At 70.2% G+C, this 57,671-nt stretch carries 29 protein-coding genes (2 of these 29 only partly in view); 15 read left to right on the top strand and 14 right to left on the bottom strand.

What is annotated here, in order from left to right; all coding sequences use genetic code 11:
- Window positions 1-1,090, top strand: the 3' portion of a protein-coding gene (locus WME79_RS16615) for a hypothetical protein (RefSeq protein WP_437536507.1). 1,355 nt of this gene lie to the left of the window's left edge; the window shows 1,090 of its 2,445 coding nt (coding positions 1,356-2,445); its start codon lies off the left edge, out of view; it ends in the stop codon at window positions 1,088-1,090.
- An 899-nt stretch (window positions 1,091-1,989) separates the two neighbouring features.
- Here WME79_RS16615 and WME79_RS16610 read toward each other — a convergent pair.
- The 3 genes from WME79_RS16610 to WME79_RS16600 all read right to left on the bottom strand — a co-directional run bounded on the left by WME79_RS16610 (window position 1,990) and on the right by WME79_RS16600 (window position 6,255).
- A complete protein-coding gene (locus WME79_RS16610; RefSeq protein ID WP_437536504.1) occupies window positions 1,990-3,612 on the bottom strand; it encodes a tetratricopeptide repeat protein in 1,623 nt (540 codons plus the stop codon).
- Between the two features lie 199 nt (window positions 3,613-3,811).
- Complete coding sequence (locus tag WME79_RS16605; RefSeq protein ID WP_437536501.1) at window positions 3,812-4,720, bottom strand: hypothetical protein; 909 nt, start codon at window positions 4,718-4,720, stop codon at window positions 3,812-3,814.
- Entirely contained in the window at window positions 4,717-6,255 is a 1,539-nt protein-coding gene (locus WME79_RS16600; RefSeq protein WP_437536498.1) for a hypothetical protein, read from the bottom strand. The genes WME79_RS16605 and WME79_RS16600 overlap by 4 nt, the downstream gene beginning before the upstream one ends.
- 332 nt (window positions 6,256-6,587) lie before the next feature.
- Here WME79_RS16600 and WME79_RS16595 point away from each other — a divergent pair, with 332 nt between their 5' ends.
- Window positions 6,588-10,478, top strand: coding sequence for a serine/threonine-protein kinase (locus WME79_RS16595; RefSeq protein ID WP_437536495.1), 3,891 nt, complete (start codon window positions 6,588-6,590; stop codon window positions 10,476-10,478).
- Between the two features lie 103 nt (window positions 10,479-10,581).
- Here WME79_RS16595 and WME79_RS16590 read toward each other — a convergent pair whose 3' ends face one another.
- The 8 genes from WME79_RS16590 to WME79_RS16555 form a co-directional block, all read right to left on the bottom strand.
- Window positions 10,582-12,219, bottom strand: coding sequence for a protein kinase domain-containing protein (locus WME79_RS16590; RefSeq protein WP_437539860.1), 1,638 nt, complete (start codon window positions 12,217-12,219; stop codon window positions 10,582-10,584).
- A gap of 190 nt (window positions 12,220-12,409) precedes the next feature.
- Window positions 12,410-23,926, bottom strand: a complete 11,517-nt coding sequence (locus WME79_RS16585) for a tetratricopeptide repeat protein (RefSeq protein ID WP_437536492.1) — start codon at window positions 23,924-23,926, stop codon at window positions 12,410-12,412.
- A 76-nt stretch (window positions 23,927-24,002) separates the two neighbouring features.
- Window positions 24,003-24,911, bottom strand: coding sequence for a tetratricopeptide repeat protein (locus tag WME79_RS16580; protein ID WP_437536489.1), 909 nt, complete (start codon window positions 24,909-24,911; stop codon window positions 24,003-24,005).
- Window positions 24,912-25,398: 487 nt separating this feature from the next.
- Entirely contained in the window at window positions 25,399-27,444 is a 2,046-nt protein-coding gene (locus tag WME79_RS16575; RefSeq protein ID WP_437536486.1) for an AgmX/PglI C-terminal domain-containing protein, read from the bottom strand.
- Window positions 27,445-27,534: 90 nt separating this feature from the next.
- The gene (locus WME79_RS16570; protein ID WP_437536483.1) at window positions 27,535-27,774 is read right to left on the bottom strand and encodes a hypothetical protein; all 240 of its coding nucleotides are present in this window, start codon (window positions 27,772-27,774) and stop codon (window positions 27,535-27,537) included.
- 527 nt (window positions 27,775-28,301) lie between these two features.
- Complete coding sequence (locus tag WME79_RS16565; RefSeq protein WP_437536481.1) at window positions 28,302-29,798, bottom strand: tetratricopeptide repeat protein; 1,497 nt, start codon at window positions 29,796-29,798, stop codon at window positions 28,302-28,304.
- 11 nt (window positions 29,799-29,809) lie between these two features.
- Window positions 29,810-33,691, bottom strand: coding sequence for a tetratricopeptide repeat protein (locus WME79_RS16560; RefSeq protein WP_437536478.1), 3,882 nt, complete (start codon window positions 33,689-33,691; stop codon window positions 29,810-29,812).
- 91 nt (window positions 33,692-33,782) lie between these two features.
- Complete coding sequence (locus tag WME79_RS16555; protein WP_437536476.1) at window positions 33,783-35,444, bottom strand: tetratricopeptide repeat protein; 1,662 nt, start codon at window positions 35,442-35,444, stop codon at window positions 33,783-33,785.
- 655 nt (window positions 35,445-36,099) lie between these two features.
- Between WME79_RS16555 and WME79_RS16550 the strand changes: the two genes are divergently transcribed.
- Together WME79_RS16550 and WME79_RS16545 are read left to right on the top strand one after the other, a co-directional pair.
- Window positions 36,100-36,951 (top strand): hypothetical protein, encoded by an 852-nt coding sequence (locus WME79_RS16550; RefSeq protein WP_437536473.1) that lies wholly within the window; start codon window positions 36,100-36,102, stop codon window positions 36,949-36,951.
- Window positions 36,952-37,192: 241 nt separating this feature from the next.
- The gene (locus tag WME79_RS16545) at window positions 37,193-37,516 is read left to right on the top strand and encodes a YraN family protein (protein WP_437536471.1); all 324 of its coding nucleotides are present in this window, start codon (window positions 37,193-37,195) and stop codon (window positions 37,514-37,516) included.
- Between the two features lie 85 nt (window positions 37,517-37,601).
- Here WME79_RS16545 and WME79_RS16540 read toward each other — a convergent pair whose 3' ends face one another.
- Both WME79_RS16540 and WME79_RS16535 read right to left on the bottom strand, forming a co-directional pair.
- Entirely contained in the window at window positions 37,602-38,471 is an 870-nt protein-coding gene (locus tag WME79_RS16540) for a HAMP domain-containing protein (protein ID WP_437536468.1), read from the bottom strand.
- Between the two features lie 76 nt (window positions 38,472-38,547).
- The gene (locus WME79_RS16535; RefSeq protein ID WP_437536465.1) at window positions 38,548-39,339 is read right to left on the bottom strand and encodes a HEAT repeat domain-containing protein; all 792 of its coding nucleotides are present in this window, start codon (window positions 39,337-39,339) and stop codon (window positions 38,548-38,550) included.
- A gap of 480 nt (window positions 39,340-39,819) precedes the next feature.
- Between WME79_RS16535 and WME79_RS16530 the strand changes: the two genes are divergently transcribed.
- The 9 genes from WME79_RS16530 to WME79_RS16490 all read left to right on the top strand — a co-directional run bounded on the left by WME79_RS16530 (window position 39,820) and on the right by WME79_RS16490 (window position 51,396).
- Window positions 39,820-41,598: a carboxypeptidase regulatory-like domain-containing protein gene (locus WME79_RS16530; protein ID WP_437536462.1), complete on the top strand. Its 1,779-nt coding sequence runs from the start codon at window positions 39,820-39,822 to the stop codon at window positions 41,596-41,598.
- Window positions 41,599-41,744: 146 nt separating this feature from the next.
- On the top strand, window positions 41,745-43,109 hold the full coding sequence (gene ftsY, locus WME79_RS16525) for a signal recognition particle-docking protein FtsY (RefSeq protein ID WP_437536459.1): 1,365 nt from the start codon (window positions 41,745-41,747) through the stop codon (window positions 43,107-43,109).
- Between the two features lie 440 nt (window positions 43,110-43,549).
- Entirely contained in the window at window positions 43,550-44,458 is a 909-nt protein-coding gene (locus WME79_RS16520; protein WP_437536456.1) for an outer membrane beta-barrel domain-containing protein, read from the top strand.
- 139 nt (window positions 44,459-44,597) lie between these two features.
- Window positions 44,598-45,410, top strand: a complete 813-nt coding sequence (locus WME79_RS16515; protein ID WP_437536454.1) for a hypothetical protein — start codon at window positions 44,598-44,600, stop codon at window positions 45,408-45,410.
- Between the two features lie 289 nt (window positions 45,411-45,699).
- Window positions 45,700-46,461 carry a HEAT repeat domain-containing protein gene (locus WME79_RS16510; protein ID WP_437536451.1) on the top strand — a complete coding sequence of 254 codons (762 nt, stop codon included), beginning with the start codon at window positions 45,700-45,702 and terminating at the stop codon, window positions 46,459-46,461.
- Window positions 46,462-46,703: 242 nt separating this feature from the next.
- Window positions 46,704-48,365, top strand: a complete 1,662-nt coding sequence (locus WME79_RS16505) for a hypothetical protein (RefSeq protein WP_437536448.1) — start codon at window positions 46,704-46,706, stop codon at window positions 48,363-48,365.
- An 11-nt stretch (window positions 48,366-48,376) separates the two neighbouring features.
- Window positions 48,377-49,825 (top strand): cytochrome c3 family protein, encoded by a 1,449-nt coding sequence (locus tag WME79_RS16500; protein WP_437536445.1) that lies wholly within the window; start codon window positions 48,377-48,379, stop codon window positions 49,823-49,825.
- A gap of 108 nt (window positions 49,826-49,933) precedes the next feature.
- On the top strand, window positions 49,934-50,188 hold the full coding sequence (locus WME79_RS16495; RefSeq protein ID WP_437281815.1) for a hypothetical protein: 255 nt from the start codon (window positions 49,934-49,936) through the stop codon (window positions 50,186-50,188).
- Between the two features lie 59 nt (window positions 50,189-50,247).
- Entirely contained in the window at window positions 50,248-51,396 is a 1,149-nt protein-coding gene (locus tag WME79_RS16490; RefSeq protein ID WP_437536442.1) for a hypothetical protein, read from the top strand.
- A 16-nt stretch (window positions 51,397-51,412) separates the two neighbouring features.
- On the opposite strand, the gene WME79_RS16485 is transcribed toward WME79_RS16490, so the two are convergent.
- The gene (locus WME79_RS16485) at window positions 51,413-52,309 is read right to left on the bottom strand and encodes a diguanylate cyclase (protein WP_437536439.1); all 897 of its coding nucleotides are present in this window, start codon (window positions 52,307-52,309) and stop codon (window positions 51,413-51,415) included.
- A gap of 77 nt (window positions 52,310-52,386) precedes the next feature.
- On the opposite strand from WME79_RS16485, the gene WME79_RS16480 reads away from it, so the two are divergent.
- Entirely contained in the window at window positions 52,387-53,154 is a 768-nt protein-coding gene (locus WME79_RS16480; protein WP_437536436.1) for a DUF3105 domain-containing protein, read from the top strand.
- A 41-nt stretch (window positions 53,155-53,195) separates the two neighbouring features.
- Window positions 53,196-57,671, top strand: the 5' portion of a protein-coding gene (locus WME79_RS16475) for a sigma 54-interacting transcriptional regulator (protein WP_437536434.1). Its footprint extends 12 nt past the window's final position; the window shows 4,476 of its 4,488 coding nt (coding positions 1-4,476); the start codon lies at window positions 53,196-53,198; the stop codon falls past the right edge of the window.

The raw sequence follows: 57,671 nt of genomic DNA, 5'->3' as shown, positions 1-57,671 counted from the left end.
CATCCCGCGGGCCCGGCGCGCGTCGCCGATGACGCTGGAAGAGGTGAGCGGCCTGCGCGCGGTCGCCGACCGGCTCGGGGCGGTGATCGCGGTGTCGGCGATGCTGTCAGGGTCGCGCGGCCGCGAGGTCGCCGCCCGCCGCGAGGCCGAGGAGCGCGCGCGCGAGGTGAGCCGGCTCGAGCGCGCCGTGGCGCAGGGCGCGGGGCGGTTCCGCGCGATCGCGGCGCTGCTCGCGCGGCCGGCGCGGGCCGCCGCCTACAGCCCCGCCGCCCGCGCGGCGCTCGAGCAGCTGGAGCGGCTCGGCGTGGCCGGCGGCCCGGTCACGCTGCTGACGGCGCCCGGGATCGACGCGGTGGCGTGGGGCGCGGTCGTCCACCTGACCTCACCGCGCGCGGGCGGCCCGCTGGCGATCGTCGACGGCGCGGCGCCCGTCCCCGAGGGGTTCGCGCAGGCGTTCGCGCAGGCGCGGGGCGCTGCGCCAGCGCGCGACGAGGCGGCTGCGATCGATGGCTCCGCGGGGCCGCCGAGCGCGCTTGCGCTGTGGCGTGATCCGGACAGCTCGCCCATCGAGGCGGCGCGGGGGGGCACGCTGCTCGTGCTCGACGCCCAGGCCTTGCCGTCGGAGGTGCAGAGCTACCTCGGCGCGGCGCTGCCGGACGACGTGGGGCTCGTCGTGGCGGTGCCTCAGACCGTGGACGCGCTCGCGGCGACCGGTCAGCTGAGCGAGCGGCTCGCGGACCGGCTCGGCGACCGGGCTGTCGCGCTGCCCTCGCTGTCGTCGCGCGCCGAGGATCTCCGTGCGCTCGCGCTGGATCACCTCGCGCGCATCGGCGTCCGCCTGCGGGGCCGGCCGTTCGGCCTCGATCTGCGCGCGCTGCAGGCCGTGCTCGACCACCCGTGGCCTGGCAACGACGCCGAGATGGGCGCGGTCCTGCTCCGCGCGGCGCTCGTGGCCAAGGGCGACGTCATCGGCGAGAAGGATCTCGCGGCGATCGGCTTCGCCCCGTCACCCGAGCCCGCCAGCGGGGCGGACAGCGCCCGCGGCGAGGCGCGCCGCCCCCGGCGACGGCGCGCGGACCCGAGGGGGTAGGCTACGCGTCAGGCGGGGCCCGCCGCGCTGCCTTGGGTGGCACGCCGGCGTCGAGCTCGCCGGCGTGCACCGCCGCGTGGGGGGCACGGGCGCTCCGGTGATTCCATGCCGAGCGCTTCAGAGGTGAAAGCGCACGCGCGTCACGCGAACCCCAACAAGCACGACCGCGCCGGCCATGCGATGACAAGAAGGTGAATGCGGGAGCCAAGACCGTCCCTCGCTGGATGCCTTCAGTCGGAAGATCTCGGAGCGTGTATTACAACAATCCGAGCAATCGATTGACCCAGCCACAACGGCCGGGTGGCATCCACGATGTTGGTATGTGGAAGGTCACGGGGAACCAGTTTCAGCGCGTCGGGAGACGATGAGCGGCAACTGGGAGTTTTCCGATGCCCTGCCTCAGCTCGGTACAGCCGCGGTCATCAGCCGACCGCTCGACCGACGCGCGCTGGCGAAGCTGGCGCCTCTTGGTTGTACGCCGCGATGGGTCGATGCGGAGGATCTGCTCTTGCAGCTCATGAGTCGTCGAGGCCTGCCTGTTCTCGGCGACTATGATTTCGACGCCGTTGCTGACTTCGACTGTTCTCCTCGAGAGCCGCGGTCGGCCAACGGGCAGCCTATCAAGATCGAGCAGGACAACCTCTCGTTCCCGACGGATGAAGAGAAGGCGCTCTGCGCGCGCTCGGGCGAACTGCTTCTCCGAGCAGGAGTCATCGGGCCCCTCCCTGAGCGCGGTACGCGCGATTTGGGAGGGGCGGGCCGCGCGCAGGCGCGGAGCGCCGAGCACGGACCGGGGGTGGGCATCCGCTGCCACCCCCTCTCGCCGGGCTCCCCGCACCGAAGCTCCCGGGCCCCTCACCCGTCGGCCGGCGAGAGAACGCGATGGGCCGCGAGGCCGCTCAGTAGAAGCGGTAACCGAGGCTCGCCGGCGCCGCGAACACCCAGCCGTCGAGGCCCTTCATGACCGTCGGCGAGACGCTCAGCAGGAGCGCGCCCGACGTCCAGCCCGCGCTCGGCAGGTCCGCGAGCACCAGCGACACATCGACGCTCCCGCCGAACGCGAGCGTCTCGACGAGCGCGCTCTCGGGGAGGCTGCCCTCGCGCGCGTTCACGGCGACCTCGCTCCGGCCGTAGTTGAGGTGGACCACCTCGGAGGGGATCTCCCCCTTGATCCCGGTGACCTTCGCCTCCTGCCCCACCGGGCCCACGAGCCCTGAAAGGCCGAGCCAAAGACGCCCGAAGCGCATCGATGCGGAGGGGCCGCCAACAGCGAGATAGCCGCCGCCGAACCGGTAGCCGCCCAGCACACGCGCGCCAAGGTGCAGCTCCTCGGAGAGCGCGAACCCGATGAACGCCTCCCCGCCAACAAACGGCCCGATCGCCGGATCGAAGCTGGCATGGCAGACCTCATCGTCGCAAGGCGCGATGAGCTCACCCTCCGGGATGTTGTAGCTGTACGAGTACGCGCTCAGATCGCCGAAGCTGCCGGCGTCCATCAGGCCGATCAACGCGCCGCCGGCCACACCGGCCTCGATCACGAAGCTCCCGGTGTGCCTCGGCGAAGATCCAGAGCTCGGCTCCGGCTCCTCGGCTGCAGGAGGTGCCGCAGGCGGTGCATCGGTCTCCGGCCCCGCGGCAGCCTTCCCCGGCCCCGCAGCACCCTTCCCAGCCTCCGCCGCAGCCGCGCCCTTCTCCGGCCCCGCAGCGCCCTTCCCGGACCCCGCAGCGCCCTTCCCAGGCCCCGCGGCGCCCTTCCCAGGCCCCGCGGCGCCCTTTCCGGACCCCGCGGCGCCGTCCCCGGACCCCGCGCTCCCCTTCTCCGACGCCGCTGCCACCGGCGCCGCCGGCGCTTCCGCCGCGGGCGTAGGCTGCGCAGCGGCCGAGGCGTCCTTGGCGAGCGCGGGCACCGCCACGCTCTTCCGCTCGCCCCGCTTGATCGAGACCGAGTGCTCCCACGGCTTTCTGCCAGGGGCGCTCGCGCTCACCTTGTGCTGGCCAGGATCGATCGGCCTCGCCTGACCCCAGAGCGCGCCGTCGACCGGCGCCCCATCCAGCGTCACCTCGAGCCCCTCGACCGCGGCCGCCCGCGGCACGCTCAGCGTCAGCCGCGGGAGCAGCAGCTCGAGCTTCGCTCCCCTCGCCTTCGCGTCGGCCTCCAGGCGCTTGTTGCCCTCCTTGCGGGCCGCTGCGCCGAGATCGATGTACTCGGCCCACGCCGTCGCCACCTTGCCCTGCTTCTCGTGGCACATCGCCAGCGCGAGGAGCGTCGCCGACCTCGGGCTCAGCCTGTAGCTCTCCTCGAGCTTCGGGCAGGCCTCCGCGACCTTGCCCTTCTTCATCAGGCTCTTGCCCTCGTCGAACAGCGCCTCCGCCTGCGCGAACGCGACGCCCGGGCTCACCGCGAGCGCGAGCGCGAGCGCGGCGCCAACGAGGCACGCGCAGGAGCGCCCGGAGCGCCGGACGCGCCCGAGCACCTCGCGGCAGGAGCCGCGGCGCCGCGCGCGCCAGGGGGAAGCAAGCAACTTGTCGGAAGTCTCAGCGTCTTGCCGGTTCAAACGGTTCGTCGCTCCCAGGGCGATGCCCGTGAGGTGATGTCGAAGGCGCGGGCGCGAGAACGGCGCGCCTCTCCAAGGAGGACGGAGCGTACCACGCACCGTTTGAACCGAGCAAAGCCGCGCGCGGTGCGTGGAGATGACAGGACGGGCGCGTGGCAGGCGCGGGTCAGCCGGCCGCAGAGCGCTCGTCGAGCAGCTTGATGCCGGCGGCGACCTCGCTGGCGAACGACTCGGCGAGCGCCCGGGCCTGGCCGAACCGCGGCGGGATCTCCCGGGCGGCGCGGGCGAGCGCCGCGACGGCGAGGTCGTGCGGCTGGCGCACGAGGACGCGGTACGCGAGGCTCCGGCCAGGAGGGGTGGCGACGACCGCGAGCGTCGAGGCCGACCACGCGAACGGCGGGTCCTTCCGCGCGGCGGTCGCGAGATCCGTGAGCGGCGTGCGCGTCATCCAGAGCGAGAGCGCCTCGGCGAAGTCCGGCGGGGCGAGCCCCGGGACGCCGTGGCCCATGTCGGCGAGGCCGACGCGCTGGGTCTCGACCGCGACGTTGCGCAGCTGCCGCCACCGGAGCAGCCGCGCGGGCGGGCGCTGGCCGCGAAAGCTCGCGCGGCCCGTCCACCAGGCGACGAGCGCGTCCGTGCGAAAGCAGTCGAGCACCCGCGCGAACGTCGCGTGCCGCGAGAGCGCGGACCCGACGTCCGCCGGCGCGGGCACGAGCTCACAGAGGTCGCGCACGCTCGCGAGCAGGCGGGGATAGCGGCTGCGCGTGAGCACGCCGGCGAGCTCGTGGTTCGTGAGCTGGAGCAGGTCGTTCAGCGCGGCCAGGAGCGCCCACTCGGCAGCGGCGAGCTCCGGGAGCACGTCGATCGGGGCGATGAGGCGGGCGACACGGACGCGGACCAGATCGATGCGCGAGCCGAGGTCGCGATCGAGCGCCGGCGCGCCGTCGCCGAGGAGGAGCGCGAGCCGGACGCCGAAGGGGCGCACCGGGCGCAGAGGACCGCCGAGGACGAGCGGGGCGAGCACGTTCGCCTGGAGCTCGGAGAGCCGCTCGGCGATCGCTTCAGGCTGGGTCATTGGGGCGTCCGGCCAGGGCCCGGCGGCAGCGCCCTCGGCTCGGCCAGCGCCTCGGACGGGGCGAGGTCGCGCAGCGGCCGGATGCCGACGCCGCCGAGCACGACCTCGGGCAGCTCGGTGGCCAGCGCCGCCGTGAGGCCCGCGGACGACACGGCCACCGCCGACCATTGCTGGGCCTCGAGCAGCGCCGTCTCGAGAGAGACGAACGCCTCCTCCGGCACGCCGATCGCCCCCCCGTCGCGCCCGATGAACAGCGCCTGCCCGGCGGGGGCGCCCAGCGCGCGGAACAGCACGCCGGGCGTGACCGCGGGGACCGCGTCGTAGCCGGCAGGGATGTAGAGGCCCGGATGGACCTCCCGGAAGAACTCGCCGACCGGGATCCCCTCGATGCCGGTGGGGTGCCGGAGGAACGCTCCCGCGACGGTGAAGGCGATGCGGGCGCGGCGCAGGGTCTCGGGGCCGAGCGCGTAGGCGACGTGCCGCAGGAGCCGCATCTCCTCCGGCCGGATCCACGAGGCCGTGACCGAGCGCCACGGCTCGGAGCTCGGGACGAGGCGGAGCGACAGCACGACCGACGCGGGGCGCTGCGCGTCGCCCTCCGCCGCCACCTTCGCCGCGACGGGCTCGCGGCCGAGCTCCACCCGGGCGAACGCCGCGACGTCGCCCATCGCCGGCAGCTTCGCGATCTCCAGCGCCTCGCGGCCACCACCGCGGAAGAGCACGAGGCCCGCCTCGCCGAACACCGGGCAGGCGCGGAGGTTGACCGGGTGCCGGAACCCCACCTCCACCGCGGCGCCCGGCGCAACCGGGACGAAGTACCCGAGCCCCGGCGTGCTCGTGAGCAGCGGGACCATCCGGGCAGGGATGGCCGGCGCGCGGAAGAGGTACCGGAGCACCGGGGCGTCATCGAAGCTCGACTCCGGCGGCCACTCGCACAGGCCGACCTCGGCCTCGACGCTGCTCCGGGAGAAGTAGCGGATCAGCGCCGGGCCGAGCCCCGACTCCGCGAGCAGCCAGCGCGGGCCAGGGTCCCGCCCGGCGGCCGGATCGAGGTGCGGCTCGAGCCGGAGCAGGAGCGTGCGCACGTCGACGCGCCGCTCGACCTCGTACGTCTGCGAGAAGGCGTTGTGATACAGCGAGAGCGCCGCGTCGCTGGGCAGGATCTGCGGGACGTCGTACCCGAACGGCGCGGCCGCGTCGCGGTACTGGACGAAGTGCCGGCTCGTGCCGGTGAAGCTGTAGCCGCCCGCGAGCCGCGCGATCTCGGCGACACGGTCGAGCCGATCGCTGCTCTCGGCCGCGAACAGGAGGGTGACCTCCCGCGCCCCCAGCTTCGATCGCACGATCTCGACGACGAGCGAGCGGAGGATGTCCGCGAGCGAGCCCTGCCGCGTGTAGAGCGCCAGGAAGGCGACGAGCCGATCGATCGACGGCAGGAGGACGAGCCCCTTGGCGCCGAGCGCGACCCCCTTGGCGTCGAGCCCGAGGCCGGGCGTGCGCAGCCGGGTCTGGTGAACGGCGACGCGATCGAGCATCGAAATGGCTCCCGTCGCTCGATCGTAACGTGACGTTGAACGTAACGTTGAAGGAGCAGCGGAGCCGAAGACCGTAGGAGGAGCCGCCGGATCCGTCAAGAGAGGCCCGGCGCGCGCGATCTGCGATCCACCCTGCCGGATCGCCGCGCCCGCGACGCTGCCCGGTTCCCGTGACCGCGACACTGGAACTGCCATGAGCGACGGCGTAGTCTCTTTCGCCAATGCGCCCTGTCGGAACACCGCAGGCCCACGCGGCCCGGCGCCATGAGATCGCCTCTCCGCTGCGCCGGAGCCCCCTCGGCGCCCGTCCCACGGACCCCGTCGGCTAGCGCATGAGCTCCGCGCGCATCGAGTCCGCAAGGCCGCTCGTCGCAGGCCGGTTCCACATCGAGCACGAGGTCGGCCGCGGCGGGATCGGCACCGTGCACCGCGCCTTCGACGTGCAGACAGAGCGGTACGTCGCGCTGAAGATCATCACGGCGGTCGGCGTCGACGCCGAGGGCCAGGCCCGGCTCTCCCGCGAGGGGCAAGTCCTCTCGGAGCTCGATCACCCGGGGATCGTGAGGGTCGTTGCGTTCGGGACGCTCGAGGCGAGCGCGGTCGATGCGGAGGGGCGGCGGATCGACGAGGGGGCGACCTTCATCGCGATGGAGTGGCTCGACGGCGAGGACCTGGCGGCGCGCCAGAAGCGCTCCCCGCTCTCGCTGCGCGAGGGGATCGAGGTCGGGCGGCAGGTGGCGAGCGCGCTCGCGGCCGCGCACGCGGCGGGCGTCGTCCACCGCGACATCAAGCCTTCCAACATCCTCCTCCTGCGCGGCTCGCCGGACGCCCCGCTCCGCACCAAGCTCGTGGACTTCGGCGTGGCGGCGTCGAAGGAGGTCGTGCTCACGACGGACGCGGGCGGCCTGGTCGGCACGCCGGCGTACATCTCGCCAGAGCAGGCCCGCGGCGACGCGACGGTGGACGCGCGCAGCGACCTCTACTCGCTCGGCGCGACGCTGTTCGAGCTGGTCGCCGGCCGGCCCCCGCACATGGGGCCGTCCTCGATCGCGACCCTCGTCCGCCTGGCGACGACGCCCGCGCCGCGCCTCTCGGAGTTCCTGCTCGACGTGGTCCCGGCGCTCGACGAGCTGATCCACGCGCTCCTGCTCGCCGACCGGGAGCTCCGGCCGAGCTCGGCGCGCGAGGTGGCGGACAGGCTCGCGGCGCTCGCCGACGAGCCGTACCTGCCCACCCCGTCGCCGCTGCGCGTGAGCGACAACCCGCCGGGCGTGATGGGGACGCGGCTCGTGACCACGATCGTGGCGCTGCACGTGGCCACCGGGGAGGAGCGCCAGCGGGAGCTCGAAGCGCTGCGCCGCCGCGGGGCCGACGCGCTGCCGCTCGGCACGGACTCGATCGCCGCCCACCTCGGCGTGCGGCAGGCCCACGGCGACGAGGCGTCCCGCGCCCTCGAGCTCGGGCTCGCGCTCGGCGGCCGCGGCGGCCGCGTCGGCGTCGCCTCCGGCCGCATGCGCGTCGACAGGACGCGCGCGGCCGGCGAGGTCGTCGACCGCGCCGTCGCGCTGGCGCGCGAGGCGGGCCTCGGCAGGGTCCTCGCGGACGCCACCACGGTGGAGCTGTCCCGCGGGCGCTTCGTGGGCGAGCCCCTGGAGAGCGGCGCCGTGCGGGTGCTCGCGCGCGCGCCGAAGCGGCCCGACGCGCAGACGCCGTTCGTGGGGCGGGACGCCGAGCTCATCACGACCGTCGCGGCGTTCGAGCGCTGCGTGGAGGACGGGACGCCGGTCGTGATGAGCATCTCGGGGCCGCCGGGGATCGGCAAGAGCCGGCTCGCGCGCGAGTTCGTCGCCCGCATCGTGGATCGACCGGATCCGCCGCGGCTCGTCCAGCTGCGCTGCGAGTCGTTCGGCCGCGCGCAGGCGCTCGGCGTCGCCACGGACGCGCTGCGGGTCCTCATGGGCCTGCCGAAGGGCGCGTCGCTGGAGCAGGCCGAGGACGCGGTGCGCGCGCGGCGGCCGCTCCACGGCGACGGCGGGCTCCTCGCGCGCCTGCTCGCGAACCAACCGTTCCCCGACGGCGTCGACCTGCGCGGCGCGCGCGACGCGCTCTACCTCTCGATGACCGACATCGCCGTCGACGCGGCGTCGAGCGAGCCGTGCGCGCTGCTCGTCGAGGACGCGCAGTGGGCCGACCCGGAGAGCGTCGCGTGGCTCGATCACCTCCTCGGGCGGGCGACCGGGAGGGCGCTGTTCATCCTGCTCATGGTGCGCCCCGCGTTCTGGCGCGACCAGGGCCAGCGCTTCGCCGGCCGCGACCACGTGCGCGTGGAGCTGCGCCCCATCGCGCGCCGGGCCACGCGCGAGATCGCGCGGGCGGTCTTCAGCGCGGCCGCGGCCGCGCGGCCGTTCGAGGAGGCGACGCTCGACCGCGTCGCGCAGCAGGCGGCCGGCTCGCCGCTCTTCGCCGAGGAGCTCGCGCGGGTCATCGCCTCGGGCAAGGACGCCGCCACGGCGCCCACCATCGAGGCGGCCATCCAGGTGAGCCTCGACGCGCTCGACGAGCCCACCCGGGAGGCGGTGGTGCGCATGAGCGTCTTCGGCCTGTCGGTGTGGGACGTGGGCCTCGCCGAGGTCGGGGTGGCAGAGCCCGCGACGGCGCTGAAGAAGCTCATCGCCGCCGAGCTCCTCGTCGCGCAGCCTGCGTCGCGCTTCCCGGCCGCGCGCGAGTTCCTGTTCAAGCACGCGCTCGTCCGCGACGTCGCGTACGCCTCCGTCGGCGACGAGCTCCGCCAGCGCCTGCACGCCGCGGCGGCGCGCTGGCTCGATCGGCTCGGCGAGGACAGCGCGACGGTGGCGCAGCACTTCGACCTCGGCGGCGAGCACGAGGAGGCCGCGATCCGGTGGGAGGCCGCCGCGCGGCGCGCCCTGGCGACGAACTCGCTCCGCGACGCGGTCACCATGGCCGATCGCGCGCTCGTCTTCTCCCCCGACAAGCCGACGGCGTTCGCGCGCGCGGTCCTCCTCGAGGAGGCGTACTCGCGGCTCGACGCGCGCTCGCCCGAGCGCGACTCGGCGATCCGGGCGATGTGGGAGAACGTCTTCGACGAGGCGAGCGAGCTGCGCACGCTGACCGCCCGCGCGCGCTACGACCACGCGTGCGGCTCGGGGATCGACCTGGAGGAGCGGCTGACGGCGCTGCGCGACCGCGCCCGGTCGATCGATCTCGTCGAGGAGGAGGCGCAGTGCTCGGCGACGCTGGCGCAGGTCCATGCGTTCGCCGGGCAGCTGGCGATGGCCGAGCAGGAGGCCGCGCACCTGCTCGACCTCGCGGGGCGGCGGAACCTGGTCTGGGCGGCGGTCGACGCCTGGCAGACGCGCGCGGTCGCCCACCAGACCCGCGGCGAGCCGGCGGCTGCGCTGGGGGCGCGCCGGAACGCGGCGCGGGCCGCGCGCCGCGCCGGGCTGCAGGAGCGCGAGGCGATGCTGACGATGAACGTCGGCTTCGCGCTGACGACCATCGGCGCCCGGGAAGAGGCGCTCCAGGAGATCGAGGGGGGAATCGCCAGGGCGCAGGCGATCGGCAGCTCCGGGGCGGCGCGGCACGGGCAGATGATCTTGCTCTGCTGGGCGGCCACGTTCGGCCCCGAGCCTCGGCTCGACGCCGTGCTCGCGGAGCCGCGCGCGAGCGCGGACGAGGCCGCGGGGAGCATGTGGGTCGTGCGCGACCGGGTGACGCTCGGCATCCTGTTCTACCGGGGCTGCGAGCTCTTGCGCCTCGAGTCGTCGGGCCTGGCGCGGGCGCGCTCGCTCCTGAAGAAGGCGACCGACGCGTACCGCGTCACGGACAACCGCGACGTCCTGCCCGTGGCGCTCGGGTTCTGCGCCGAGGCGGAGCGCCGCTTCGGCGACGCCGAGCAGGCCCGCGAGATCGCGCGGGAGGCGGCGGCCCTCGTCGAGGCGGGCGCGCCGAGCCTGCTCAACGAGGCGCCGATCTACCTCGCGCTCCACGACGCCTGCGTGGACATGGGCGATCTGGAGGGCGCGCGGGCCGCGATGGAGCGCGCGATGCCCCCGCTCCTGCGCCGGCTGAAGGGCCTCGAGGGGACGCCCTACGCCAGCTCGTTCCTGCTCAACCTGCCGCAGAACTCGGCGCTGCTCGCGGCCGCCGAGGCCTATGGCTGCGTGCCGCCGGAGCTCGAGGCGATGCTGAGCGGCCGGCCGTAGGGCGGCGCGGGCGGCGTGTCGACGCGCGCCGACGACCCGCTGAGGGCCGCACGCCGCCTCCGGCCGTTAGGGCGAGCCTAGGGCGAGCCTGCGGCCCTGCCCTTCACTTCCGAGGCGCGGTGCCGCCGCCCGCCTTGGGGGACGTCGACGGCACCTGGCGGAGGTTGATGGTCAGCACCTCGTCGCGCGTGAACACCACGAAGCGCGCCTCCGGGGTGTACCCGTCGGCCGTGACCCGGATGCGGTGCCCGGTGCCATCCCGGCTGAACCTCGCGAAGAACGGGTTGCTGGGGAGCTCCACGTCGTCGAGGTAGATCTTCGCGTCCAGCGGCGTGGCGATGATCCGGAGCTCGACGAGGTTGGCGACCGGGGGCGCGTAGGTCGGAGGAGGAGGGGTCGTGGTCTCGACCCCCCTGGCCTCCAGAGGAACATCGCCCTCCGCCTGGGTCGTCGTGGGGCGGAGCGCGAGGACCGCCCACGCGCCGCCGATCAGCAGCACCGAGAGCACGGCGATCCCTGCGCTCCAGAGCGCCTTTCGCCGGGTCGACTTGGTGTTGGCGACCATGATCGTGGGGATCGTCTGGCGGTTCGAGATGCTGTCCTCGCGCGACGGGTCGTCGCCCAGCATCTGGTCCCCCACCGGCGCGGAGAACTGCTGCGACATCTGCGAGAGCGGCATGCGCTGAGACCACGGCACGGCGCCGCGCTCCTCGAGCACCGGCAGGATCTCGAACTCCTCCCCGCCCTCGGCCGCGCTGGCGTGGAGCCGCCCCAACTGGTCGCTGATCGCGGACCTCACCTCGGCGCGGCGGTGCGCGAATGTCTCACCGATGATGCGACCGATCTCGGCCGAGGACGGGCGGCGGCCCATCGTCGCCAGGTACGCCTCGACGTCGTCACGCATCTGGGCCGCCGTCCCGTACCGCTCCTCGGGCGCCATCGCGAGCGCGCGCGAACAGATCCGCTCGAGGGCGTCAGGCGCCGCGGGCCACCGCTCGCGCAGCTTCGGGATCTCGCCGAACGTGAGCCGCTGGAGGATCTGCACGTCCGAGAGATCGCCCCAGAAGCGCTCGCCCACGACGAGCTCCCAGAAGATGAGGCCCATCGAGAAGATGTCTGCGCGGCGGTCGACCATCGTCGCGAGGGCCTGCTCCGGCGCCATGTACCGGATCTTCCCCTTGACGACGCCCGTGCTGGTGTCCGCGTCGCGCGTCGCCCATTTCGCGATCCCGAAGTCGACGACCTTCGCCTGCCCGTCGTAGGTGACAAAGATGTTGTGCGGGCTGATGTCGCGGTGGACCACATGGAGCGGCTGCCCGTTGAAATCCATGAGGTCGTGCGCGTAGTGAAGCCCGGCGAGCGCGTCGGCGAGGATCGCCAGGTAGACCGCGCGGTGACGCGACGGGTCGATCTTCCTGCAGATCCGATCGAGCGAGTGCCCTTCCAGGTACTCCATCACGATGTAGTACTGGTCGTCGATCTGGCCGCACTCGTACGTCTGCACGACGTTCGGGTGGTTCAGCCGCGCGGCGAGCCTCGCCTCGTCGAGGAACATCGCGTTGACCTCGGGCTCGGTCGCGATCCCCGGCTTGAGCCGCTTGATCACGACCAGCTTCTCGAACCCGAGCGGGCCGCGATGCGCAGCGAGGAAGACCTCGGCCATCCCTCCCTGCCCAAGCTTTGCGATCAGCCTGTATCTCCCGAAGCCTCTCGCGGACTGCACGGGGAGCCGGACGATCATCGATGACGAGGTCACAGCACCTGATCGTTCGTAAGGATTGCTGACTCGTCAAGCAGACTCATGGAGATGTGCATCCCTCCGGCACAGCGGAGCCCCGGGGCGAGGAGCGCACGCGCGCTCCCCCTGAATGCCCCGGGTGCTCCGTTTAATGAGGTGAATTCCGCTACTTAGGCCCGACTGCCGCGCGGGATCACCCCTCGCCGATGGCGATCCCGAGCGCCTGACGCAGCGCGAAATACTGATCGCTTGTCGAGAAAACGATCAGCTCCTTGAGCCTGTCCTGGGGAGGGAGATCCCCGGGCTGCTGCGGCTCGGCGGCGATGATCTTCTTCGCGATCTCGAGATCGCCGGAGAGGAGCAGGCCGGTGCGCGCCGAGGTGATGTCGACGCACTGGACCCACCGCTTGATGTTGGCCTTCGCGCCCTCCGCAAGGAACTTCTTGACCACCATGCGGAGCCCCTCGAGCTGCATCGGCTGCATGAACCCGCGGAGCGTCTGCGCGGTCGCCGTGATCTGCTTCTCGATGTCCGGCGGAACCGACGTGTCGGGCGCGACGAGCTTGATCCCGGCGAAGAGGAGCACCGTCAGCTCGGTGACCGTCGGGAACAGCGTCTTGATGTAGTGCTCGCCGCGGTACATCGCGAGGTGCTTGCCGACGATGAACGTGAGCTCCTGCGGCGAGAACCCGGTCAGCACGGTCTGACCCGCGACGGACGCCGGCTGCTCGTTCGCCACCGCGACGAGCGCGCCGGGCACGTCGCTCCGCACGTAGAGCCGCGGCGCCGGCAGGCCCAGGACGTTGGCCGCCCACCCGAAGGTCCGGGCGAACGTCACCGTCGAGGTCGCCGGATCCTGCAGGAAGCGCTGATCGAGGACCGGCAGCTCACGGCGCTGCTTGAGCGTCTCGATCTTCGCCCTGAGCGCGGCCCCCGCGATCATCTCGAAGATCTTGCCGACGTAGAGGTTCTCCTCCTCGTGGAACAGGTTCCTGATCCACTGCTCGTTGTCGAGCCGGCTCTTCGCCTGGATGAGCCCCTGCGGGCGGTAGTCCTCGAAGTACTGCTGCTCGTCGGGATCGGCCTTGCGGAGGAACGACAGCGCCGCCGCGACGCACCAGGCCTGGTCGTAGCGCTTGCTGTCCACGTACAGGCGGTAGAGCCGCTTGTACGGGTCGATCTTCATCGGATCGATCTTGACCATCGCCTGGAACTCGCTGGTCGCCAGATCGAACTGCTCCGACTGCTCGTAGAGCTCCGCGAGGATCAGGTGCTCCGTCGCGTCCTCGGGCTTGAGCCGCGACGCCATGCGGAACGTCTCGACGGCGGCCGTCCTGTCGCCGAGCCGATCGCGGTAGATGAGCCCGAGCGCGTGCCAGAGGCTGTACTCGAGGTCCGTGTTCCCCTTGCCGGCGACCCGGTGCAGCATCTTGCGGTACGCCCGCTCGAGCTGCTTCCACTCCTTCTGCGCCGTGAGGATCTTGTTGATGCGCTCGAAGGCCTCGAGGGAGTGCGGGTTCAGGTCCAGCGTGTCGTTGAACAGCTCCACCGCGCGCGCCGGGTCGTCCAGCTTGTCGCGGTAGATCTGCGCCATCGTGTAGAGGTAACGGCTCTTCCGATCCGGCTGCGGCTCGAGCTCCGCGATGCGCTGGAGGCAGTCCACCATCCGCTCCCACTGCCCCGTGCGCTGGTAGAGCTGGAGCAGCTTGTGGAGCAGCACGTGGTTCTGCGGCTCCAGGTCGAGCGCCTCCTCCAGGGCCTCCACGCCCTTCGGGATGTTGTTCTCCTTGTCGACCCAGGTGTCGCCGATGTCGTTCAACATCTTGAACCGCTCGGCGCCGTCCATGATGTTGTCGAGGATCAGCCGCTTGTAGTGGCAGACCTGCTTCCAGTCCTTGAGCGCGTCGTAGACGGCGACCATCGCCTCGAGCGTCGGCCGGTGCGCGGGCTCGGCCCCGAGCGCCTTCTCGAAGTTGTTGACCGCCTGCTTCGACTGCCCCTGCGCCTGCTTGATGCAGCCGAGCTTGTAGTAGACGGTCGCGCGCTCCTCAGTCTCGGCCTCGTCGAGGCTGGTGAGCACCTTCTGGTAGTTCGTCAGCGCGCTCGCCCAGTCGCCGAGCTTGAAGCTGACGTCCGCCAGGCCCCGGATCGTCTCCTGATCGGCCAGATCGAGGTTGTGCGCTGCCGTGTACGCCTTGAGCGCGGCGTCGTCCTTGCCGAGCCGCTCGAGGACCCGCCCGAAGGTCCGCTGCAGCCGGTGCTGCTCTGACCTATCGCGCTTGCCGCTCTTCCTGACGAGCATCTCCGCGAGCGGCTCGGCCTGGGCCCACCGCTCCGTGGAGACGTACTCGCTCAGGAGCGGCATCGCGGCGTCCTCGTTGTCGGGATCGCTCTGGAGCGCCATCTCGTACGCCTGCACCGCGAGCGCGTGCTCGCCGAGCATGTCGTCCCGGAGCTTGCCGAGCTCGACGAGCAGCCGCGCCTTGGCGCGGGGCGCGTCGGTGTTCATCTGCTCCTGATCGAGGTAACGCGCCGCCCGGTCCCAGTCGGCCGCGTCGATCGCGATCACCCGCAGCGCCCCCAGCGTCGGCACGTGCGACGGGTCGAGATCGAGCGCCATCTCGAAGCGCTCCTGGGCCTGGACCCGCTCACCGAGCTTCTCGTCGAGCTGCCGGCCGATCCGGAAGTACATCTCGACGCGCTGCTTGCCGTCGGCCGTCAGGTCGGCGACGCGCGTCATGTACTCGATGGCCTTCGCCGAGTTGTCCTGCTTCTCGTAGAGCTTCGCCAGCGCCTCCAGGGCCGGGATGTGCGTGTCCTGGATGTCGACGATGTTCAGGTACGCGTCGATGGCGCGGTCGAGGTCCTCGATCTCCTCTGCGTAGACCTTGGCCGTCTGGGACCAGAGCTCGATCTTCTTCTGCCGATCCTCCGCCGCGTTGATGTGGCGATCGTAGGTGTTGATGAGATCGTGCCACTGGCGGAGCCTGCGATAGCAGCGCTCCAGGGCCTCGAGCGCGGGCTCGTGGCTCGGGTCGATCTCGACCACCTGCTCGAGGCGCGCGGCCGACAGATCGGGCTTCAGGAACTGCTCCTCCTGGAGGGTCGCGATCTTCATCAGCACGTCGATGCGCTCGCGCTCCGTGGTGACCACGTCGAGCTGCATCTCGAGGACGCGCACGAGATCCGGCCACTGGTGCGTGGCCGTGTAGACGCGCTCGAGCCCCCGCATCGCGAGGAGGTTCGAGGCGTCGATGTCCAGCACCTCGCGGTAGACCGCGCCGGCCTTCTCGATCAGGCCGAGCTTGGACTCGTAGAGGCCGGCGGTGCGCAGCTTCACGGCCGCGACGACGTCGGACTCGCTCACGGCCCGCGCCTTGCGGAGCAGGACGTCGACGAGATCGTTCGACTGATCGCGATCCGTGTAGATCCGCTCCAGCGCCTCGAGGGCCGGCAGGTGCAGCGGATCCACGTCGAGGGCGCGCCGGTAGAAGCTGAGCCCCTGCTCGACCTCGCCCATGTGCTTCTCGAGGACCTCGCCGAGCTCGGTCAGGACCTCTTTCCGATCGACGTCGGTCACCGCGACGTTGAGGGCGCTCGTCAGCATCTGCCCCTGCTGCTGCCACTGGCCGGTCTTCTTGAAGAAGTTCGCCATCTGGCGCAGCACCGCGACGTTGTTCGGGTCGTGCGCGAGGATCTGCTGGTAGTACGGCTGGGCGTACTCGGGGTGGCCGAGGTCCTCCGCGTACCACTTGGCGAGGCGCAGGCAGAGCGTGATCTTCTGGAGCGGGGCCGTCTGCTGCTGCAGCCACCCGTTCACCGTCTGCACGAGCTCAGGCCAGCGGTTCGTCGCCTGCGCCATGCGCTCGAGGTAGCGGACCGTGTCCATATCGGAGAAGTCCATCTCGAACGCCGTGAGCAGCGCGTCGAAGGCCTGCGGCTTGTCCTCGAGCTGCTCCTCGAAGACCCGGGCCACCTTGCGGAGGATGTCGGTCTTGTCGGAGACCTCCTCGCGCGACTCGAGCCGAGCGAGGTAGAGCTCGATGAGCGGCTCGCTCCGCCGGGCCGCGTCGTGGAGCTCCTCGAGCGCCGCGAAGGCCTGGTCGTGCGTCGGCTCGAGCTCCAGGACCTTCTCGTACGCGAGCGTGCCCCGGTCCTTCTCCTCGACCTGGTGCTCCCAGATCTGCGCCACCTCGAGGTACTCGCGCACCTTGTCCGCCGGCGACTCGTAGGCCGCCGCCCGGCCCATCTTCACGTCGATGACCTCGACCCAGCGCCCCTCGGCCCGGAGCAGGTTCTCCAGGGCGGCCATCGCCTCGAAGTCCTTCGGGTCGACCTCGAGCAGCTTCCTCCAGGCGTCGATGGCGTCGTACGCCTGCCCGAGGACGTGCTGGTAGGTCGTCCCGAGCTCGCGGTACAGCGCGATCACGTTCTCGGCCGGCAGCACGTCCCGCGCCCGATCCACCGTCTGGTGGAGCGAGCTCACGATCTGCTCGGGCTCGTTGCGCAGCCGCCAGATCGCCGCGATGGCGTAGAGCGCCTCGAGGTTCGCGTAGTCGATGTCGAGGACGCGCTGGTAGTCGTCGAGCGAGGAGTCGTCGCGGCCGAGCTGCTCGTGGAACAGCTTGGCGCGGCGGAGCAGCACCGCGACGCGCGACTCGTCGTCGATCGCGATGTCGTAGTGGCGCTCGAGGACGTCGCAGAGCTCAGACCACTGCCCCACCCGCTCATAGAGGTTGGACAGCGCCGCGAGCGCCTCCGGATCCTCGCCGCGGAGGTCGAGGACGCGCTTCCAGGTCTCGACCGCGCCCTGGACGTCGTTCAGCCGATCGGCGAGCAGGTGCGCCATCTTGGCGCGGATGTCGGCCTCCTGGCTGTCGCCCATCGCGTTCTCGAGCTCCCGCTCCAGCACGACCTTGAGCTGGGTCCAGGCCCCCTTGGCCGTGTAGATGCGCTCGAGGGCGCTGATCGCCTGCTCGTTCGTCGTCTCGAGCTCGTCGAAGATGCGCCGGAACGCGCGGATGGCGTCGTCGAGCTGACCGAGCCGCTCCTCGTACGTCTGCCCGAGCCGGAGGTAGAGGTCGACGAGCTCCGGGCGATCCTCGGTCGCGCGCACCCGCTGCTCGAGCACGCTCGCGAGCTCCGGGTACTGCTCGAGCTGCGTGTAGATCCGATCGAGGTTCGAGAGCGCCTCGGCCTCGAGCGGCTCGATGCCGAGCACGTACCGGTACGTCTCCTCGGCCTTGGCGACGTCGCTGAGGTCGGTCTCGAAGACCCGCGCGAGCCGCTTGCCGATGCCGGTCTGGACGTCCTTGTCGCTGTGGATGCCCAGCACATCGGCGTACGCGTTGGCGAGCATCTCCCAGCCGCCGTCGACCGAGCCGGCGAGCCGCTCGACCTCCTCGATCGTCTTCTCGTCGCCCGGGTACTCCTTCAACGCCCGCATGAAGACGGCGAGGGCGCCGTCCGGCGAGATGAGGCGCTCCTCCTGGAGCTCCCCCAGCCGGTAGTACATCGCCTGCCGCTCCTGCGCCTCGGTGAGGTGGGTGAGCTCCGCCTCGAGCACCCCGCCGAGCTTCTCCCACTCCGCCGCCGCCTGGTAGAGCGGCTCCAGGATGGCGCCGATCTCGATCTGCTTGATCCCGGCCGCGAAGAGCCCCTCGAGGGCCTCGAGCGTGGGCGAGTGCTCGGGGGCCGCCGTGAGCACCTCGCGGTACGCCCCGATGGCCGCGGGCAGGTCGTTGAGCCGCGTTTGATAGACCACGCCGAGCCGGTACTTGAACTCGAGGATCTCGTCCGGCGACTGCGCGATCTCCGACTCGCGCGACAGGATGGTGACGAGATCGCCCCACCGCTCGGTCGCGGTGAACAGGCGATCAAGCGACGCGATCGCTGTCTGGTTCTCCGGCTCGACCTCGAGCACGCGCCGGTAGCGCGCGACGGCGCTGTCGATGTCGTCGAGCTGCGTCTCGAAGATCTGCGCGAGCCGGAGCCCGAGCTCCACGAAGCGCGCCGGCTCCTCGCCGAGCCGGCCGAGCTCCGTGTCGTACAGCGCGGCGACCTGCGGCCAGCGGTTCACCATCATCGCGAGCCGCTCCAGGTTCGAGAGCGACTCCTCGTTGCCGATGTCGAACGTCACCGCCCGCGCGTACGTCTCGAACGCGGTGACGTGGTCGCTCAGCATCTCCTCCGAGAGGCGCGCGACGCGGTGGAGCAGATCGACCCTCTCATACGGGTCCTCGGCCACCTTGACCCGGACCTCGAGCACGCTGATCAGCTTCTGCCACTCGCCGGACGCGTCGTAGATCGGCTCGAGCACCAGCGCGGCGCCGAGCGGCTCGCGGCTGCCGTCCTTGATCTGCTCGAGCGCCCGCAGCGTCGGCTCGTGGTCGGGCATCTGCTGCAGGAGATCGCGGTAGAGCTCGATCGCCCGGGACACGTCGTCCAGGTGCTTCTCGTAGAGCTCCGCGATCCGGTACTGGTAGCTGATGCCCTCCGCCGGGTCCGCGGTGATCTCCGCCTCGTGCTGGAGCACGCTGAGCAGCTCGAGCCAGTTCTGCGACGTCTGGTAGAGGACGTCGAGCCGCCCGAGCGCCTGGAGATCGTCCGGATCGATCTCGAGCACGCGCTGGTACGTGTCGATCGCGCTCGCGACGTTGCCGAGCTCGCGCTCGTACACCGCGCCGATCTGGTAGTAGATGCGCTTCTTCTCGTTCGAATCGAGGACGAGATCGGCCTTCTTCGCGTAGACCGAGAGGAGCTCCTGCCAGCGTGAGAGGCTGAGGTAGAGCTTCGTCAGCGCGTCGATCGCCCGCAGATCCTCGGCGTCGAGCTCGAGCACCTTGCCGTAGACGGCGATGGCCTGATCGTGCCGCTCGAGCACCTCCTCCTCGAGGCTCGCGGCCTGGAAGAGGGCGAGCTTCTTCTCGCTCAGGTCGTCGAGGATGTCCGCCTTCTGCTGGAGGATCTGCGACAGCTCGTTGTAGCGCTCCGAGGTCCTGAACAGCCGCTCGAGCGACTCGGCCGCGTGCAGGTTGCGCGGATCGATCTCGAGCACGCGCCGGTAGTGCCCGACAGCGCTGTCCATGTCGCCGAGGTCTCCCTCGTAGATCCGCGCGCTCATCGTGTAGAGCGAGCTCGCGAGCTCCGCGTCGGTCTGCTGCGCCGCCAGCGTCTCGAACACGCGCGCCAGGTCGGCGAAGCGACCGGTCGCGCGCGCGAGCCGGTCGAGCCCCTCCTGCGTCGACTCCGAGGCCGGATCCTGGCTCAGCGCCCGCGCGTAGGTGTCGAAGGCCGAGCTGAGGTCGCCGCCCGCGTCCTCGTAGAGGACCGCGATCTGGTGGAGCAGCTCGACGCGACGGGTCACGTCGTCGCTGCGCCGCACCTGCACCTCGTGCACCCCGATGAGCTTCTGGTAGTCGCCCGACTGGCGGTACAGCGGCTCGAGGATCTCCGCGATCGCGACCTCGTGCTCAGCGATCTTCCCGAGGCGCTCGAGCGCCCCGAGCGCCTCGACGTTTGTCGGCTCGCGCTCGAGCACCTGCCGGTAGATGTCGATCGCCGAGTCGACGAGCCGCATCCGCGACTCCCGCAGCGCGGCGAGCCGGAGCATCAGCCGGATCTGGGACTCCTCGTCGACCGCGATGCCGAGCTGCGCCTCGAGGTTGTCCGCGAGCTCTTCCCACATGCCCTGGCGGCTGAAGAGGCCGTCGAGCGCCGCCAGCGCCACCATGCTCGTGTTGTCGATGGAGAGGACCTCGCGGTAGGCGGCGATCGCCTCCTCCGGCTGCCCGAGCCGCTGCTCGTAGACCTCGGCCATCTGCGCGTAGAGGCCCTCGCGCTCGGTCGGCTCGTGCACGAGCTCGATGCGGCGCCGGTAGACGCCGATGAGATCACCCCAGCGCTCGGTGCGCCGGTAGAGCTCGTCCATCGCCTCCAGCGCCTCCGAGTCGGCGGGATCGATCGAGAGCACGCGGAGGTAGCCGTTCGCCGCCTCCTCGACCTTGCCGAGCCGCTCGTGGATGCTCGCGAGGCGCATCCAGTACTCGCGGCTCAGCCGGGCGTCGCTCAGCGAATCGGCGATCTCGCTGAAGATGACGTCGAGCCTGTCCCAGGCGCCCGCCTGCGCGGCGAGCGACTCGAGCTCCGCCCGCGTCTCGGCGTGCGACGGGTCGTCCTTGAGCGCCCGCGACTGCGCGTCGAACGCGCGGCCCAGGTCGCTCAGGCTCTCCGCCGCCGTCCGCGCCACCTTCCGGAGCAGCGCGACGCGGGTCGCCGTGTCGCCCTCGGCCGCGGCGAGGATCTCGAGCGCCTGGATCAGCTTCTCCCAGTCGCCGCGCCCCTCGTAGATCTCCTGCAGGATGGCCGCCGCCTCGGCCCGCAGGGACTCGTTCGAGAGCAGCGCCTCGAGCGCGAGGCGCGCCGCGTCGTTGCCCGGATCGAGGATCAGGATTTCCTTGTAGTTCTCGAGCGCTCCAGCCGCATCGTTCAGGTGCTTCTCGAGGGTGCTCCCGAGCCGGAACTTGAGGTCGATCAGCGCCTGCTCGTCGAGCGGGGAGTCGATCCGCTTGCGGAGCACGTCGACGTACGACGCCCAGTCCTGCTGCTCGCGGTAGAGCTTGTCGAGCGCCGCGAGCGCCTGCGGGTCCGTCGGCTCGTCGTCGAGCACCTGGCGGTACGTCCCGACCGCCTGCGCCGCGTCGCGCAGCTCCCCTTCGTAGAGCTCCGCGATCGCATAGAGGATCTGCTTGCGCTCCTCCGGCTCGGTGACGATGCCGAGCTTCTTCTCGTAGATGCCGAGCAGCTCGCCGAACCGGCCCGTCTCGCGGTAGAGCCGCTCCAGCGCGCCGATCGCGGCCTGGTTCTCGCCGTCCGCCTCGTACACGGCGCGGAACTGCGAGAGCGCCTCGTCGATGCGCTTCACCTCATCGAGCAGCACCCGCCCGAGCCGGAGCCGGAGATCGACCCCGAGCGCGATGTCCCCTTCGCCCTCGGCGCGCGAGATCGCCGACGAGTAGGCCTGGATCAGGGCGTCCCACCCCTCGGTCGAGCGCGCGGCGCGCTCGACGTCATCGATGCACTGCTCGTCCTGCGGGGCGATCTGGAAGGCCGAGAGGTAACGCTCGAACGCCCGCTGCGGCTCCTTGAGGCGCGTCTCGTAGAGCGCCGCGACCTGCCGGTAGAGGTCGAGCCGGGAGACGTCGTCCTGGTCGTGCGAGAGCTTCACCTCGATGGCGCCGGCGAGCCCCTTCGGGTTGTTCGCCTGCGTGTAGATCGGGATGAGCGCCTCGGCCGCGGCGAGGTGCGAGCCGTCGATCGAGAGCACCTTCTCGTAAGCGCGCGCCGCGCGATCCGCCTTCTGCTTCTGGACCATCCAGAGCTCGGCGATCTTCACCAGCAGGCTGATCTTGGCCGCGTCGTCGGTCTCCTTGGCCTCCTGCGACTCGAGGACCCGGATGAACTCGTCCCACTTGCCGCTCTCGGCGTAGAACACCTCGAGGTCGTCCCAGCGCTGCAGCTGGAGGTACGCCTTCTTGAGCGCCTCCTGGGCCTTGCGGTCCTGGGGGTTCAGCGCGATCACCTCTTGCCAGGCCTTGACGGCCGCCTCGTCGTCCTTGAGGCGCTCGCCGTAGAGCTGCGCGAGCTTGCTGAGGAGCGCGAGCTTCTGGGCGCTGTCGAAGGTCGTGTCGACCTGCTTCTGCAGCACCCTCGCGAACGCCTGGTAGTCCTTGTTCTTCTCGTAGAGCCCAGCCAGCGCGTTCAGCGCCTCGGGGTTCTCCGGGTCGTTCGCGAGGACCTCGTCCCAGAGCTCGATGCAGAAGTCGACCTTCTTCACCCGCTCCGACGCGAGCTTCGCGATCTCGAGGTACTTCGCGGCGCGATCGCCGCCCTCCGGGAGCGCCGCGGCCTCGCGGCGGAGCAGCCCGATGAGCTTCTCCCAGTCGCGCCGCTTCTCGTAGCTCTGACGGAGGAAGTCGATCGCCTGCGCGTGCTCGCCGTCGATCGCGAGGATCGCCTCGTAGCACTTCACCGCCTCAGCCGCGTTCGAGAACTTGCCCGAGTAGAGGTCCGCCGCCTTCGCGTAGTTGTCGATCTTCTCGGCGGGATCCGAGACGGCCTCGGCGATCTCGATCAGCGTCTTGACGTACTCGTTGTACCGCTTGGCCTGCTCCTGCTTCTGGGCCTTGGCCTTGAGCTCCTCGACGCGGCCCGCGCTCTCCGCGGCCGGGGGCGGCGGCGCTGTCGGCCGCCGGCCGACCTCCGAATCGGCAGGCCTGCTCTCGGCAGGAGCCCGCGCAGGCGGCGGCGGCTCGATGTCGGCCACCGAGGACCTCGCGTCGCGCTCATCCACCGACGAGGCGTCCACAGGAGCGCTCGCGGGCGCGCTCACCGGGGCCGGCGCGCTCACCGGGGCTGGCGTGCTGAGCGGGGCCGGCGCGCTGACGGGCGCAGGCGCGCTCGTGGGAAGCGGCGTGGCGTCCGCAGGCGCGACGGCGACGGGCGCAGGCGCGGCCGGCGCGACGACGACAGGCGCGGGCGCGACGACAACAGGCGCAGGCGCGGCAGCAGCCGGCGGAGGCGCGGACGGCGCGACTGGCGCGGCCGCGAGGCGCTCGCCGATCTGCGCTTCGAACGCGCTCACGCTCGGGTGCGTCGGGGCGACCGCCGAGAGCCTCTCGAACCAGCTCCTGGCCCGGATGAGGTTGCCGAGCTGGCGCCAGGCGATGCCGCCCGCCTGCGCGATCATGTACGGGGAGCTGCCGTTCTGGTTGGCAGCGCTCTCCGCCAGCGACGCGACGCGCTCCCAGTTGCCCTCCTTCGTCCCCCAGAGCTCGCGCAGGTACGCGAACGCAGCCTCGTTCGAGGGGTCGAACCGGAGCGATTCCTCGAGGAGCTTCGAGCCGATCTCGACGTTCTGGTGCCGCGTGGCCCAGCGGACGCCAAACTTGAACGCCGCCTCGCCGCGCGCCACGCCGGCGCGCGCGTCGAGGATGCGGCGCTGGGTCTCCACGATCGCCTGCGGCCGCTCCGCCTCGACGAGGAGCCCCTCGAACATCGTCGCGGCCTGCTTGTCGGAAGGCGCCGTCTCGTACGCCCTCCGGAGCAGGTCCTCGAGTTGACCGCGATCGAAGCGCTTCGCGAGGCGCGCCGCGCGGAGCAGCAGCCGCTTGCGCTCGTCGGTGCTCGCGGCCGCGTCGGCCGCGTCCACCAGCTCCGCCATGCGCGCCGACCACGACGACTGATCGACCTGCATGTCGAAGAGGCAGGCCCGCGCCTCCTCGCTCGTCCCGCCGCTCGCGGCGAGCCCTTTCGCGTACATCTCCGTCGCGCGCTCGAAGTCGCCCGCGTCGCAGAGCACGTCGCCGAGCTCCACGCGGAGCTCGGCGGCCGCGGTGCCCTCGGGGGCATTCCTCAGCTCGAGCTCCAGGAGCTTCTGGACCATGTTGGTCTTGCCGAGGTCCCAGTAGATGGAACGAGCCGACTCCAGCGCTTCGAGAAGCGCTGGATTCAGCTTGTAGGCGTCCTGGAAGTGCTTCAGCGCCTTGACGGCCTGAAGGAACTTCTCCTCGAGCAGCCGCCCGAGCTTCAGGTGATATGCCGCCTTCCGGGTCGCGTCCCCTTCGGCCGCAATCCCCTTCTCGAGCTCCTCGACGAGCCCTTGCCAGTCATGAACCGACTCGAGATGATTGAGACGCTGCGCAAGATCCATTGATTATCGACCCTCGGCCCCGACCTTCGAACGAATTGAAACGCTTAGGTGCCCCGTGCCGCGCGCGGCATCACGGCTACTGACCGCCGAGCCGCGCGACGAGCGTGTTCGCCGTCTCGCACTCGGTCTTGAAGCTCGCCGCCTTCGAGCCCTTGCAGGCGCGCGTGGTGAACCCCTTGAGCATCTGGATCGCCTCCTGCTTGCGCGGCGGATCCAGGGTCGCGTAGGTGCTCCCGAGACTCCAGAGGATCTGTACGGACTCGGGACCATCCGCCGGCGCCACCGCCTTGGCGGCCTCGAGCTCGGACACCATCTCCGCCGTGGACCCCCGCTCCTGGTAGACCGACGCGAGCAGGCTGTGGACGCCGAAGAGGTACTTGTCCCCCGGCTTCGCGAACGACTTCGCCTCCTTGAGCACCTGCTCGGCCTCCTTCGTGTACCCGAGACGGGTGTACAGGTCGGCGAGCACCGCGTAGTAGCGGATCTCGTTCGGGTTGTGCTCGATCGCCTTGGTGAGGTTCTCGAGCGCCTTCTGCTCGTCGTCCGTCCAGAGGAAGATGTTGCCGAGCTGGGAGTAGCAGTCCGCGAAGTTGGGGTCGTTCTCGATACACTTCTGATACGGCTCTTTGGCCTCTTCGTAGGAGATCGTCTTCTTCTTCGCTTGCTGCTCGAGCGCCCACCCCCGTTCGAACCAGTAGTTGGCGAACTTCGGAGCGATCTGCGTGGCGCGAGCCAGCGTCGATGCGACCTTGTCCCACGCCTCCGACTTCTTTTGCGCCATCGCGAGCTTGAAGAAGATGCGGTGGCTCGTCGGGTCGAGCTTGGTCGCCTGCTCGTACTTGTTGGCCGCACCGTCAGGATTGACGGCGACCTCTTTGTCAGCCTGATTCGACAGGTTGGCGGCCTCCTGCCGGTGCCGGCTGCAGCCCAGGCCCGTCGCGCTCGCCGCGACCAGGCCAACCATCAAGAATGCCCCAAGCTTCATCTCGCTCACCTTTCGAATGGCCCCGGCATCGCCGGCCTCTGAGTGACCTGGGCGTCGCGTCGCCCCTCTTCAAAACGTCCCGGAGTCGGCTGCACCGCTCCTTCAGCGTCTCGGAGCCGGCTGCGCCGCTCCTTCAGCATCCCGGAGACGGCTGCGCCGCTCCGTTAGCAATCTCGGACACGGGCTGCCCCGCTCCGTGTGGCACCGTCACAAGCGTCCCGAGGTGGCGCGCGTTGAACCTCGCGCGGCGACGCGAGAATAGGCGGAGGCAACCGCGGAAGTCCAGGGCTTCAGACCCCGCGCATGCGCCTCGCTGCAGCGCCTCCACGCGGGCCCCCCCCACCCTCCCCCGCGCGGCGGGCGCCGAGCTGGCCCCCCGCCGCAGACCCCTGGCCGCGCCCAGCGCCAGCCGCGTCCCGCGCTGAAATGGAAAACGCCCCGCACTTGGCGTGCGGGGCGTTCGCTCGAACCGAACGGCGAGGCGAGCTCAGCCGCCGGGGCTGAGCATGATCGGGTAGACGACGGTGACGATACCGCCCTCAGGCTGCGGGAACGACAGGCCGTAGAACGCCCGAACGACACAGGAAACTACGCCGTTATCGGGCAGATCCGATCCGCCGTTACCCACGTTGGAGACCGCGCCGTCGCGCCCGATGACGAAGCGCACCGCGACACGGCCCTGCAGATTCGGGTTGTTCCTGAGCCCGTTCTCGTAGCAGAGCCGGAATCGACCGAAGTTCTGGCGGACGATACGCTGGATGACCTCGGGGGGCAGACGGCCGCTCACGCTGGTCGCACCCATACGCACCTGCGGCGGCTTGGTGCGATGCGACCCACCCAGGCGGCCATGACCGGAGCCGAAGCCCTGGCCGGTGCCGGTGCCGGCGCCGTGCCCGATGGTGCCGATCGAGCCGAGGCCGATGCCCTCGCCGCGCCCGCCACCACCCTCGCCGATGCCGGAGAGGCCGAGGCCGCCAGCGCCGAACGAGTCGCCGATCTGATCGCCCCACATGTTGCCGCGGGCGCTCAGCGGATCGTTCCCGAGCGAATCGTCGCGTCCCCACGGCGCGGTCGGCGCGTTCGGATCGCCGCCTGCGCCGGCGTTCAGCAGCCCGATCATGCCGAACTCCGCGGCGTCGCGGAGCGCGGCCTGGCGGGCGATGTGCGGATCCGGGTTGTCGGCGGGCCCCTGGACGCCGTAGCGGTTGCCGGTGGCCTTGGTGTTCGGGTTACCCATCGAACCCTCTTCACCCTTGGCGCGTGTGCCGGTGCCACCCTCCTTGTTGTCCGCCGCGGTGTCAGCGACCTGCTCGGTCTCCTTCTCCTCCATCTCCTTCTCGGCTGCCGCCGCGAGGTATTGCTGGATGAGGAACTGCTGGTCAGCGGAGATCCCGTCTTCGCCCGTATCGCCGAGGGGCGGCATGAAGAAGGCCATCGCCGCGAGCAGCCCGAGGTGCACCGCCATCGAGAGGCCCGTGTACAGAAGGCTCTGCGTGTCCAGCTGAAGGTGGCCAGCCACGACCTTGCCCGCGTTCACGGCGGACACCTGGAAGACGATGCCGTCGAGCTCGACCTTCGCCTTCCCACCGGACGGCAGCGCCATCTGGTAGGCGCCCGAGAGCTCCGAACACGGCTGCGTGAGGCCCTGGTCGATGGCCTGCTGCACCGTCATCTTCGGTCGACCCGGGATCTCGATCGTCCCTGTCGCGCGGGGCAGGAGCACCACGGAGACCGAGCCGGAGCGATCCGCGAGGAGGATGGGTGCCCGCGTCGTGCCGAGCTTCTCCGAGGGGATGAAGTAGTCGCACTTGAAGTTCTTCCCCGCCTCCTCACCCACGTAGAAGGAGCGCGGCGGCGTGAGGTGCTCGACGTGGAGCACCGCGGCATCCCACAGAATCATGACCTCGACGGAGGCCGCCGGGACCTCAACTTCCTCGCTCGGCACGTCCGGCCCGTTCTTCACGAGCGTGTACGTGTAGGAGCCCTCCGGCGCGTCCGGGGGAACCTCGTCGACGGCCGGCGCCGACTGCGCGAACGGGTTGTTGTAGGAGAACGGGTCCCCCCCGCCCGCGGCGGCCGCCGCGAACGGGTTCCCAGGCGGAGCGGCCGCGAACGGATTCCCGGGCGCCGCAGCGCCAAACGGGTTCCCACCAGGCGCCGCCGCAAACGGGTTGGCGGGGACCGGCTTCGCGGGGCCCGCTGCCGCGGCCACCGCCACCGGCTCCGCGCGCTCCAGCATGATCTTCGTGCCGCCGATCTGGAGCTGATCGCCTGGGCTGATCTTGCACTTGTTGACGCGCGCCCCGTTCACCATCGTGCCCGGCTCGTTGCCGAGATCGATGAGCGTGATGTCCTGCGGGGAGGCGACCTCGATGACCGCGTGCATGCGCGAGGCAAGCTCGTCATCGACACGCAGATGGCTCTTCGCGTCCTTGCCTACCTTGACGATATCCTGGGTGATCGTCTCCCGGCGGACGAGCGCCTCGTTTTGGTAGAGCGCAAATGTGAGAGCGACCCTTTGCTTGCCTTCCATCTCCGCCAGCCTTCCCTATGCGCCGCGCGGCGCACGCCCCCAGCACCGGGGGGTAAATCGATAGGGCAGGTGCCAAACCTGCCCGTCACATCAGAGGTTCTCGACCGACTTGAGCATCTCCGGAACGAACGAGGTGCGGGGCCTGATCAGCGTCGTCCGGACAGGGCCGGGCCGCACGCGGATGGTGGCGTCGTTGGGGCCGAACCCGCCGGCGTTCAGCGGATCATCGGAGAACTCGTACCCGTAGCCCGCTTCCTTCTTCCCACCGCCTGGAGCTGCGTCCTGCGCGAACGCCGATGAGGCGACCACGCTCGTAAGAACGGCAGCCACGACTCCCGCACCCAATCGGGTCAACCCTCTCATTCCAGCCTCCTCACAATGTTTCGACTCGGTTACAGTGCCATTGTACCGCCTTCCGCGGCGGCCGGTCAACCAGCTTCGCATGTCATCGAGGCGTCGGAGAACATGACCCACACACGCCTCGACAACCGATTCCACCCAAGGTTCCCAGAACGCTGCGACGAAGACGAAAAGAACGAGCCCCCTTCTCCTTGATGCAACTTCGTGCAGCGAGAGAAGAGGGCTCAAGGTGCCGTTGTCTGTCGCACCGCCACGCGGTCCGACCCGCCCGTCGAGCTCGCTCGGAATACTACCGTATCCCTCGCTCACCCTCCTTGCGACCCGGACCGATCGAGACGTCCGCTGTGGCGGAGCACATCTTCGTGCGCGACGGGCTCATCCGCGTCGTTCGGCTCGCTGCGGCGTACCTTCGTACCCCTCACTCGCCTGCCTACCGGCTGAGCCCGTGTTACACGGACCTGCACCCCGCCATCGACGGTCCCCAGGACGAGGCTCCGCTACTGGGTAGGAGCCGGGGCCGGGGCCGGGGTCGTCGCTTCGCCCCCTTCACCCCCTTCGCCCTCGCTCCCGGCAGCTGCCTCCTGCTCGGCTTCCTTCGTCTTCATGTCGGCCTCGGCCGCCTTCCGCTCGGCTTCGGTCTGCTTGTTGAAGGCGATGATCTGGTCGATCTCGCTCATACGCTCCTTCGACCGCTTCACCGCATCGGCGAACTCGGTGCTGGCGCCCGCCTTCTGGATGAACTGACCGAACAGCCCCTTCGCCGACATGAGGGCGCCCTCGGCCCCCTTGCCGCCCGACTTCGCCTTATACTCCTGGGTCAGGATCGCCTCGTTGTAGTAGGTCTCGGCGCGCTCGGGGGCGACCTTCTTGGCGGCGTCGAGCTCCGCGCTGGCGGCCGCCACCATGCTGTCGAAGTTCGCGTCGTCGATCTGACCGCGCAGGGCGAGCGCGAGGCCCAGATGAGCGTCGTAGTCGTTCGGACGCATCTTCAGGGCCGCGCGGTACGCCTCGTCCGCCTGCTGGAACCCGCGGAACTGGAGGTTCACCGCTGCGTAGTTCATCTGCGCCTCGTAGAAGGTCGGGTCGAGCCTCCTCGCGAGGTTGAACTCCTGCACAGCGCCGTTCAGGTTCGCCAGCTCGACCTGGATCATCCCCGCGGTGTTGTGGATCGGCGCGTAGTTGGGGTTCTTGCGGATGGCCTGGGAGCAGACCAGCGCCGCGAGCTCCAGCGCCTGGGTGTCGACCTTCTTCTGCTTGCTGACGTTGGTCGCGACCGCCTTGCCCGTCCTCCTGCCCGCCTTCTGCTTCGCCGTCTCCAGGTAGTAGATAGCGAGCTGGTTGAACGCGGGCATGAAGGCGTCGTCGACGGCCAGCGCGCTCTGGATGTACCGCTTCGCGCGCTGGAAGTCGTTGGGGCCATCGTTGTCAGCGACCTGGTTGCCGCGCTTCATGTACAGGAGCGCGAGGTGCACGAGCGCCTCGACGTTCTTGTACTGAGCATCGACGACGGCGGCCTGGCGCATCTCGCTGATCGCCGCGTCGATGTTCCTCTCGCCCGACTCCGCCAGGTTGTAGAGCGCCACCTGGACCCGCGCGGGGTGGAACTTCGGGTTCTTCTGAAGCGCCTCCGTGAAGTGCTTCTTCGCCTCCGAGTCCTTCTTGCAACGCTGGTACGCGAGCCCCGCGTTGTAGATGGCCTCGGCGAACGTCGTGCTCCCTTGCTCGTCCGCCGCGTCCAGGAACAGCTGGGCCGTCGAGCTGCAAGTCGCCTCGGACCAGTCCCCAGCCTTGTCGTGCTGGACCATGGTGTCCATGGCGGTCTTGAACTTGTTGGCCGCCTCGACCGACACGGCCTGACCCTTGCTGTCCGTGATCGTCTTGCCCGTCGTCGGGTCCTTCGCCCCGTGAGCCGTACCGCCGGTGCTCCCGCCGCCACAACCCGTCGCGGCCAGAAGGAGCACCGCAACCGCTGCCAATGAGGTGATGCTTCTCATGTTTCGCTCCATCACTTCCTGGGTCGGGTCGTGGCCCGATCGAGCGCCGAGCCTTCCTTGGACGCACCAGCCGCCGCCGGCGCCGCCTTCTTGTCCTCGCCCGCCTTCTTGTCCTCGCCCGCCTTCTTGTCCTCGCCCTCTTCCTTGTCCTTGCTCGCAGCCGGCTTGTCGGTTGCGGTCAGCGCTTCTCGGAAGGGGGTCCCGTCGAGGTTCAGCGGCGCAGGGCGTTCGCTCATGCCGGAGTTGACCCGCGACGGCGAGCCGCGGAATTCGTCGATGAGGTGGTACTCGGCGCCGTAGTTCTTCGACAGCCACACCTCGCAGGTACGCGAGTAGTCATCGAAGTACTGGTACTTCACGGACAGGTCGAGGCAGGTCTTGAACGCGCCCTTCGCCATCTGCTTCTGCGGCTCGCTCGCCTCGTCGAGGCGTGAGTAGTACTCACCCCGGATCTCGTCGTACGAGACGTCGGTGCCCGGGACGATGCCGTGCCCCTTCCATTCCTTCGGGATGGGCGCGGCCCGGAACTCGGCGACGAACTTGCCCCACATCTGACCGACGCGCGCGCCGGCTGCGATGACCCACTTCGGCGGAGGCGTCGGCTCCAGCTTGAGGATCTTCTGGTACTCGACGTCGGCCGCCTCGATCGCCGGGCGCTTCTTCTTCACCCAGTCGGCGACCTTGGTGTTGATGTGCTTGAGGACGTCCTCGCGGTTCCCGGAGCCCTTGTACTCGGGGAACTTGATCTTATCGACGTCCTTCCGCTTCTGCTCGGCGAAGTGGAAGTACGCCTCACCCACCGCGGTCAGCACCTTGCCGAGCCGGCGCAGCTTCTCCGGCTCCTCGCCGCCGATCGCGTCGAGCTTCTTGAGCGCGGCCGCAGGGTCCTTCCAGTAACCGCGGACCTTGTTGTACTCGCCGTTCGCCGGGGTCACGCTCTTCGTCTGCAGGAGGACGCGCGCGTACATCGCGTGCGCCTGCACCTGGACGTCGAACGTCGCGTTGCGATCGATCTGCGGCATCGCCGTCGACAGCCGCCGGCGCGCCTGATCCCAGTCCTCGCGATCGATGTAGTGTGCGCCGATCGCGAACGCGATCTGCGCCGTCTGCGCCGGCTTCGCCTTGCCGTAGTTCTTGTTGAAGAGGTCGGCGTCCTTGATCGCCTGGTCCTCCTGACCGAGGCCGAGCCGCAGCACGACCGCGTCCTGGAGCGCCTCCGCGGCCTTGTCCCCCTTCGGGTTCTCGCGGGCGTAGCGCTCGTACCAGTTCGCCGCCTCGTCGTAGACCGCGATCGCCTGGTAGTTGCCGCCGATCTCGTAGATCGACGTCTTCGCCAGCTCGGTGTTGTGAAGGTTGTACCGCGGATCGAGCAGGATCTTGCGGGCCGAGATCGACTTGGCGATGAGGCGAGCGGCCTGGAACGCCTTCGCGGCGTTGTAGAGGATCTCCTCGCTCTTCTCGCACGCGGCCTGCTTCGCCTCGCAGGCGGCCTCGCCGTACTTCTTCCACATGTCCATGTAGGCGACGGCGGCCTTCTCGTAGTTCTTGAGGGCCTCGACGCCGCCGGCCGCGTCCGCAGCCTCGACGAGCTTCTGGGCGCGCAGGCGCTCGATGTCGCGCTGGATGCGGATCAGGATGCCGCACTGCTCGGCGTTCTCCTTCTCCTTGCCGCCCTTGCAGTAGAGATCGACGAACTTGGGCACGTCCGCGGCCATGTCGTCGTAACAAGACGGACGCGGCGGATCCATGTTCGCGCCGAGCACGTTGAGCGACTCGAGGTAGAGCTGAGACGCGTAGATGCCGACTTCCTTGTCGGCGTGGTTCAGCGCCACGTCGCGGAACGCGAGCGCGGCCTCCTCCCAGTGCTGCGCCTCGAAGTACGTGCGGCCGCGCGCGTACTTCACCTCGACGTACTGCTCCTGGGCCTCCTTGTCGTTCGCGGCGGGCTTGATGTAGCAGACGTACCGGTTGAAGGCGGTGATCATGCCCTTCTGGCTGTCACTGAAGTCCTTGGGCTGGAACTTCGCCTTCTCCGCCTTCTTGTCGCCCTTCTTGCCCGTCCCACCGTCGGGGAGATTGCCGGACCCCTTCTTGTCGGAGCCGTCCTTGTGGGTCTCGGTGTAGATGTTCTGGTAGCAGAGCACCGAGGCGTACGCGGCCTCAGCCGCCTGCGGGCCGTTCGGGTCCTCGGCCACGACCGAGTCGAACGCGGGACCGCACTTGGCCCAGTCCTTCTGGAAGTACAGAAGGTCGGCCATCGCGTACTTGATCTTGAAGATGTTCGGCCAGTCCTCCTTCAGGATGCGAGGGAACTCGAACTTGGCGAACTGCTCCTGCTTGAAGTTGTTGACGACCTTGTCGTAGAGCTGCGCGGCCAGCTGCATCGTCTTCCTGTCGCCGGTGCCGCGCACGCCGCCCGAGCCCACCGCCTCGAGGTGCCAGGCCATCGCCGTCTCGGTCAGCAGACCGGCCGTGATGTTCGAGCACTTCAGCTTGGCGTCCGCCGGGTGCCCCTCGCCCTGGAACTTATTGTGGACATCGAGCTGGCGCCCGAGCTCGCCCATGATCTGGTCCTTGTTGCCAGACTTCATGGCGAGCGTCGCCTCCGCGATGTGCCCCTGGTAGACGCAGTACCTCGGGCCCCGATCGCGGGTCATCAGGTCGGTGTAGAGCTCGATGCCCTCCTTGTAATGACCGGTGTCGAGGTAGTTCTGCCCGAGGTCGTCCATCATCTTGAACGTCTTCTCGGAGCTGCCGCTCGTGTCGCCGCTGAGCGGACGAAGGAAGTCGTGCGACTTGCGCGGGTCGCCCGCGAGCGCGTAGACGGGGATGATGTCGCGCCGCGCCGAGACCGCGAGCTGTGCCGCGTTCGGCATCTGCTGGAACTGCTGCCCGTACTCGATCGTCTTCTTGAACTCGCTGATGGCGCGGGCGAAGTCGCCCTTGTTCCAGTAGACGTACCCGAGCTTGTAGTGGGCGTAGCCCCAGACCTTGTTCTCGGGCGGCGGGTACTGGGTGACCTTGACGTACGACTGCTCGGCCAGGTCCCACTTGGACGGGTCGCCCTGCGCCTCGTTGAAGAAGAGCTCACCGAAGGCGAGGTACGCGTTCGGGATGTACTTCGAGTTCGGCCAGTTCTTGATGAGCTCGAAGTAGACCTTGCGAGCGTCCTCGAGCTGCTGGGCCTGCTCGTACTCATAGGCGAGGTAGTAGAGGACCTCGTCCGTGCAACCCGTGCTCTTCGCGGGGTCGGCCGCGTTGGTGCTCTGGCAGTACTTCGGATACTGCGTCTTCAGGTCCGTGTAGTACTTGATCGCCTGCTTTCGCGCGAGGCTGAGGATCTTGTCGGCCTTGGCGATCTCGGCCTTGAGCCCGGCGACCGCCTTCGGGTTCTTCCGCTTGGCCTCGTCCGCCTTGATCTGCCCCTCGGTCTTGTCGCGGAAGGCCGCCGACTCGAGCTCGACGTAGCCCTCGGCGAGGCGCCGCATCAGCTTCGGCCGGTCCGGCGCGTTCTTCGGCGTCGAGGAGTACAGGCCCTCGAGGCCCTGGATCTCCGTCACCAGCAGGCTCCTCACCTTCGGGGCGAGGCGATTGCGCCGCTCGTCGCGCTGCGCCGAGGCCTGTGAAGCCGTTGGATTGGTCGGCTTCGTCAAGTCGTCGCGCTTCTTCAGCTGGATCCCCTGCGGGGCTGACTTGAAGCTGACCTGCGGCTTCTTGCCCGCCGACACCTGGAGCTTCCCGCCCGGACAGGCGGCGATCGCATCCTTCGCCGGCTGCGTGATGCACGCGTCGGCCGCCGACGCGGGGCTCGTTGTGACCGCGCACGCCGCCACGGCCAACGTACCCGCCGCCGCGCGGAGCGCATGCAGTACACCGAACTTCGACTGCTTCATCTCCATCTCCGTCCCTCCGCCACGGACCCCCGTGAGGAAGCGCTGCCTGCCCCGCGACCGCCGGCCGCGGGGCCAACCATGATGAAATCGCTCACTTGCTGCACTTCGACGTCACGACCTGCCGGTAGAAGCCGAGCTCGTCGCGCCAGTACTCGCCGTCGAACGGCCAGAGCACGTGCTCGTCGTCGGGCTTGACAACGCCGTACGTGAGCGCGTCCTCCTTCGACAGCTGGCCGCTGACGACCTGCTGATCCAGCTTGTTCCTTTCGGCCGCGGTGATGTCGATGAGGATCTTCGACGAGTCGCGGAGGTGCTCGTTGAGCTCGTCAAGGTTGCGCTGGTAGCGCTCCCGGCCGAGCGTGCCGGCGTTCCGGATCGCGAGGCTCCTCGCGAACTCGAGCGCGTCGGTCACATCGCTGCCGACCGGGGAGTTGCGGAAGTTGGCGGGCGCCTTCTTGAACCGATCCGCCTCCTCATCGAGGATGCGCACGTACTCCATGTTGCGGCGGAGCTGGCGGTCGGAGAGCGCGTTCTCGACGATCGGCCGGACCCTCGGCGGGATGTCGCCCTTGCCGGCGCCCACGTCCTTCAAGAACTGGAAGAAGCGCTCCTCGTTCCCCTCCCCCTGGTATCGCGACAGGATCGACTCGAGGTCCTTCTTGATCGGCTCGTACTTCTTCTTCATCTTCGCGACGATCGTGGTCGCGTCGCCGTACTGGCAGATCGTGAACGAGACGACGGCCTTCAGGATGTCGGCCTCGGGATAGAACGAGTTCGGGAAGTAGGGCGACTCGATCGTGTGGATGTTGCCGAGCGCCTGCGGGTACAGCCCGGCCATGAAGTACGCCCAGGACTGCTCGAAGAGGCTGTCCAGCCAGTACTCGCTCGCGACATCGACGCGGTTCCAGTACTTGACGGCGGCCGAGAGCTTCGCGGCGTCGATCGTCGGAACGTTGTTGTCGTCGAGGCGAACGGACGCCGAGTAGTAGGTGCGCGCCATCGAGAGGAACGCGAGGTCGCGCATGCGCGCCTCGTCCTCGAGGCCCTCGACGCCCTCGTCGATCGCCTGAACGATGCGCTGGAACGACTTGACCGCCGGCACCGATTTGCGCAGCTGCACGTACGAGATGCCGCTGAAGAACTGCGCCTGGACGTAGTACTTGCTGTTCGGGTCGACCTTGGCGAAGAGGCTGATGGCCTCCTCGTAGTTCCGGTTCCGGTACTTGTAGCGGCCGAGCAGGTAGTTGAGCTGCCAGTAGAGGTCGCGCTGCTGGGGGTTGTTGAACCGCGCGATCTGCTCGGTCTTGTACTTGCCGACGCGCTCGATGATGTCCGCCGGCTCCGGGAGCTGCGTCGCGAGCTTGGACAGCCAGAGCAGCGTCTCGTTGAACTTGAGGTGGTTCGGCTTGTCGGCGATCTGCGAGAAGATCGCATAGCTCGCCTGGTAGAACTGCAGGCGGTAGAGCGCGATCGCGAGGTGGTACTGGGCGATCTGCTTGTTGCCATCGTCATCGCCGGTGTCGCCGTCGACGACGCGCTTCAGCTGCCGCGCGGCGTCGCTCCACCGCTCGCTGTCGAAGAGCCGCTTGCCCTGCGCCGCCTCCTCCGTCATCTGGCCCGCGGTCACGGGGCCCGCATCCTCGTCGGCGCTGACCTCTTTGCTGGGCTTCTTCTCGCCCTTGGCGTCCGCCTTTTCAGCCGCGACGGGCTTACCTTTGCCGGGCTGCGCATGCCCCACGGCGGGGGATAGCAACAGGGCAGAAGCTACAAGGCAGATACTCGCCACCCGGTTCCGCATCGTCGTTCCTCGCTTTCGGCGACGTAAAGATCGTGGCCCCTTCGCCCCGTTCGCGGCTCCACACACGGAGAACGCGCGCCGTAGACCCCCGAGGCAGCTCGGTCAGGAACCAAAAAGTTCAATGAGAATCAACGGATACTTGCGTGTGGCCGGGGATGGTAGGATTGTGGCGCGCAGCTTGTCAAGCGATGCCGGGCGAGGGGCCCCCTCTTGCATTCCCGTCCTGAGACACCGGGCGCGGGGTCGACCTTGGGGTTGCGCACTGCGTAGGAGTCGAGGGTGGAATTATCGAACGGAGGCGCTGTCGCTTCCTTAAACGCGTTCGTCGCGCCGCCGCCGCATCGCCGCCGCCCAGGCGGCAGCCTTACCGTCTGCCGCCAAGGGACCAGCGCGCGCAGGGTCGAACGCATCGCACCGGCGGCGCCCGCCACCTCGGCGACGTGGACGGGCGCGCCCCATCCGGCTGTTGACGCTCAAGGCGCGCTTCGTCTAGGGTCCAACCGCTGACGTTGTGCCTTTGAGCACCTCGACTTGAGCGTTTTCTTGCCTCCCGTCCGCGCGCCGCTGCCGAATGCGGTGGCGCGCACCGCCGCCGAAGGAGCACGTTCTGATGACCCGTTCCATTCTGTCCGGCCTGCTCGGCCTGCTCAGCGTCGTCGCAATGGCGAGCCTGCCCTCCGCGTGCGAGAGCGGCGGCGTCGGCGACCCGTGTCTGCCTGAAGACGAGTACGATTCGCAGTTCGCTGGCTTCAAGGTGACGGAAGAGAACATCGAATCGCGGTCCTTCCAGTGCCAGACGCGGATCTGCCTGGTGAACCACTTCCAGGGGCGCGTGAGCTGCCCGCTCGGCCAGGAGGCGCCTGCGACGTGTGCACCCGGGCAGGCCGGATGCAGTGACTGCGCCCAGTCGGGGACGTACGCGCCCGACTGCGATCCGACGAGGCCGGACGGCGGCAACAGCCAGTGCCTCAGCGGCATGTGCGACGCCGCGGGCGCCTTCTGTCGCTGCGGCGCCGACGCCGACTGCCCCGGGAGCGGCTGGAAGTGCGAGGAGGGCGTCTGCAAGCTCTACCTCTGCCGTGACGGCTTCACCGGCTGCCAGGACCCGACCAAGTCGGCGGCAGAGAACGAGGGCAAGGCCTGCTGCGTGCCGGGGACCGACGACCAGGTCGCGTCGCCCGTGTGCGGCCAGTGCGCCTCCAACTCGAACCGGAACGCGCAGCAGGCGGTGTACTGCTCGTGCCGGTGCGGCGTGGCGGATGGCGAGCCGGACGACCCGAACTTCAACTTCTGCGAGTGCCCGCAGGGCTTCACCTGCTCGGAGATCCGGCCGAACGTCGGCCTCGGGGACCCGAACATCACCGGCAAGTACTGCATCAAGCAGAACACGCAGTTCGAGAACGAGGGGGCCTGCGGCGACGTGCAGGGCCGCGCCAACTCGGACCAGTGCGAAGGCTTCTAGGCGTCGGGTGACCGGCCGTCGCGGTTCGCGAAGCCCTCGCCCGCCGACGGCCGATCTGGCCGGCACCTCCCTCTCCCTCCCTCCCAGCGACGATTCGGGCTCACACGACGGCCGGCCGCCCCGGCGCGCCGCGACGCACAGCGCATCGGCGTCTCCGGCGACGAGCCGGCCGGCGATCGGGCCCGCTGGCGCTCCGACGGCCGACGCGCGGCGAGCGCTCGGTGCGCGCGCGGAGGACGCGGTGGTCGCTCACCTCGCCGCGCAGGGCGTGGAGATCGTCGCGCGCAACGTGCGGGTCGGGCGGCTGGAGATCGACGTGGTCGCGCGCGACGGCCCCGTCATCATGATCATCGAGGTGCGGACGCGCGGCGCCGGCTCGTACGTCCGCGCCCTTGACAGCATCGACGCGAGCAAGCGCGGCCGCGTGCGGCGAGCGGGCGAGCGGCTCTGGCGTGCCACGTTCTCGCGCGTGCGCGGCGTGGAGCGGATGCGCTTCGATGCCGCGTCCGTGACGTTCCTCCCGAGCGGAGAAGCGACCGTCGAGATCATCAAGGCCGCATTTTAGCGCGGCCTGATATCCTCCTATTTTTGGCTTGATTTCGGGCTGGATTTGGACGGCGCGTGCGTCGATCGACCGCGCGCGGAATCGATCACGCGTCGAGCTGCTCCTGCATCTCGCTGCGGAGTCGCTTCAGCTGGGAGAGGCCCTCGGGATCGATCTCCATCGTCCCCTTCTCGGCGCGCGCCCCCGCCTCGAGCTTCTCGAGGATCGCATCCATCTTGGCGATCTTGCCCTGCTGGCGCGCCCTCAGGTCCTCGACCATCTTCTCGAACGCCTCGAAGAAGTGCTGGAGCTCGTCGCCCTTCCGGAGCTTCTCGCGCACGACCAGCTTGCCCTCGCCGACCTGACGGAGCAGCCGCTTCATCTTGAAGATCGGCCCGGCGATCTTGTGCGTGAAGACGATGCCCGCGATGCCGACGCCGAGGACGAGCAACGACAGCAGCGCGACGATGAGGCGGAGCAGCATCTGCTGGTTGTTGGCGACGTCGGCGGCCTGCCGCTCGAGCGCCTCTGCCCGCTGCTGCAGCGTGGCCGCGTCGCGCTCGAGCCGCGACTGCTCGTCCTTGAGCTTGCTCTCGTCGCGCTGCGCCGCCTCGCCAAACGTCTTCGCGAGCTCGGGGTCGTCCTTGTACTCCTTCGCGATGTTCATCGCGACGACCTCGCTGACCCGACGGCTCTGGACGAGCACCTCCTGGCCGCGCTTCACGGTCTCCTGACCCTGACGGACGGTCTCTTGTCCCTGCTGCACGGCGCTGCGGCTCTGCTCGATGATCTTCGAGCTCGCGTTCCAGAGGAGGATCCCGAGCGCCACCGAGAGCGCAAGGCTGATCCCCACGAGGAACCCCGTGTATTTCAGCTGGAAGTTCTGGTCGATCAGGTAGTTCCGCGCGCTCCGCTGGTAGCGCGCTCTGACCTCCGGCGCGGAGGTCTGCGGGGCCGTGCTGGAAGCGTCGCTCATGGGATCCTCGAAGCTGGCTGGAGATGACAAGGGTCGTGAGGCACAGGAAAAGCCAATATCGAGCAGCGAAGGTGCGTCACAGCGAGGCGACGACCTTGTGGAAGGTCTCGACCGCGTTCTCGACGCACATCTTCATCAGGATGTTCTCGCTCTGGACGTCTTTCTTCGGGGTGCCGCTCTGCGTGAGCTTCGGCGCGAACTCACCCTGGAGCGACTTGGACGGATAGGTCCACATGCTGACGCGGACCACCTGGGTGAGGTTGCCGCCCTGGTACACGGCGGGCTCGACCGTGGCGAGGAGATAGAAGCCCTTCAGCTTCTTGCCGTTCAGAATCTTCTTGCCTTGCGCCACCGTCTCGCCCTTGGGGGCGACCGCGTAGCCGGCCTTCGCGAGGATCTTCGACTGTATCGCGGCGCGCACGAGCGGCTCGATCTCGGACTCGGGGCGGCCGCTCTTGTTCGTGATCTCGATGGCCACGTAGTACTTCGTGTCCGCGCCCGGAGGCGGCGGCGCCACCGAGGCGCCCCCGCCCCCGCCGCCGGCGGACAGCGCCGCGATCGACTTCTGCATCTGCGACTTGACGGCCGGCGTCTGCTCGCGGCCCTCAGCGCGCTCCAGGCACGCGAGCCCCGCGGGCTTGCCGAGCTTGCCGAGCGCCGCGGCCGCCGCGACCTTGACGGACGCGTTGCTGTCCGTAAGCGCATCGCAGAGCGGCCTCGTGGCGGCGTCGTCTCCCGACGCGCCGAGCGCGAGCGCCGCCTGCGTGCGGACGCGATAGTCCTCGTTGGTCCTGAGCTGGTCGGCGAGGTAGCTCGTGCGCTGATCCGCGTAGAGACTCGTGGGTATCAGCGAGAGTACAAGCGTCACAACCAGCAACACGAGCACTGAAAAGGGCCGACGCATTCCACGTCCGACGATACACGAGCGCATCGCCGCGGTGGCGATCGGATCAGCAGGTCTACACCCGAAATTTGGTGCGCACACGCTCGCACTTTTGCCTTGCATTCGCTCGCTCCTCGCTGCGACCAGACTGGACGGTTTGACGCGGCCTGCCCGCGGCGCTTCAACGCATGAAACATGTTGGGCTCACGGCGAACACGGCTTCACCATCCGCTTATCTACCCACCCGCTACCGCCATCGAGCCGACGCGCTGCCGCGAGCTCCCGTGCACGTCCGCTCACGTCCGCTTACGTCCGCACTCGCCGCTTGCTCGCTTGCTCGCGCCGCAGGCGCCGGGCGACCGAGCAAGCGGCGCTGCCGCGGATCGGCTTCCCCTTGCCCGTGCCGTGTCCGCGTGACGGATAATGCGCGACCATGACGAGGAGCTCGCCGGAGGCCTTCGGAAGATGCGCGGACTGAGACGATGCCTGCCGTGGGCGCTCCTCGCGGCCACGGCGCTCGCGGCGGCGCCCGCGGCGCACGCGCAGACGCAAGGTGCGCCGCTCCGCATCCATGTGCGAGGAAGCGCGCAGATCGAGGCGGTCGCGTGGACCGAGCCCGATGGGTTCGTCGTGCGCGGAAGCGTCGTCGACGACGCGCGGAGCGCGATCGCGGAGGCGCCGCTCTCCATCGATGCCCTCACGAGCGCCGGTGCCCCTGCGGTCCTGCCGGCGGTGGATGCGTGCGCGGCCGACGACGCGGCGCGCGCCCGCGAGCCCCGCCCCTCGCAAGGCGGCTACGTGATCGCGACAGACGAGCGCGGCGGCTTCTGCCTCCGCGGGCGCGCGCCGCTCGCGGACGCGACGCTGCGCATCCGGTTCGCAGGGGGAAAGCTCTACGACGCGGCCGAGGCGAAGATCCCGATCGAGGCGCACGCGGCCCCGCTCGCGCCGGTGATCCTCCGGTTCGATCCGCCGGTCGACGCGGTCGATCTGGATCGCCCGACGGTGAACGTCACCGTGGCGCTCCGGCTCGATCGCAGCGGCGCGCGCGGCTCCGGGGTCGGCGCGCCGTTCGAGCGCGAACGGCTCCCGATCGTGCTCGAGGACGAGCGCGGCGCGCGGCTCGCGGAGGCTCCGACCGGCGGCGACGGCCGCGCGCGCTTCGAGCTCCCGACCGAGCGCCTCGACGGCGCTGGCCAGGGCGTGCTGCGCGCGCGCTTCGATGGAACCGCCACGCTCGCGAAGGCGAGCGTCAGCCAGGGCGTCGTCCGGTACGCGCAGGTCACGCTCGATCTGTCGCATCCTGTCGAGCCGGCGCGCGCGGAGGATGGCGTGCCGATCGACGTCGAGGTGCGCTCGTCCCGTGGCCCGGTCGAGGGCGGCGTGGTCGAGGCGCTGCGCGCGGGCGAGCCCGTCGGGGCGGCCACCGTGACCGGCGGCAAGGCGCGAGTGATCGCCGCGTTCACCGCCGAGCGAGAGGGGACGGTCCCGATCGCGCTCCGCTACGTGCCCGCCTCTCCGTGGTGGATCCCCGGCGCGGAGCTCGCGATCGACGTGCCCGTCGCGGGCCCCGGGGCGTGGCGACAGATCGCGCTCGGCGCCGCCGTCCTCGCCATCGCGGGCTGGGTGCTCGGCGGCTGGCGGCGGGCGCCGAAGCGCGCTGCAACAACGCGCGCGGGCGACGAGCGCCCCGTCGCGCCGCCCGGCCGCGCCGGCGTGCGCGTCATGGGACCCCTCGAGGGCTCGACCGGCTGGCGTGGCGCCGTCGCCGACGCGCATGACGGCACGCCCATCGCGCGCGCCGAGCTCGTGATCGTCGTGCCCGCGTTCGACGGCAGCGGCGTCATCGCCCGCGCGCAGACCGACGACGTCGGCGAGTTCTCGATCGAGGCGCCGTACCGGAGCGACGCGAGGCTCGTGGTCCGCGCGCCGATGCACAGCAGCCATGAGCAGGCGCTCCCGTCGCCGAGCAAGCTGGGCATCGCGCTGGTCACGCGGCGCCGCGCCGTCCTCGATCGCCTCGTCCGCTGGGCGCGGCGCCAGGGAGCGCCCTTCGAGGGGCCGCCGGAGCCGACGCCCGGGCACGTGCGCCGCGTGGCGAGCAGGGTTCAGCAGCGCGAGGTCGAGCTCTGGGCGAGCCGGATCGAGCACGCCGCCTTCGGTCCCGATCCCGTCGACGAGCGGATCGAGCAGGACCTCGGTGCGGCGGAGCCCAAGCCGGGCGCCTCGCCGCTGGCCCCGTGAGCCAGGCGCACGGGGGCCCGCGCAGCGCCGGCCCCGACGCCGCGCCGATCTGGCGTTTCGCTGGCCGGATCACGTCCCCGCGCGACCGCACGTTGACGTATGGGGTGCGTCCCATATAGTCGGCTCCCTCGCCGGAGAACGCCAACGTGGAAATCGCCCTAATTATCGTCGGCCTCGTCGTGGTGGCGGCGATCGTCTACTTCGTCACGAAGAAGGCGCCGCCACCGGAGATCGCAGCGCCCCCCGAACCGAAGAAGCTCCAGGAGAAGGCGAAGCAGCCCTCCGAGAAGCCGGCGGACAAGCCGACCGAGAAGCCGCGTGCCCCGAAGAAGCCTCCGGCGGAGGAAGCTCCTCCAGCGAAGGCGAAGGAGCCCGCGCCGCAGGAGGAGCCGCCCGCGGCGGCGCCCGCCCCTGTCGAAGGGCCCGTCGCGCCGCCGCACGCCATCGAGCCGGCGGCGCACGAGCCCGCGGTCGCGGAGGCGCCCATCGCGCCCGCGATCGAGGCGCCGGCCGTCAAGCCGGCCGCCCGGCCAGCGCGGGAGACCGCGCCGCCGGCCGCGCGCAAGCGAGACATCGAGGGGCTCCGCAAAGGCCTCACGAAGGTGCGGGAGAGCGAGGGGTTCTTCGGCCGGCTCAAGGCGCTGTTCGCCGGCAAGAAGGAGATCGATCCCAACGTCGTCGAGCAGATCGAAGAGGTGCTGCTCACCTCGGACGTCGGCGTGAAGACGACAGAGCTCCTCCTCGACGAGATCCGCTCGGCGCTCAGCAGGAACGAGCTCGCCGACACCGACAAGGTCTGGGACGCGCTGCGCGAGCACGCGAAGCGCATCCTGCGCGTCGGCGCCGGCGGCGGGCTGCCGCTGAAGGCGCAGCCCACCGTGGTGATGGTGGTCGGCGTGAACGGCGTGGGCAAGACGACCACGATCGGCAAGCTCGCGACGCAGCTCAAGGCCGAGGGCCGGACGGTGGTGCTCGCCGCGGGCGACACGTTCCGGGCGGCGGCGGTGCAGCAGCTCAACGTCTGGGGCAAGCGCGTCGGCTGCGAGGTCGTGCGCGGCAAGGACGGCGCGAACCCCGGCGCGGTGATCTTCGACGCGATCCAGAAGGCGAAGGACACCGGCGCCGACGTGGTCCTCGCCGACACCGCCGGCAGGCTGCACACGAAGACGAACCTCATGGAGGAGCTGTCCCGGGTCGCGCGCACCATGAACAAGGCGCTCGAGGGTGCGCCTCACGAGACGCTGCTCGTGCTCGACGCAACGAACGGCCAGAACGCCATGCAGCAGGCCGCGCTCTTCAAGGAGGCGCTGCCCATCACCGGCATCGTGCTGACGAAGCTCGACGGCACCGCCAAGGGAGGCGTCATCCTCGGCATCTGCGCCGAGCATGGGCTGCCCGTCCGGTACGTCGGCATCGGCGAGCGCGCGGAAGACCTCCGCGAGTTCGAGCCCGACGAGTTCGTCGAGGCGATGCTCGGCCGCGCCAGCGGCTCCGAAGACGCGGCCGCCTGACGCGCGCTCCGCGGCGTGAGCGCCGGCGGCGCTCGATCTCTCCTCACCACCCAATCGCGCGGCTCGACACCGGTCCAACCAACGGGCGATGGCTCCGATGTCTCAGCACGCCGCGCCTCCGCCGCTGAACCCGTCAGGCGCCGCCATCGCGGCGCCCCCGGCCCAAGCACACCGGAGATCCGAGCCTGCGGTGATTGTGCAGCGAATCTGCTGCTCGGCGCGAGTCCACACGGTCGCGTGCCCTCAGCGAACGCGCCGGTCGTCCATGGCAAAAGGATTTGGTTGTTGATCCTTTTATTTTCGGCGTGATATAGTCCGTCGGGCTTGGCGGTTGACCGAATTATTTAATGAATTCGAGTAGTTAGGAAGCTGTACTACCTGGGCGATCGATCGCTCGCATCGCACGGACTTTGGAAGGGATGGCGATGAACCAGGCTCGCGTGGGGCTTCTCGTTGCGGCTGCGCTGGTCGCGGTGCCGCTTACGGCGTTGGCTCAGCCAAAAGAGCAACCCAAGGAAATCAACCTCGACGAGCCAGAGACTCCTGCCGAGGGCACGGAGCCGGTGGAGGCGCCCGCGGCCCCAACCGAGGGCGGCGAGACGACGGGGCTTGGGGACATCTGTGCGATCGACCCGACGGCGTGTCCCACGATCAATTTGGAGAAGGAAGCCGCGAAGGATCTCAAGAATGAGACCTACGCGGTGCAGCAGATCTACGCGCTGCGCTACCACCGCTTCGAGGTGAACCCGTACTTCGGGCTGACGATGAACGATCAGTTCGTCGGCCACAACGGGCCGGGGCTCGCGGTCAACTGGTACCTCACCAACGTCCTCGCGATCGGGGTCAACGGCAACTGGTACGGTGCCCTCAACACGCCGTCGGACTTCAACTTCCAGACGAGCAGGGCGGCGCGTATCGGCGAGCCGATCACCGAGTATCAGTGGAACGCGAATGCGAACTTCACGTACGTCCCCGCGTACGGCAAGTTCGCCGGGTTCAGCGACTTCATCTTCCACTACGACTTCTTCGTGCTGGGAGGTGTCGGCGCGATCTCGACGAGGCCCATGGCCGTCGTCGATCCGGACAACCGCACCTTCGACTGGAAGCCGAAGCTCTCCTTCCACGTCGGCGGTGGCCTCCGCATCTTCTTCAACCGCTGGTTTGCGGCGATGTTCGAGGTCAGCGACTACATCTTCTTCGACGAGCTCGAGAACCCCAGCGTCGCGGCGAACCCTCAGGACAAGAGCACCTGGCTCGCCGAGGGGAAGAGCTTCACCAACAACGTACAGGCGCAGGTCGGATTGTCGGTCTTCCTGCCGTTCTCCTGGGAATACCGGCTCCCGAAGTGAAGACTTTGGACGTGGGGACGCGCAGACGCCGAGCGCGAGACATAGGATGATTCAGCCAAAGACGGGGACAGGCATGATGCGTCGATTCGTCCAAAGCCTCTGCACCGTGGTTGCAGGGCTTACCGGCTGTGCACTTCTGATGACGGCTGCGCCCGCGGAGGCGCAGGAGATCCAGCTCACGGGTCCTCTGGCCGGCGCGCCGGCCGTGCGGAAGCTCCGGCTCCACCGTGACGGGCGGTTCGAGGTGGCTCCAGGCGCATCGTTCACGCTGCTGGACGAGTACCGGCGGACGATCATGCCGGGCCTGCGGCTCACCTACCACTTCACGGACTGGCTCGGCTTCGGCGCCTGGGGCGGGTACGGGTTTCAGTACAACACCGGGTTGACGGACGAGCTCCAGCGCGTCGCGATCGACGGGCGTAACTGCGACACCCAGCCGTTCACGAAGGCGTGCCAGCTGACCAGGGTCAACCTGACCAAGGGCGACCTGACGAAGGATCAGCTCGGACAGATCCAGTGGGTCGCAGCGCCACAGGTCACGGTCGTTCCCTTCCGCGGAAAGCTGGCGCTGTTCGCCGAGCTCTTCGTTGACACCGACGTGAGCTTCTTCGCTGGAGCCGCGGCGATCGGTGTGAAGGAGCGCAAGGAGTGCGGCACGACCAACCAGAACGCCTGCGCGGAGACCTTCGGGCTCGAGAGCCGCATGGCCTTCGCGCCGACGTTCGGCCTCGGCTGGAACTTCTACCCGTCGGACTTCATCGGCTTCGGCGCGGAGTGGCGCGCCCTGCCGTTCGCATGGAATACTTCGGGCTTCGACAACCACGGGCTCGGAACGGACGAAGCGTTCCCTGACCGCAAGGTGGACGACAAGGACCGCGAATTCCACTTCACGAGCATGGTCACCGTGAGCCTGAGTATTCAGTTCCCCACCGGCATCAAGACGACGGAGTAGGCGGCTGCGCCGGCTCGCGGTGACCGAGCCGGTCCGCCCGGGGTAGCTCGGGCGGGAAGCACCCTCTGCGAGAGCCACTCTAGCGGGGTGCAGGTTCGTGTGATACGGGCTCAGCCGCTAGGCAGGCGAGTGAGGCGTACGAGAGTACGCCTCAACGAGCCGAACGACGCGGATGGGCCCGTAGCGCACGAAGAAGTGCCCCGCCATGGCTCGGCTTGCGGCGGTCAGATCCGGCGACGATCGCCGGGTAGCTGGACCGGGCGGCGGGGACAGCCACCAGAGGTCAGCGTTGGGTATTTTCGATTTTCTCCGCAAAAGCAATCCCCCTGCCGGGGGCGTCCCCTCCGACAAGAAGGTGGCCGGGCCTGCGAAGGTCGTCGCGGACAAGCGTGCTCAGACGTACGACCGCCTTGACGCCATCCAGTCGCTCGCCGGGATGAAGAGCGCGGATGCGGCTGCGGCGCTCCTCAGGCGCTTCACGTTCTCGATCGACCCCTCCATCACGGATCAAGAGGAGAAGGACCTGGCTTTCCGGGGGATCGTCGATGCGGGCAAGGACGCGGTGCCGGCCGTGGTCGAGTTCTGCATCAAGGCCGAGGCGCTCACCTGGCCGCTCAAGATCCTGCGGGCGCTGCTCGACGACGCCGAGTACCGGACCGAGCTCGTCCAGCTGCTCGACCGCTTCGACACGGAGTACGCGCGCAACGTCGAGCCGAAGCAGCAGCTCATCATGGCGCTGGGCGACATCAAGGGCGACGACGTGCGGGTGGCGGTCGAGCGGTTCCTCGACGACGTCAACGAGACGGTCCGTTTCCACGCCGTGCAGACCATCTTTTCCCAGGGCGATGAGGCGAGCGTGCCAGCGCTGGTGAAGATGCTCGCGACCGAGGAGTCGGTCCGGGTGAAGAACAAGGTCGCCGAGGGGCTGATGACCCGGGGCTGGACGGTGCCGGCCGAGTTGCGGAGCGGCGCGAGCCAGGCGCTCCAGGACTCGAACGGCTTCAGCGTGGGCTCGGACGGCAAGCTCCGGAAGGGCGCTGGATACAGCTGACCCGGCGCGCATCGTGACAAGTCCGTTCGTCCTGCGATCAGGTTGACAGCATCACCGCGCGTGGACGAAACTCCACGCCATGCTTGTTCAGCCCTCGGCGGCAGCTGAGAGCGAAGCCGCGCAGACCGGCCCGCACAAGACGAAAGCGAGCGCAGTCCGTGATTGAGCACCGCTCATGGATGGCGGAGCTTCCGTCACGACGTCGTCCGCGGCACTCCAGCGACGCGCGCCCAGGCACGCTCGTGGGGAGCGCCCGTCGCGTCCCCCTCCGTCGCCTCCCCCTGTCACGCGCGCTCGCCGCGGCGTGCCTGCTGCCTTGCGCGCTCGTCGCGCGCAGCGCGGCCGCAGCTGACTTCGAGGTCGAGTCGACGACCGGCGTCCAGGCCTACGAGGTCGCGAGCCCCTGGGGCGACACGAACATCGAGCGGCGGCGGCTCCTTCAGACGCTGGGGCTCGCCGTCTACAACCTCCAGGGAGACTCCGCCCCAGGCGAGGCCGACTACTCGGCGACCGTGCGGCTCCGGCTCGACGCGGACTTCGGGATGAATGGCCACCTCGACGGCGCGCAGCGGGGCGGCGAGACCGACTACAGCATCGATGGCGGCTCGCGCTACATCCCAGGGCTGCGCGAGGCGCCCCTCGATCTGATGTACGCGTACGTCGAAGGGCGGAACGTCGCCAGCGGGTGGCTCGGCTTCCGGGTCGGCCGCCAGTACGTGAGCGACGTGCTCGGGTGGTGGTCGTTCGACGGCGCGCTCCTCCGGGTGACGACGCCCTACTACGTTCAACTCGAGGCGTACGGCGGGCTCGAGCAGCGCGGCGGCCTGCCGCTCTCCACATCGCGCTTCGAGCAGCAGGGGATCTGGCGCGGCAGCCACCGGGGATTCGGCGACGACCGGACTCAGCCCGGGAGTGCAGCCGATTTCCCGTCGTATCAGGAGGCCGATCTGGCGCCAGCGTTCGGCGTCGCGCTCGAGAGCGCCGGTCCTAGCTTCGTCCACGGTCGCCTCACCTACCGCCGCGTTTACAACCTGGGGACCTCGGTCACCCAGCAGTTCCCGGATCCGGGCGGAGGCGTCCGGACGTCCGATGGGTCGCGCATCTCGCAGGAGCGGCTCGGGTACGCCGCCAACATCAACAAGCCGGATCTCGGTGGCCTCAAGGGCGGAGTGACCTACGACCTCTACAACCAGCTCGTCGGCTCGTTTTACGGCGGCCTGGAGGTCTACGCCGGGAGCCGCGTCACGCTGGGGGCGGACGTCGACTACTTCGTTCCGACGTTCGACGCTGACTCGATCTGGAACTGGTTCACCCACGATCCCATCACCACGATCACCGGACGGGCGGCGGTGGACATCACCCGCGAGATCGATGTCGCGGCCTGGGGCGGCACGCGGATGTGGATCGCCGAAGGCAACCCGGAGGAGTTCGGCGCTGGCCAGTGCGAGGCGGTGGGGCAACCAGGCTGCGTCGGCACGACGTCGCTCGATCCGAATGACGGTGATCTCCGCGACTACGCGCGCGACGAGAAGAACCGCGCCGCGACGATCTCGACGGATGTGCTGGCGAACCTCGCGGGCCGTTACCGCACGCGCACGACGTCGGTCGAGCTGCGCGGGATGCTGCAGACGGGGGAGCGCGGGCGGCGGACGGGGGCCGATCTCTCGGGAGAGAAGCGGCTGAGCGGGCAGCGCTACGCGCTCGGAGCGCGGATGTCGCTGTACAACTGGGAGGATCCGCTCAGGCCGGACCGGGGCGCGACGTCGTTCGGATATGTCCTCGGGGCCGGGTATCGGCCTGGCGAGGTCGCAGATTTCAAGCTCGAGTGGGAGCACGACATGAACCGGCTGGTAGGCCAGCGCTTCCGGGTCGTCGGCCTCGTGAACCTGCGGGTGGCGCCGTGAGCGAGGATCGCATGGACGCAAGACAGGACGGCCGCCGCCGCGCTCGGCGTGACGAGGCGAGGTTCGTCCCTGGGTGGGTCGCGATCGTCGCATGCCTGGGCGCGCTGGCGCTCGCGATCGTAGGGCCCGAGGCGGCTGCCCAGCCGAAGCCCCCGGCGGCAGCAGGCGACGACAGCGCCGAAGGGGCAGATGACGACGCGGAGGAAGGCGACGCCGAGGGAGAGGCGCCCGCGAAGGCGCCGCCCGGCGGGTACACGTCGGGCCTCCACCCGATGCCCGCCGACGCGGAGGTGCCGCTGGCGTGGATGCCGCCCGGGACGAGCGCGACCCCGGTCCCGAGCGACGAGATCTACCCCCCGCAGACGCTGACGATCCGCTTCAACCACAAGAAGCACGTCAAGGGGCTCAAGCAGACGTGCAAGTCGTGCCACGGCGCGGCCTACACGAGCGGCGCGGTGACGGACCGGCTGCTGCCGAAGCCGAGCGAGACTTGCGACAACTGTCATGATGTCGATCACTCCGACCTCACCCAGGTGAAGGCGGGGACGAACGAGAACGGGCAGTGTGTGTACTGCCATATCGGGGAGAACGCTGGCAGCGACGGAAAGGTGGCGCCGCTCGTGCTGCCTCACGCCAACCTCCGCTTCCCTCACGCGAAGCACGTGAGCCGGAACATCAAGTGCAGCCAGTGCCACGGCCGCGTCGACCGGATCGAGCTCGCTACCCGTGATCAGCTGCCGCGCATGGCCGGCTGCTTCACGTGCCACAACATGAGCGGTGCGGCCCAGGGCGAAGCGAAGAGCGACTGCGACGTCTGCCACCTGACGCGCCCCGACGGGCGGCTCGTGACGGCGTTCGCCACGGGCGATCTGCTGCCACCCTCGTGGCTGCACAGCGCGGGGCACACGCCCGACTGGCTCGAGCGGCACAGGCAGATCGCCGCGAACGATAGCGCCTTCTGCGGGTCATGCCACAGCGCGAACTACTGCACCGACTGCCACGACGGGAAGATCCGTCCGCGCAACGTCCACCCGAACGACTTCCTCTCGATGCACCCGCAAGCGGCCCGGCAGGACAATCCTCGCTGCGTGAGCTGCCATCAGGAGCAGACGTTCTGTGCGGACTGTCACCGGCGGACGGGCGTGGCGCGCGAGGCGCCGAGCGCAGCGCGGCCCGCGGGGCGCCGCTTCCATCCCCCGCCGGCGGAGTGGACCACGGCGCCGAGGAGCGCGAAGCACCATGCCTGGGAAGCAGAGCGAAACCTGAATGCGTGCGTTTCCTGCCACACCGAGCGGGACTGCGCGACCTGCCACGCGACGCGCGGGGCGTCAGGCGGGCAAGGGCTGAACCCGCACCCGCTCGGGTTCGAGAGCAAGTGCAAGACGGCGTTCTCCCGGAACCCGCGTCCGTGCCTGGTGTGCCATCAGTCGAGCGACAGGTTCGTGCAGCGGTGCCAATGAAAAGTCAAAATCCGTCAGTATATTCCTTGCCCTGGCCTTCCGGCGACGGGTATAGCGAAGTGCGCGCGGCTTCCCTAACGATCGCCGCGAACGCCAAGGAGAACGGGCGTGAAGGAGCTGATCAAGTACCTGATCGACAACCTCTATCTCGATTTCCAGGGGGAAATCACGCTGGAGCAAGTGCGGGGCTTCCTCCGCGAAGACGACGGACGGGAGGCACGCCAACTTTTGTCGAAGCTCATCGAGGAGAAAGGGGTCGACGACATGCTGATCACGCTGGCCGACTGTCTCAAGGAGCACATCCAGTCCGGGGTGAACGAAAAGGTCGTCCGCGAGCAGCTCTCGCTCTACTCGGAGAGCTGAGCACGCTAGCTCGCGCGACACGCCTCGCCCCCCTCCCCCTCTGCCTGCAGGCGGCCCTCGTGACGGCCGGCTGCGACGTGGGGGAGGCCACGCTCCAGCCGATCGACGCCCCTCCTGTCCAGCTGATCGAGGCGCGAGCCACGACCAGCCTCGACCAGAACTACCAGCCCGTCCGCACCGCGCTCGATCCCACCGGGACGACCGAGGTCCTGTCGACCGCGAGCTTCGTGCTGAAGTTCGATCGCTACCTACTGCCTAGCTCGGTGAGCGCCACGGTTGGCGCCGAATCTGTGTGTGTCTCGGGCGATCTGGCTACGGTCCAGACCTACGCGGACTGCGTCAATCCGCTCGCCCTCGCGCCCACGTACAACCCTGTCCAGCGGGAGGTGATCTTCCGCCAGATCGAGGGCATGCCGGGTCTCGTTCCAGGGACCCGGTATGCGCTGACGGTCTTCAAGCCGGCGGACGAGGCTGCGCCGTCCGGCATCCGCGCGTTCGATGGCGCGCCCCTCGGCAGCAACGCGCGCATCGAGTTCACCGTCGCGGCGACGAACCCGCCTCAGGCGATGCCGGAGCGCCCGCCGAGCGGCGACTTCTTCTGCCAGCGAGACCTCGAGTGCGTCACGGCCACGGCAGCTTGCCAGGGCGACGCGCCCACAGATCCGACGTGCGTCGCCTGCGTCAGGGGCGCCGCGTACTACCTCTTCTACGGCTGCTTCGGGTGCCACAACGGCGAGAGCGCCGCCGCAGGGCTGGACCTGAACCTGGGCACGGCGTTCAACCAGCTCGATCCGCTGTTCGAGACCGCGATCGGGCGCACCGCGCACCAGACCCAGATGGGCGAGAAGGCGCACGTGGGGGAGGCATCCCCGGAGCGCTTCGGCAGGGCCATGCCGCTCATCGACCCGGGAAACCCGGGGAACAGCTACCTGCTCTACAAGATCCTCATCGGGCAGAGCGCGCTCGACCCCTCCTTGCCCGCCGATGCGGCGGAGAAGCTCCGCCAGGAGACCGAGCGGCTGCAGGCGGCGTTCGTGGTGGGGATGCCGATGCCGCCCCCGCCTTCAAACCCCATATTCTGGTTCCACCCCCAGAATCCGGACGATCAGTACACAACGCCGTACGTGGACGGCATGGACATCCTGTCCGCGTGGATCCTCAACGGCGCCGCGCCGCGAGACTGCTCCGCCCCGGCTGCGTCGCCCTGACGGCGCTTACGCGCCGTCACATCACGCGATTCCGCCCGGCCTTCTTTGCATGGTAGAGCCGCTCGTCGGCGCGGCGGTAGAGCTCCATCGGCGAGACCGGCGCGTCCGGCGTGACGCCGGCGACCCCGAAGCTCGCGGTGACAGCGACCTCGCCGTCCTCGAAGCGGAACGGCGTGCGCTCCACGAGCGCGCGCAGCTTCTCGGCGACCAGTCGGGCGCTGTCGAGGGCGATCTCCGGCACGAGCAGCGCGAACTCCTCCCCTCCGACGCGCGCGAGGACGTCGTCGCGGCGGACGTTCGCAGCGGCGAGCGCGGCCATCTGGCGGAGCACGGCGTCCCCCGTGAGGTGCCCGCGGGTGTCGTTGATGTTCTTGAAGTGATCGATGTCGAACATGATGAGCGCGAGGTGGCGATGGTAGCGGCAAGCCCGCGATACCTCGCGCTCCAGCGCGACCTCGAAGGAGCGCTTGTTGTGGACCTGCGTCAGACCGTCGAAGGTCATCAGCCGGTAGATCTCCTCGTGATACGAGAGCTCGACGTTCCCACCCTGGATGAACTTGAAGATCGTCCGACCGATCTTCACCTGGTCGCCGTCCTTGAGGGCGCGCTCATCGACGGAGACGTCGTTCACGTAGGTGCCATTGGTCGAGCCGAGATCGCGGACAACGTAGGTCATCCCCGTCCAGGAGATGCGCGCATGACGCCGGCTCACCGCGTCATCGTCGAGCGGGATATCGGTCTGTATCGCGCGCCCACACTCGATCGCCCCGGTCCCTAGCGCGATGCGGCGCCCGAGCTCGGTGCCGTAGATCACCACCAGGCACGCGGTGCCAGGCGCCACCGGCAGCACCGGCGGGGCGATCGCGGTGCAGGTGACGAGCGTCTGCCGATGATCGTTCTCTTGCTTCGCCACGCTAGGGGACCCAAGTACACCAGAGCCGACGTGCCGGAGCAACGCGCGTCGCGCGTCGGACATGGTAGGCTTCGACCATGAAACACTGCGGTTTCGCGCAGATGTGTGTCGCTGCCACGATGGTCGCCGGGCTCGCCTCTCCTCTGAGCGGGTGTGGCACGAGCTCGCCCCCGATCGACGAGGGCGACGCCGCGCCCGCGCCGCAACAACCCGAGATCGTCACCAGCTTTCCGGATGCTCCGCCGCTCCCGGGCGAGACCGAGTGCAAGGTCGTCGTCACGACGGGGATCCCCGTCACGTCGGCGCAACACGTGGCCACGTGCGCGCCTGTCCAGTACGCGACCAACCCGCCGAGCGGCGGAGATCATTGGGGCGTGTGGGCCGAGTACAAGCGCTTCGAGTCCGAGGTCCCGCGCGAGATGTACGTCCACAACCTCGAGCACGGCGCGATCGTCCTCGCGTACCGGTGCGCCTCGTCCGGCTGCGCAGAGGTGGAGGCGGTGCTCGACGAGGTGCGGGCCGAGGCAGCCTCCGATCCGAAGTGCCTCATGGCGCCCGGAGGGCCGGAGGCGCGCCTCGTGATGACGCCCGACAGCGCGCTGGACACCCCGGTCGCGGCCGCGGCCTGGGGCGCGACGTACACCGCGACGTGCCTCGACAAAGCGTCGCTCGCGCGCTTCGTGGCGGACCACTACGGCAAGGGCCCGGAAGACACGTGCAGCGACGCGGGGGCCGTCGATATCGATCTGCCAGACGGCGGCGCGCCGATCTGCGGCGAGGGGTCAGGCAGCGGCGGCGGCGGAGGCGGGGCAGGCGCGGCGGGGGGCGCTGCACCGGAGCCGTAACCGGGTTGACAGGTGGCTCCTCGCCCGGGAGCATTCTGGGGATGAGCGAGCCGTCGACCGTGACACCTCGGTTGGCAGAGCGCTTCCGGTTGCTGGACGTCGCGGGGTCCGGCGGGTCAGCCGAGGTCTGGAGGGCCGTCGATCGGGAGCGCGGCGGCGTGGTGGCGCTCAAGATCGAGACGCGCGAGCGCGGAGCATCCGCGGCGCAGCGCGCCTCCGCGCGGCGGGCGCTCGGCCGCGAGGCGCTGCACGCGGCGCTGGCGCTCTCGCCGCGGCTGCCGGAGCTCGTCGACGTCGGCTGGCTCGCGGCGCCATCTGGCGTGGCGCGCGTCGAGGGCGCCCCTGGCGAGGAGGGGCGCGCGTTCGTTGCGATGCGCTGGATCGAAGGGCGAGCCGTCGCCGACGCCCTGCGCGGGCTGCCCCCTGGCGAACGCGCGGCGCTCGCGCTCGCCGCTGCGCGCGACGCGAGCGAGGCCCTCGCCGACCTGCACGGCATCGGCCTGGCGCACGGAGACCTCAAGCCAGAGAACCTGATCCTGACGCCGGAGGAGCGGATCGCGGTGATCGACCTGGGGCTCGCCTGCTCGATCCACGAGACGTCCGTGGATGGGGCGACGCTGCGGTACATCGCGCGCGGGGACGCAGAGCTCGGAGACGCGCGGGCGAGGGATCTGCTCGCGCTGGGGACGCTGCTCGCCGAGATCGCCTTTCCCGGCGTGGCGGACGCGGACGATCCCATCGGAGCGGCGCGGGCCGCGGTGGCCGTGGAGAGCGCGGCCGGGCCGCCGCTCGACGCAATCTGCCGGGCGCTCCTCTCACCCTCCCCCGCGGCGCGCCCGTCGCCCGCGTGGGTCACCGAGTCGGCCCGCGCCTCGCTCGCCGGCGCGCAGCGCGCGCGGGGCCCGTTCGCCGCGTCTCCCGCCGGGCACGCCGGCCGCGACACGGGGGCGCCCGGCGCAGAGCGCGATCGACAGGACCGCGACGCGCGCCGCGTGCGCGCCGCCTACCTGCGCCTGCGGCGACACGAGCTCGAGGCGGCGATCGGGGTGCGCGACGACGTCGCCCCTTGGCTCGCGGACGCGTTCGCGGTGGTCGAGCGGGTGCGCGCGCTCTCCGGCGCGCCGCTCGGCGCGGGCGACGGCGCGGCGCGCGTGGGTCCGGCGCAGAGCGACGCGGCGTGGCTGGGGCGGCTCGGGCCGGACCGCGTCGCGCGGTGGCTCACCGCGCTCGCGGGGACGAGCGCGGCGGCGTGGCCGATGGGGCCGCTCGCGTCGGCGACGGAGAGGGCGCTCGCGGACGCGCTCGTCGCGCTCGCGCGGCAGGTCCCGCCGCGCGCCTGGACGTTCGCGGACGTCGAGGCGGCCGTGCTGGGGATCCCGGGGAGCGGCGCGCGGAGGCGGGCGAGCGCGGCGCCGAAGGACCGCGGAGCGGCCGGGGGCGCCGCCGAAGCGCCAGCCATCGGCGCTGCGGAGGCGGCGGAGCTGGCGCTCTCGATCGCGCGGGTGCCGCCGGATCCGCTCGCGCTCGAGGCGATCGAGCAGCGCGACGACGCGCCCGCAAGCCTGGTCGTCGCGGCGGCCAACGCGCTCCGGCTGCACGGCGACGCCGGGCGCGCGCGCAGCCTGATGCTGCGCTCGTGCGTTCGAGGCGCGACGGAGGCCGCGGCGCTCGCGGCGGAGGTGCTGCGGCGCGCCGGCGATCGCGCCCTCGCGGAGGAGCGCGCGCGCGCCGCGATCGACGCCGGCGCGGACCCGGAGGGGCGCGCGCGCGCGGTGCTCGCGCGCGTCGCGATCGACGCCGGGGCGCTGGAGGCGGCCGACGCGGTCGCCGGGGAAGCGGTGACGGCGCCGCTCTGCGAGGTGCGCGCGCTGCTCGCCGTGCTGCGCGGCGACACCGCGCGCGCGCTGTCGGAGGTGGCGCGCGGCGAGGCGCTCGCGAGCTCCGTCGAGGAGCTGGCGCGGATGGCCGCCGTGCGCGGCTACGCGTGGCACGCGAGCGATCCGGAGCGCGCACACGCGTCGTTCAGCGCCGCGGTGGATTACGCTGTCCGCGCCGGCGCGGTCGTCGAGGAGGCGACCTACCGGACCGGCGAGGCGGCGGCGGCGGTGGATCTCGGCGATCTCGACGGCGCGATCGCGACCTCGACCCGCGCGGCGCTGCTCTGGGAGCACCTCGGCCGGCCGGCGCAGGGCGCCCGGGCGCTGCTCGCCTGCGCCGCTGCCTACGCCACCGCGGGCCTGGTGCACGAGACCTGCCGGACCGCCGAGGACGCCATCGCGCGGGCCCGCGACGCGGGCGACGCGAAGGCGGAGGCCTACGCGCTCTGGGCCATCGCCGATGTGGTCGCCGCGCGAGGAGACGGCGTCGCGAGCGCGGACGTCGGATCGCACGTCGACCCGCGCGCTGCGGCAGCGCGCGCAGCGTCGCTCCTCGCCGGCGGCTCAACGGACGACACGCTCCGGGCGGCAGCGCGGCTCCTGCGCCACGGCGCGGGCGAGCTCGATGGAGCCCGCGTCGAGGAGCTCGACGAGCTCGCGAACGGCCCGGAGCCCGCGGCGGCCTCGCGGCTCGACTGGTGGGGAGCGCGCGCCGCGACCGCGCTCGCCGCGGACGAGGTCGGCGCCGCGCTCGCCGCGGACGACACGCCGCGCGGCCCGGCGGGCGCCTCGGCGTGGCGCGGCCGCAGCGACCGCGTCCTCGCCGCGATCGCCGCGCTCGCGGGCGCCCGCGCCCCGATCGCGGCGCGCGGCCCGGCGCTGGCCGCGGCGCACGCGCTGGCCGTCAGGGCCGGGCAGACGGACGTCGCGCACCGGGTGCTCGCGGCGCTCGCCGACGCCGCGCGCGAGCTCTGCGGGCGCAACGCGGGCGCAGGCTCTGCGGGCGCCTCCGCGGCCTCGCCAGGGGCGTCAGCGCTCTCCGGCGCGGTCCGGTCGCTCCCGTGGGTCGTCCGCGCGCGGGCGCTGCCCGAGAGCGGGCTTCGTCCCGAGCAGGCGCGTGATCTGGAGACCCTCGTCGGCGCGCTCGGCGAGCGCGAGCGGCTCGCGCCGCTGCTCGACCGGGTCGTCGACGCGCTCGTGCTCTGGACGGGGGTCGAGCGGGGGCTCCTGCTCCTGCGCGCCCCGAACGGGCGCCTGGTCCCGCGGGCCGCGCGCAACCTGGCGCGCTCGCGCCTCGGCGCGGAGCAGCTCGCGCTGTCAGAGACGCTCGCGCGCCGCGCCCTGGAGGCGCGCGAGCCGGTGGTCGCGGTCGACGCGGCGGGGGAGCTGCCGAGCGTGCACCACAGCGTGCACGCGCTGAAGCTGCGGAGCGTACTGGCCGTCCCGCTCGTGGCGCGCGGCGAGGCGCTCGGCGTCGTCTACCTCGACGACCGCGTGCGCCGCGGCGCGTTCGGCGCGCAGGAGCTGCGGTGGGCGCGCGCCATCGCGTCGGTCGCGGCGCTGGCGATCTCCGACGCGCGCGCGCAGGTCGAGCTGCGCCGCGCCGCGCGCCGCGCGGAGCGCGCCTCGTCGCGCCTCGCCGAGGAGCTGGCGCGGCGCGAGGCGGAGCTCGACGCCGCGGCGATCGAGCTCGCCAGGGCGCGCGGCGGCCGCGACACGCGCTACCGGTACGACGCCATCATCGGCGAGAGCGAGCCTCTGCGCGCGATGCTGCGCCTCGTCGATCGGGTGACCGCCTCCGAGGTGCCGGTGCTCGTCTGCGGCGAGTCCGGCAGCGGCAAGGAGCTCGTGGCGCGGGCCATCCACCACAACGGCCCGCGCGCGGCGCACGCGTTCGTGAGCGAGAACTGCGGCGCGATCCCCGAAGGGCTCCTCGAGTCGGCGCTCTTCGGGCACGTGCGCGGCGCGTTCACGGGCGCGGATCGCCCGCGCGCCGGGCTCTTCGAGGTGGCCGATCGGGGTACGCTGTTCCTCGACGAGATCGGCGAGATGAGCCTCGCGATGCAGACGAAGCTGCTGCGGGTCATCGAGGACGGCCTCGTGAGGCCCATCGGCTCGGAGCGGGCGCGCAAGGTCGACGTGCGCGTGATCGCCGCGACCCACCGGGATCTGGAGGCGCTCGTCCGGGCCCGCACATTCCGGGAGGATCTGCTCTACAGGCTCAACATCATCACGATCCGGGTGCCGCCGCTGCGCGAGCGCGCGACGGACGTCCCGCTCATCGTCCAGCGCTTCATCGAGAAGCACAGCCGCGGCCCGGTCCGGGTCACGCGCGGGGCGATGGATCGGCTCTCGGCCTACACGTGGCCGGGCAATGTGCGCCAGCTGGAGAACGAGGTCCGGCGGGCGATCGTCCTCTGCGACGGGACCATCGATCGGGAGCACCTCTCCCCGGAGATCGCGCACGGCGGCAGCGCGACGCCCCGCGATCTCGGCCTCAACGTCCGCGCGAGGATCGACGCGCTGGAGACGGAGCTCGTGCGCGACGCGCTCGAGCGCACGCGCGGGAACCAGACGCAGGCCGCCAAGCTGCTGGGCCTGTCCAGGTTCGGCCTTCAGAAGATGATCAAGCGGCTCGCG

Source organism: Sorangium sp. So ce726, from assembly GCF_051521405.1.
Lineage (GTDB): Bacteria > Myxococcota_A > Polyangia > Polyangiales > Polyangiaceae > Sorangium.
Note: the sequence above shows the minus strand (reverse complement) of the source record. Positions and strands in the feature narration are given on the sequence as shown.

Excerpts from the sequence above, each read along its gene's own strand:
- WME79_RS16605 (WP_437536501.1), bottom strand. The coding sequence starts at position 4,720 with ATGACCCAGCCTGAAGCGATCGCCGAGCGGCTCTCCGAGCTCCAGGCG.
- WME79_RS16600 (WP_437536498.1), bottom strand. The coding sequence starts at position 6,255 with ATGCTCGATCGCGTCGCCGTTCACCAGACCCGGCTGCGCACGCCCGGC.
- WME79_RS16595 (WP_437536495.1), top strand. The coding sequence starts at position 6,588 with ATGAGCTCCGCGCGCATCGAGTCCGCAAGGCCGCTCGTCGCAGGCCGG.
- WME79_RS16590 (WP_437539860.1), bottom strand. The coding sequence starts at position 12,219 with ATGATCGTCCGGCTCCCCGTGCAGTCCGCGAGAGGCTTCGGGAGATAC.
- WME79_RS16585 (WP_437536492.1), bottom strand. The coding sequence starts at position 23,926 with ATGGATCTTGCGCAGCGTCTCAATCATCTCGAGTCGGTTCATGACTGG.
- WME79_RS16580 (WP_437536489.1), bottom strand. The coding sequence starts at position 24,911 with ATGAAGCTTGGGGCATTCTTGATGGTTGGCCTGGTCGCGGCGAGCGCG.
- WME79_RS16575 (WP_437536486.1), bottom strand. The coding sequence starts at position 27,444 with ATGGAAGGCAAGCAAAGGGTCGCTCTCACATTTGCGCTCTACCAAAAC.
- WME79_RS16565 (WP_437536481.1), bottom strand. The coding sequence starts at position 29,798 with ATGAGAAGCATCACCTCATTGGCAGCGGTTGCGGTGCTCCTTCTGGCC.
- WME79_RS16560 (WP_437536478.1), bottom strand. The coding sequence starts at position 33,691 with ATGAAGCAGTCGAAGTTCGGTGTACTGCATGCGCTCCGCGCGGCGGCG.
- WME79_RS16550 (WP_437536473.1), top strand. The coding sequence starts at position 36,100 with ATGACCCGTTCCATTCTGTCCGGCCTGCTCGGCCTGCTCAGCGTCGTC.
- WME79_RS16540 (WP_437536468.1), bottom strand. The coding sequence starts at position 38,471 with ATGAGCGACGCTTCCAGCACGGCCCCGCAGACCTCCGCGCCGGAGGTC.
- WME79_RS16530 (WP_437536462.1), top strand. The coding sequence starts at position 39,820 with ATGCGCGGACTGAGACGATGCCTGCCGTGGGCGCTCCTCGCGGCCACG.
- WME79_RS16515 (WP_437536454.1), top strand. The coding sequence starts at position 44,598 with ATGACGGCTGCGCCCGCGGAGGCGCAGGAGATCCAGCTCACGGGTCCT.
- WME79_RS16500 (WP_437536445.1), top strand. The coding sequence starts at position 48,377 with ATGGACGCAAGACAGGACGGCCGCCGCCGCGCTCGGCGTGACGAGGCG.
- WME79_RS16480 (WP_437536436.1), top strand. The coding sequence starts at position 52,387 with ATGAAACACTGCGGTTTCGCGCAGATGTGTGTCGCTGCCACGATGGTC.